At 44.4% G+C, this 52,306-nt stretch carries 50 protein-coding genes, 1 riboswitch and 1 other annotated feature (1 of these 52 only partly in view); of the genes, 14 read left to right on the top strand and 36 right to left on the bottom strand.

Annotated elements, in window-relative coordinates:
* Positions 1-96: 96 nt before the first annotated feature.
* From DEF30_RS02630 to DEF30_RS02620, 3 genes are all read right to left on the bottom strand, one after another.
* Positions 97-471: a PH domain-containing protein gene (locus DEF30_RS02630; RefSeq protein WP_031577020.1), complete on the bottom strand. Its 375-nt coding sequence runs from the start codon at positions 469-471 to the stop codon at positions 97-99.
* 269 nt (positions 472-740) lie between these two features.
* A complete protein-coding gene (locus DEF30_RS02625) occupies positions 741-1,898 on the bottom strand; it encodes a glycerate kinase (RefSeq protein ID WP_294096205.1) in 1,158 nt (385 codons plus the stop codon).
* A 23-nt stretch (positions 1,899-1,921) separates the two neighbouring features.
* Positions 1,922-3,202, bottom strand: a complete 1,281-nt coding sequence (locus tag DEF30_RS02620) for a GntP family permease (RefSeq protein WP_294096203.1) — start codon at positions 3,200-3,202, stop codon at positions 1,922-1,924.
* Between the two features lie 145 nt (positions 3,203-3,347).
* Here DEF30_RS02620 and DEF30_RS02615 point away from each other — a divergent pair, with 145 nt between their 5' ends.
* Complete coding sequence (locus tag DEF30_RS02615; protein WP_294096201.1) at positions 3,348-4,466, top strand: sugar diacid recognition domain-containing protein; 1,119 nt, start codon at positions 3,348-3,350, stop codon at positions 4,464-4,466.
* 131 nt (positions 4,467-4,597) lie between these two features.
* Here the strand turns inward: DEF30_RS02615 and guaA are convergent, their stop codons facing one another.
* The 9 genes from guaA to groES form a co-directional block, all read right to left on the bottom strand.
* Positions 4,598-6,130, bottom strand: coding sequence for a glutamine-hydrolyzing GMP synthase (gene guaA / locus DEF30_RS02610; protein WP_074911865.1), 1,533 nt, complete (start codon positions 6,128-6,130; stop codon positions 4,598-4,600).
* 10 nt (positions 6,131-6,140) lie between these two features.
* Positions 6,141-7,598 carry an IMP dehydrogenase gene (gene guaB / locus DEF30_RS02605; protein ID WP_294096198.1) on the bottom strand — a complete coding sequence of 486 codons (1,458 nt, stop codon included), beginning with the start codon at positions 7,596-7,598 and terminating at the stop codon, positions 6,141-6,143.
* A gap of 65 nt (positions 7,599-7,663) precedes the next feature.
* Positions 7,664-7,763, bottom strand: a riboswitch (purine riboswitch).
* 102 nt (positions 7,764-7,865) lie between these two features.
* Positions 7,866-8,420: a hypothetical protein gene (locus DEF30_RS02600; protein ID WP_294096195.1), complete on the bottom strand. Its 555-nt coding sequence runs from the start codon at positions 8,418-8,420 to the stop codon at positions 7,866-7,868.
* Positions 8,417-8,755 (bottom strand): type II secretion system protein, encoded by a 339-nt coding sequence (locus DEF30_RS02595; RefSeq protein WP_294096194.1) that lies wholly within the window; start codon positions 8,753-8,755, stop codon positions 8,417-8,419. Before DEF30_RS02595 ends, DEF30_RS02600 begins: the two co-directional genes overlap by 4 nt.
* An 88-nt stretch (positions 8,756-8,843) precedes the next feature.
* Positions 8,844-9,368: a helix-turn-helix domain-containing protein gene (locus DEF30_RS02590; RefSeq protein ID WP_294096192.1), complete on the bottom strand. Its 525-nt coding sequence runs from the start codon at positions 9,366-9,368 to the stop codon at positions 8,844-8,846.
* Positions 9,369-9,454: 86 nt separating this feature from the next.
* Positions 9,455-9,919 (bottom strand): hypothetical protein, encoded by a 465-nt coding sequence (locus DEF30_RS02585; RefSeq protein ID WP_294096190.1) that lies wholly within the window; start codon positions 9,917-9,919, stop codon positions 9,455-9,457.
* Positions 9,916-10,119 carry a helix-turn-helix transcriptional regulator gene (locus DEF30_RS02580; protein WP_294096209.1) on the bottom strand — a complete coding sequence of 68 codons (204 nt, stop codon included), beginning with the start codon at positions 10,117-10,119 and terminating at the stop codon, positions 9,916-9,918. The genes DEF30_RS02585 and DEF30_RS02580 overlap by 4 nt, the downstream gene beginning before the upstream one ends.
* A gap of 201 nt (positions 10,120-10,320) precedes the next feature.
* A complete protein-coding gene (gene groL, locus DEF30_RS02575) occupies positions 10,321-11,937 on the bottom strand; it encodes a chaperonin GroEL (protein WP_294096188.1) in 1,617 nt (538 codons plus the stop codon).
* A gap of 18 nt (positions 11,938-11,955) precedes the next feature.
* On the bottom strand, positions 11,956-12,237 hold the full coding sequence (gene groES / locus DEF30_RS02570) for a co-chaperone GroES (RefSeq protein WP_074911872.1): 282 nt from the start codon (positions 12,235-12,237) through the stop codon (positions 11,956-11,958).
* A 330-nt stretch (positions 12,238-12,567) separates the two neighbouring features.
* Between groES and DEF30_RS02565 the strand changes: the two genes are divergently transcribed.
* From DEF30_RS02565 to DEF30_RS02545, 5 genes are all read left to right on the top strand, one after another.
* The gene (locus tag DEF30_RS02565; RefSeq protein WP_294096186.1) at positions 12,568-13,203 is read left to right on the top strand and encodes a TIGR01906 family membrane protein; all 636 of its coding nucleotides are present in this window, start codon (positions 12,568-12,570) and stop codon (positions 13,201-13,203) included.
* A 63-nt stretch (positions 13,204-13,266) separates the two neighbouring features.
* Complete coding sequence (locus DEF30_RS02560) at positions 13,267-13,677, top strand: HutP family protein (RefSeq protein WP_031577000.1); 411 nt, start codon at positions 13,267-13,269, stop codon at positions 13,675-13,677.
* A gap of 284 nt (positions 13,678-13,961) precedes the next feature.
* Positions 13,962-14,933, top strand: a complete 972-nt coding sequence (locus DEF30_RS02555) for an ABC transporter substrate-binding protein (protein WP_294096181.1) — start codon at positions 13,962-13,964, stop codon at positions 14,931-14,933.
* Positions 14,933-15,877, top strand: coding sequence for an ABC transporter permease (locus DEF30_RS02550; protein ID WP_294096179.1), 945 nt, complete (start codon positions 14,933-14,935; stop codon positions 15,875-15,877). The genes DEF30_RS02555 and DEF30_RS02550 overlap by 1 nt, the downstream gene beginning before the upstream one ends.
* Positions 15,843-16,634, top strand: a complete 792-nt coding sequence (locus DEF30_RS02545) for an ATP-binding cassette domain-containing protein (protein ID WP_294096177.1) — start codon at positions 15,843-15,845, stop codon at positions 16,632-16,634. The genes DEF30_RS02550 and DEF30_RS02545 overlap by 35 nt, the downstream gene beginning before the upstream one ends.
* An 87-nt stretch (positions 16,635-16,721) precedes the next feature.
* Here DEF30_RS02545 and DEF30_RS02540 read toward each other — a convergent pair whose 3' ends face one another.
* The 5 genes from DEF30_RS02540 to DEF30_RS02520 all read right to left on the bottom strand — a co-directional run bounded on the left by DEF30_RS02540 (position 16,722) and on the right by DEF30_RS02520 (position 21,822).
* Positions 16,722-17,681, bottom strand: coding sequence for a DNA glycosylase (locus DEF30_RS02540; protein ID WP_294096175.1), 960 nt, complete (start codon positions 17,679-17,681; stop codon positions 16,722-16,724).
* Positions 17,682-17,703: 22 nt separating this feature from the next.
* On the bottom strand, positions 17,704-19,092 hold the full coding sequence (gene gltA / locus DEF30_RS02535) for an NADPH-dependent glutamate synthase (RefSeq protein WP_294096173.1): 1,389 nt from the start codon (positions 19,090-19,092) through the stop codon (positions 17,704-17,706).
* A complete protein-coding gene (locus tag DEF30_RS02530) occupies positions 19,079-19,984 on the bottom strand; it encodes a sulfide/dihydroorotate dehydrogenase-like FAD/NAD-binding protein (RefSeq protein ID WP_294096171.1) in 906 nt (301 codons plus the stop codon). Before DEF30_RS02530 ends, gltA begins: the two co-directional genes overlap by 14 nt.
* A 138-nt stretch (positions 19,985-20,122) precedes the next feature.
* Positions 20,123-20,758 carry a redox-sensing transcriptional repressor Rex gene (locus DEF30_RS02525; protein WP_294096168.1) on the bottom strand — a complete coding sequence of 212 codons (636 nt, stop codon included), beginning with the start codon at positions 20,756-20,758 and terminating at the stop codon, positions 20,123-20,125.
* Positions 20,759-21,084: 326 nt separating this feature from the next.
* The gene (locus DEF30_RS02520; RefSeq protein ID WP_294096166.1) at positions 21,085-21,822 is read right to left on the bottom strand and encodes an alpha/beta hydrolase; all 738 of its coding nucleotides are present in this window, start codon (positions 21,820-21,822) and stop codon (positions 21,085-21,087) included.
* A gap of 217 nt (positions 21,823-22,039) precedes the next feature.
* On the opposite strand from DEF30_RS02520, the gene DEF30_RS02515 reads away from it, so the two are divergent.
* Positions 22,040-23,029, top strand: coding sequence for a hypothetical protein (locus DEF30_RS02515; RefSeq protein WP_294096164.1), 990 nt, complete (start codon positions 22,040-22,042; stop codon positions 23,027-23,029).
* Between the two features lie 83 nt (positions 23,030-23,112).
* Here the strand turns inward: DEF30_RS02515 and DEF30_RS02510 are convergent, their stop codons facing one another.
* Positions 23,113-23,343, bottom strand: coding sequence for a glutaredoxin family protein (locus tag DEF30_RS02510; protein ID WP_074911882.1), 231 nt, complete (start codon positions 23,341-23,343; stop codon positions 23,113-23,115).
* A gap of 87 nt (positions 23,344-23,430) precedes the next feature.
* Positions 23,431-23,649, bottom strand: a complete 219-nt coding sequence (locus DEF30_RS02505) for a cysteine-rich CWC family protein (RefSeq protein WP_294096156.1) — start codon at positions 23,647-23,649, stop codon at positions 23,431-23,433.
* Positions 23,650-23,790: 141 nt separating this feature from the next.
* On the opposite strand from DEF30_RS02505, the gene rluF reads away from it, so the two are divergent.
* Positions 23,791-24,510, top strand: a complete 720-nt coding sequence (gene rluF, locus DEF30_RS02500; protein WP_294096155.1) for a 23S rRNA pseudouridine(2604) synthase RluF — start codon at positions 23,791-23,793, stop codon at positions 24,508-24,510.
* A gap of 441 nt (positions 24,511-24,951) precedes the next feature.
* Here rluF and DEF30_RS02495 read toward each other — a convergent pair whose 3' ends face one another.
* The 5 genes from DEF30_RS02495 to DEF30_RS02475 are packed head-to-tail and all read right to left on the bottom strand — an operon-like array spanning position 24,952 to position 29,928.
* The gene (locus tag DEF30_RS02495) at positions 24,952-25,554 is read right to left on the bottom strand and encodes an Rnf-Nqr domain containing protein (protein ID WP_294096153.1); all 603 of its coding nucleotides are present in this window, start codon (positions 25,552-25,554) and stop codon (positions 24,952-24,954) included.
* Between the two features lies 1 nt (position 25,555).
* Positions 25,556-26,194 (bottom strand): Rnf-Nqr domain containing protein, encoded by a 639-nt coding sequence (locus tag DEF30_RS02490; protein ID WP_294096151.1) that lies wholly within the window; start codon positions 26,192-26,194, stop codon positions 25,556-25,558.
* 13 nt (positions 26,195-26,207) lie between these two features.
* Positions 26,208-27,152 (bottom strand): FMN-binding protein, encoded by a 945-nt coding sequence (locus tag DEF30_RS02485; protein ID WP_294096149.1) that lies wholly within the window; start codon positions 27,150-27,152, stop codon positions 26,208-26,210.
* Between the two features lie 14 nt (positions 27,153-27,166).
* On the bottom strand, positions 27,167-28,630 hold the full coding sequence (locus DEF30_RS02480) for an RnfABCDGE type electron transport complex subunit D (RefSeq protein WP_294096147.1): 1,464 nt from the start codon (positions 28,628-28,630) through the stop codon (positions 27,167-27,169).
* Between the two features lie 14 nt (positions 28,631-28,644).
* Positions 28,645-29,928 (bottom strand): RnfABCDGE type electron transport complex subunit C, encoded by a 1,284-nt coding sequence (locus DEF30_RS02475; protein WP_294096146.1) that lies wholly within the window; start codon positions 29,926-29,928, stop codon positions 28,645-28,647.
* 507 nt (positions 29,929-30,435) lie between these two features.
* Here DEF30_RS02475 and ispF point away from each other — a divergent pair.
* Both ispF and DEF30_RS02465 read left to right on the top strand, forming a co-directional pair.
* Positions 30,436-30,912 carry a 2-C-methyl-D-erythritol 2,4-cyclodiphosphate synthase gene (gene ispF, locus DEF30_RS02470; protein WP_294096145.1) on the top strand — a complete coding sequence of 159 codons (477 nt, stop codon included), beginning with the start codon at positions 30,436-30,438 and terminating at the stop codon, positions 30,910-30,912.
* Between the two features lie 30 nt (positions 30,913-30,942).
* The gene (locus tag DEF30_RS02465; RefSeq protein WP_294096143.1) at positions 30,943-31,737 is read left to right on the top strand and encodes a nitroreductase family protein; all 795 of its coding nucleotides are present in this window, start codon (positions 30,943-30,945) and stop codon (positions 31,735-31,737) included.
* A gap of 227 nt (positions 31,738-31,964) precedes the next feature.
* On the opposite strand, the gene DEF30_RS02460 is transcribed toward DEF30_RS02465, so the two are convergent.
* The 5 genes from DEF30_RS02460 to DEF30_RS02440 form a co-directional block, all read right to left on the bottom strand.
* Entirely contained in the window at positions 31,965-32,324 is a 360-nt protein-coding gene (locus DEF30_RS02460) for a hypothetical protein (protein ID WP_294096141.1), read from the bottom strand.
* A 130-nt stretch (positions 32,325-32,454) separates the two neighbouring features.
* A complete protein-coding gene (gene proS, locus DEF30_RS02455) occupies positions 32,455-33,891 on the bottom strand; it encodes a proline--tRNA ligase (protein ID WP_294096139.1) in 1,437 nt (478 codons plus the stop codon).
* A gap of 47 nt (positions 33,892-33,938) precedes the next feature.
* Positions 33,939-34,139, bottom strand: a binding site (T-box leader).
* A 126-nt stretch (positions 34,140-34,265) separates the two neighbouring features.
* Positions 34,266-34,532 carry a hypothetical protein gene (locus tag DEF30_RS02450; protein ID WP_294096137.1) on the bottom strand — a complete coding sequence of 89 codons (267 nt, stop codon included), beginning with the start codon at positions 34,530-34,532 and terminating at the stop codon, positions 34,266-34,268.
* Between the two features lie 169 nt (positions 34,533-34,701).
* The gene (locus tag DEF30_RS02445) at positions 34,702-35,751 is read right to left on the bottom strand and encodes a M23 family metallopeptidase (protein WP_294096135.1); all 1,050 of its coding nucleotides are present in this window, start codon (positions 35,749-35,751) and stop codon (positions 34,702-34,704) included.
* Between the two features lie 177 nt (positions 35,752-35,928).
* On the bottom strand, positions 35,929-36,576 hold the full coding sequence (locus DEF30_RS02440) for a hemolysin III family protein (protein ID WP_294096133.1): 648 nt from the start codon (positions 36,574-36,576) through the stop codon (positions 35,929-35,931).
* Positions 36,577-36,723: 147 nt separating this feature from the next.
* Here DEF30_RS02440 and DEF30_RS02435 point away from each other — a divergent pair, with 147 nt between their 5' ends.
* Together DEF30_RS02435 and DEF30_RS02430 are read left to right on the top strand one after the other, a co-directional pair.
* The gene (locus DEF30_RS02435; RefSeq protein WP_294096132.1) at positions 36,724-37,215 is read left to right on the top strand and encodes a DUF1836 domain-containing protein; all 492 of its coding nucleotides are present in this window, start codon (positions 36,724-36,726) and stop codon (positions 37,213-37,215) included.
* Positions 37,216-37,347: 132 nt separating this feature from the next.
* Positions 37,348-38,139 carry a VOC family protein gene (locus DEF30_RS02430; protein WP_294096130.1) on the top strand — a complete coding sequence of 264 codons (792 nt, stop codon included), beginning with the start codon at positions 37,348-37,350 and terminating at the stop codon, positions 38,137-38,139.
* A gap of 104 nt (positions 38,140-38,243) precedes the next feature.
* On the opposite strand, the gene DEF30_RS02425 is transcribed toward DEF30_RS02430, so the two are convergent.
* Positions 38,244-40,262 carry a fructose-1,6-bisphosphatase gene (locus DEF30_RS02425; RefSeq protein WP_294096128.1) on the bottom strand — a complete coding sequence of 673 codons (2,019 nt, stop codon included), beginning with the start codon at positions 40,260-40,262 and terminating at the stop codon, positions 38,244-38,246.
* A gap of 412 nt (positions 40,263-40,674) precedes the next feature.
* Between DEF30_RS02425 and DEF30_RS02420 the strand changes: the two genes are divergently transcribed.
* Entirely contained in the window at positions 40,675-42,396 is a 1,722-nt protein-coding gene (locus tag DEF30_RS02420; protein ID WP_294096126.1) for a diguanylate cyclase, read from the top strand.
* A 71-nt stretch (positions 42,397-42,467) separates the two neighbouring features.
* On the opposite strand, the gene DEF30_RS02415 is transcribed toward DEF30_RS02420, so the two are convergent.
* Positions 42,468-45,305: a hydrophobe/amphiphile efflux-3 (HAE3) family transporter gene (locus DEF30_RS02415; RefSeq protein ID WP_294096124.1), complete on the bottom strand. Its 2,838-nt coding sequence runs from the start codon at positions 45,303-45,305 to the stop codon at positions 42,468-42,470.
* A gap of 85 nt (positions 45,306-45,390) precedes the next feature.
* The gene (locus DEF30_RS02410; RefSeq protein WP_294096122.1) at positions 45,391-46,017 is read right to left on the bottom strand and encodes a 4Fe-4S binding protein; all 627 of its coding nucleotides are present in this window, start codon (positions 46,015-46,017) and stop codon (positions 45,391-45,393) included.
* A 108-nt stretch (positions 46,018-46,125) separates the two neighbouring features.
* Between DEF30_RS02410 and DEF30_RS02405 the strand changes: the two genes are divergently transcribed.
* A complete protein-coding gene (locus DEF30_RS02405) occupies positions 46,126-46,767 on the top strand; it encodes a Crp/Fnr family transcriptional regulator (protein ID WP_294096120.1) in 642 nt (213 codons plus the stop codon).
* Positions 46,768-46,836: 69 nt separating this feature from the next.
* Here DEF30_RS02405 and DEF30_RS02400 read toward each other — a convergent pair whose 3' ends face one another.
* The 4 genes from DEF30_RS02400 to DEF30_RS02385 form a co-directional block, all read right to left on the bottom strand.
* Positions 46,837-49,260, bottom strand: a complete 2,424-nt coding sequence (locus tag DEF30_RS02400; protein ID WP_294096118.1) for a bifunctional diguanylate cyclase/phosphodiesterase — start codon at positions 49,258-49,260, stop codon at positions 46,837-46,839.
* Between the two features lie 147 nt (positions 49,261-49,407).
* On the bottom strand, positions 49,408-50,061 hold the full coding sequence (locus DEF30_RS02395; protein WP_294096116.1) for a vWA domain-containing protein: 654 nt from the start codon (positions 50,059-50,061) through the stop codon (positions 49,408-49,410).
* A gap of 80 nt (positions 50,062-50,141) precedes the next feature.
* On the bottom strand, positions 50,142-51,161 hold the full coding sequence (locus DEF30_RS02390; RefSeq protein WP_294096115.1) for an O-acetyl-ADP-ribose deacetylase: 1,020 nt from the start codon (positions 51,159-51,161) through the stop codon (positions 50,142-50,144).
* A gap of 31 nt (positions 51,162-51,192) precedes the next feature.
* Positions 51,193-52,306, bottom strand: partial view of a PucR family transcriptional regulator gene (locus tag DEF30_RS02385; protein WP_294096114.1) — the 3' portion only. It continues 449 nt past the right edge of the window; only the last 1,114 of its 1,563 coding nucleotides appear in the window; its start codon lies off the right edge, out of view; it ends in the stop codon at positions 51,193-51,195.

Genomic DNA, 52,306 nt, shown 5'->3' with positions numbered 1-52,306 from the left:
CTTTCTGGCGCAATTCCTGTAAAGACAGGCTCCTGATAGATTCAAAACATCTACTGTTCTATCCTATATAGGTCATCAGAAAGATCCTCTTTCTGATTAAAGTACTCTTTCTGAAATCATGCGGCAGATTCCAGATACATCCGCACGGCTCACAAATTCAAACTTCACTTTTCCAAGCCCGGAAAACCAGAGCTCCAGTTCACTGTCAAGGTCCAGAACTCCAGCGGTTTCTACTGAAAAAGCCTGGATTTTGCTGTAGGGCAGTGAAGATATGTCCTTCTTCTTTCCCGTGATCCCCTGAACGTTGATGGCAAAGATTCTTTTGCTTGTGAAGACCACGCCATCACGGATACCTTGGAAGGAAGCCAAAATATTTTCTCCCTCCACAAATAGAGGTGAGATGAGTGATGCATAGGAGTTTTCTCCTACAGGACGCAGCTTCATAAAAGAGGCATTTTGAAAATCAATCATTTTTATTCTCCTTTGCTTTTTATTATTTATTCTTTCTATCTATATTATCATAGGACACCATAAAACTAGACATATATTTCACAATATTCTAGATGTTTACTTCATATAATCTTAGGATTTAAGTTCATATATTTTAAGTCAATTCATAAGATACTACTTTTACTTAAACATCACGTCTGAACAAAAGAAAAGAGAAATGACGCATCACACATCATTTCTCTCTAAAGTTTTTCTTCTGTCTTTTATCACGTCAATGTACTGAATCTATACTAGATTTTTTCACTCTTCTTTATCAGTCTGACAATGTTCTCTGTGGTTCTTGCAATATTTTCGGATCCTTCCTGTAGAAGCTTTTCCAGTTCTGATGCGCCCGGTGCAATGCCAAATATGGCGTCAAACCCAACCTCATAAAGGCTTTCAATCCCTTCACCAATCATCCCTGCAATTCCAACTACAGTGATTTCTTCACAAACTTCCTTCGCAGTTTTTGCCACTCCATAAGGGGTCTTTCCAAATTTTGTCTGGAAATCTATGCCTCCCTCACCCGTGAAGCAGTAGGCTGCTTCTCTCAGCTTTTCCTTGAGATTCGTATACTTAATGACAATCTCAACCCCTGGTTTCAAGGTGCAGTTTGTAAAGGCAAGAAGTCCAGCACCTAGTCCACCTGCTGCCCCGGCGCCTGGTATGTCAGAAACATCTAGTCCAAGGTCACGCTGAATTACATTCGCATAATGTCTGAGATTTTGATCCAGAATCTCAACCACGTGAGGAGCAGCTCCTTTCTGAGGACCAAAGACATGGGATGCTCCTGTGGGACCGCATAAAGGATTTGTCACATCACAGGCAACTTCGAAGATGCACTCTGATAGACGTGGATCCACTTCGCTTCGATCAATCCGTTCCAGTGAGCTTAATGAGCCGCCCCCCCATGGAATCATGCTTCCATTCTCATCCAGAAGCTTTATTCCAAGGGCTGCTGCCATACCTGCCCCACCATCGTTGGTGGCACTGCCTCCGATGCCAAGGATGATCTTTCGGATTCCTTGGTCAAGGCACTCCTTTATCAGTTCTCCAGTTCCGTAGGTAGTGGTGATCAGGGGATTTTTAGTCTTCTGATCCACAAGATGAATTCCGCTTGCTGATGCCATTTCAATGACTGCTGTCTTTCCATCGCCAAGGATTCCATACATGGCTTCCACCTGGTTCCCAAGAGGTCCCGTGACGATTTTTTTCACAAGTCTTCCTTCTGTGGCATCCACAAGAGCTTGCGTAGTTCCTTCTCCTCCATCCGCCATGGGCACATGGACGATCTGTGCATCAGGACAGGCTTTTCTGATTCCTTTTTCCATGGCTTCGCAGACCTCTTTTGCAGTCAAACTGCCCTTAAAAGAGTCCGGAGCCAGCACATATGTCTTACGTTCTTTCATAAATTCTTCTCCTTAGTTGGGGTTTACAGGATACCGATGACTCCATAGATGATGGTGGATACGATGGTCATGGCCAGTCCAATCATGGACTCATAAGGAATCAACGCCAGTCTTTCTTTAAACGCCATAGATACACTTCCGCCTGTGGCATGGAAGAAAGAACCATGTGGCAGATGATCAAGTACTGTAGCACCCGTATGGATCATTGCTGCACCAGCCAGAGGCGCAACGCCTGCACCAGTTAAAGTACCGCCAAATACACTGCTCGCAACTGCAGATCCTGACGTGGTAGAAGCTGTTGCAGCGGACATGAGGATACCTGCGATAGGAGCCAGCAGATACGTAGGAAGTCCTAATACATCAATGGCATTGATAAATACATCGCCAAGGGTTGAGTTTGAAATAATACCCGCAATGAGACCTGTTCCAAGAAGGATGATGGCTACATTGGTCATTTTATCCAGACCATATTGGGTGTATTCTACGACATGCTTTGCTTTTCCAAGGACGATGACAGCCACAAGCCCTCCCACTGGCAAGGCAAGCATTGGATCAATGTTGATATCAAAGATCGGTCTCAAGGAAAGAAGAACAATGGCTACAACTGGTCCAAGTATAGACTTTCCAAAGGATGGAAGGTTGACAGCATTGGATACTTCTCCGCCTTCCTCAAGGCTGAAACTTGTGCCTTTTCCACTTTTGCTGAGTTTTGTAGCCACCACAAATGTCAATGCGATACCGATGACGGCTGGAATGATGCCCGCCATCATGACGCTGGTCAGTGGCACACCGAAGGAATCGGAAACTGCGATGGCATTGGGATTCGGGGACATCATATTCCCCGCTTTTCCTCCACCAATCATGGCAAGAAGAATTGTTGTTCTTGAAATCTTCAGCTTCTTGGCAATCTCAATGGCAATGGGTGCTACTGTGATGACTGAAATGTCAATAAATACACCCACCATGGTAAGAAGCATGGTGGCGAGAGAAATGGCCAGCAGAGCTTTCTTTGCCCCCAGCTTATCGATGATGGTGTACGCCATAGAAGCAGCTGCACCAGACTTGATTAAGATTCCAGCCATGATTCCTGCGGCAAGGATTCTCAAGATGGCCGTGATCATTCCAGCTGCTCCGCCCTTCATCAGCCCAATGGTGTCCACGATCGACGCTCCGCCGATGAGTCCTCCGAGAATGGCTCCGATGAACAACGCGTAAAAAGGCGCTACTTTCTTAAAGATTAATACGATAGAAACGATGAGTGCAACCAGTGCCCCAAGGGCAGTTATTGTGACTTGTGCGTCCATAAAACGATCTCCTTCAAAGTTGTTATTTTTTTATCCTTCCTTATCTTATCTGATTGTCGTTTACATTCATACGGTACCTGTACTATATTAATCCTTTTCATCTCCATTAATTTTTGTTACAATTACCAAATAAGAGGTGGAAAACATGAAAATATCAAGTAAGCTTGCACAGAATATCGTACAAAGCATCAAGGAAATCATACATCATGAGATCAACTTCATGAACATGGAAGGTGTTATCATTGCGTCTACTGATCCTGTGAGAATCGGACAGCAACATGAAGGCGCTTTAAAAGTATTAAAGACAAAAAGAAGTCTTTCTGTAAAGAATGATGATGAGTTCAAAGGCACAAAGAAAGGGATCAATCTTCCTTTGTATTTTGAAGAGGAGATCATTGCTGTGGTGGGCATCACAGGGAATCCAGAGGATGTGTCGAAATATGTGCACATACTGACAAAAATGACAGAAATTCTGATAAAAGAAGCCTATCTGCAGGAAGTATCCTTTAACACAAAAGAAAATCAGCGCATCATCATTGAAAACTTACTTTACAACACCCAAAGTACAGACTTTGAAAACAACAGCTATCGTGATATCTACAAGTATGATGTCACCATCCCACGAAGAGTTGTACAAGGAATGTTTCTGACCGATCATGCTGTAGATACTGCTCTTTATAAATACTTGCAGAAAATGGTTCCAGATCCCTCTCAAACCATTTTCGCCCTGAACCGGAATACCCTGACCATCCTTTCCACCCTCACAAAGCCTGCTTTATTGCGGCTGAATCTTGCAGCTATACAAGAACTCGTGAAAAATTCTTTTGGATTGGACCTGGTTTTCGGTGTAGGTTCCGTTTGCACCACGAGTGCTGCCTCTAGAAAGTCCTTCTCCGAAGCTCAGAAAAGCCTCATGTGGGCAAAAAACTTATTAAAGGTCCCCATTCAGTTTTATGAGGATTTGGATCTTGGAATCCTCCTTCTTCCGGAGCTCAGTGGCTCCGCCCCTCTCTTTGAGTCAAAAATACTGGGCCGATTGAGTGAAAAAGAGAAAGGGGACTTCATGGTGCTTCTGAAATCCTATGAAAAGCACAACGGTTCCATCACGAGGTGTGCCAATGAGCTGTTTATTCATAAAAACACCTTGCAGTACCGATTGAACAGTCTTCATGAAAAGACTGGCTTTAATCCAAGAGAACTCCATGACTATACCATTTTAAAGCTTGCTTTTCTGATTTATGAAATTGGTCTCCGAAATAGATAACTCTATGTATCCGTGAGTAGTACATCAAAAATAAACTCTTAAAAAACTGTCACAAAAAAGCAGCAAGACATCAATAAAAAATCCTAGAAGTATTTTTACCTTCTAGGATTTTTCTGATTATAGATTTTTTCTTACTCCCACTCTATGGTTGAAGGTGGCTTGGAGGTTACATCATACACGATTCTGTTGACCCCAGGCACTTCATTGACGATTCTTCTGGAAACAATATCCAGTACCTCATAAGGGATTCTGGACCACTCGGAAGTCATCCCGTCTGTGGACTGTACTGCTCTTAATGCAATGAGATGGGAATAGGTTCTTCCATCTCCCATAACACCTACGCTTCTGACATTAGGAAGTGCTGCGAAGTACTGCCAGATGGTTTCATCCAGGCCGTGCTTCTTCACTTCATCTCTGAAGATGAAGTCCGCTTCTCTCACAATCTCCAGCTTTTCTTCTGTCACTTCACCCAGCACACGGATGCCAAGTCCAGGACCTGGGAATGGCTGACGGTACACAAGGTCATGTGGAATGCCCAGCTCTTCTCCAAGGACTCTTACTTCATCCTTGAACAGTTCTCTTAAAGGCTCAATGAGTTCAAACTCGATGTCTTCAGGAAGTCCCCCCACATTGTGGTGGCTCTTGATGACCTGGCTGGTCTCGGTTCCGGATTCCACAACATCAGGATAAATGGTGCCTTGCACCAGATAATCGATCTTGCCAAGCTTATTGGACTCTTCTTCAAAGACACGGATAAACTCTTCACCAATGATCTTTCTCTTTCTCTCTGGATCTTCCACGCCTTTCAGCTTCCCGAGGAATCTGTCCTGAGCATTGACTCTTATGAGGTTCATATGGAATCTCTCTCTGAAGATCTTCTCCACTTCATCCCCTTCATTCTTGCGAAGAAGACCATGGTCTACAAAAATACAGGTGAGGTTGTCTCCGATGGCTTTATGAACAAGAACAGCCGCAACAGAGGAGTCTACTCCACCGGAAAGTGCGCAGAGCACCTTCTTTCCATCAGCCTTCACTCTGATTTCTTCAATCTTCTCCTTGGCAAAATCCTTCATCACCCAAGTTCTCTCAGCTTTGCAGGCACCATGGATGAAGTTTGAAAGGATTTCCTTGCCCAGTACGGAATGGACCACTTCTGGATGGAACTGAAGACCATAAAGATTCTTTTCCTTGTTTTCCATGGCTGCCACTTTGCAGTCTTTGGTAAAAGCGGTAACTTTAAATCCTTCTGGCACTTCCACCACTTCATCCTGATGGCTCATCCAGACCACTGACTCTTCAGGAAGTCCCTGGAACATGACGCTCTCGGATTCAAAATGGATGTGGGACTTTCCGTATTCTTTCACGGTTCCTGTGTTTACTTTCCCCTTCAGCTTATGGGTCATGAGCTGATGGCCATAACAGATGCCAAGAACAGGAATCCCTAAGGAGAAGATTTCTTCACTCACCGTCATGGAGCCCTCCTCATACACTGAGTTTGGACCACCAGTCAGGATGATACCCACCGGGTTTCTTCTCTTGATTTCTTCAATGGATGTTTTTGCAGAGATCAGTTCACTGTAGACACCCGCTTCACGGACACGTCTTGTGATGAGCTGATTGTACTGACCGCCAAAATCCAGGACCAGGATTACATTATTTTCCATATATTCTCTCCTACGCTTCTTTATTGCTGTAATTAGGGGCTTCTTTGGTGATATAGATGTCATGTGGATGGCTTTCCTTCAGACCGTTGGCTGTCTGAACCACAAAGTTTGCGGTCTCAAAGAGGGTAGGAAGATCCTTGGATCCCAGGTATCCCATACCGGAGCGAAGTCCGCCCACCAGCTGATACAGTGTATCTGATACAGGTCCCTTGTAGGCTACTCTTCCTTCTACGCCTTCAGGCACAAGCTTCTTGGCATTTTCCTGGAAGTATCTGTCACTGGATCCCTTATTCATGGAAGTAAGAGAACCCATGCCTCTATAAACCTTATAGTTTCTTCCCTGATAGATTTCAATCTCACCTGGTGACTCCTGGCATCCTGCAAGGATAGATCCCAGCATTACAGCGCCTGCGCCTGCTGCCAGAGCCTTCACGATGTCTCCAGAGTACTTGATGCCTCCATCGGCAATGACTGGAACACCAGTGCCTTCTAGTGCCTCCACACAGTCCATCACTGCTGTGAGCTGTGGAACACCTACCCCAGAAACCACACGGGTGGTACATATGGAACCAGGTCCGATGCCGACTTTCACAGCATCAGCGCCAGCTTCTGCAAGAGCTTTAGCTCCTTCAGCTGTTGCCACGTTTCCTGCGATGACAGGAAGCTCTGGATAAGCGGCTTTGATCTTCTTTACGCCTTCCATAACGCCCTCTGAATGTCCATGGGCAGTATCAAGAACTACTACGTCCACACCTGCATCCACTAGAGCTTTTACGCGGTCCATCATGTTGGCAGTAACGCCAACGCCAGCGCCGCAGAGGAGTCTGCCTCTGGCATCTTTAGCAGCGTTCGGGAAGAGTCTTGTCTTCTCAATGTCCTTGATGGTGATGAGCCCTTTCAGATTGTTGTCCTTATCCACCAGAGGCAGCTTCTCAATCTTATGGGTACGGAGGATTTCTTTTGCTTCATCAATGGTAGTGCCTTCCAAAGCGGTGATGAGGTTGTCTTTTGTCATGACTTCACCGATGGATTTTTCCATATCAAACTCAAAGACCAGATCTCTGTTGGTGACGATGCCCACAAGCTTTCCTTCCTCTGTGATGGGCACTCCGCTGATTCTGTATCTTCTCATGAGCTCGTTGGCTTCTCTTAAGGTCTTATCCGCTGTCAGATGGAAAGGATTCACAATGACACCATTTTCCTGTCTTTTGACCACATCCACTTCATGGGCCTGCTCTTCTATGGACATATTCTTATGGATGATGCCAAGACCACCTTCTCTCGCCATGGCAATGGCCATGGTGGATTCTGTCACCGTATCCATGCTGGCGCTGATGAGCGGAATGTTCAGAGTCAGTGTGCTCGTCAGCTTTGTCTTCACCTGTACATCCTTTGGCAGCACCTCAGACTTGTTTGGTACCAGCAGAACGTCATCAAATGTGTAAGCAGTTTTCAAAATTTTTCCCATGAAAATCCTCCTTATTCTATAAAAAAAGCATACCCAAATTCACCATGGTGACAAGGGTATGCCAAAGAAGCACCTTTGCCACTCATAGACGGAAATTGCGATGGTTTCCGGTAGAAACGCCCTTCCTTATTAAGGGCATATACGAGTAACGCGTTTTTAATTTAAACTTTATTATAGACATCCCCACAGGCAAAGTCAAACACATTTTGCAGGAATTGCGTTGCTTTTCACAGGTTCATAAAAGATAACCTTCACAATCTCCCAATCCTAAAGCAAAATCCCAAAGAACTTATGAAACTCATCAACATGAGAGAGTAGAAGTCCAAAGAACAGAAACGGAAGAAAATAGATTTCCCTTCTGCGTCCAACCACTGCATAGAGGAGACCTAATGCGGAAGCATAAAACAAAGTGTAGAACACATTCCGTCCATAGGCCATAGAGATGAAAAGAAGCACATAAACATCTGCTTCTCCAAAATAGAACTGAAGCTTCCTGCTTTTCTTGTAAAGAGGGAGCAGGAGCATAAAGAGAGCAGCAATATAGCTGTGATGGGTATAAAATCCAGAAAGGGCAAAGGGCACCATGAGATAAAGAGAAAGATTGTAGACTCTTCCAGAATAGTGGTCTGTAAAGACCCCGGAGAGAAATGCGCTGTAGAAGAAGACCTCCAGGAAAGTAAACCTGAAATAATAGGAAGAAAGGACCAGAAGGATTCCATAGAACATGGCTGACACCATCCAGTCTGGTCTTTTCTCTTTCAGCAGGTGCTTTCCAAGAAGGATTCCACCCAGCGGTCCTAAGATTCTACAGAGATGGATCATGAGGAGGGACTTTCCACGCCTTCCGTAAACTCCCGCAGATACTTCAGTGTTTTTTCCTGATTGGGCCCTGAAACCTTATTCCGTGCTGCCTCAAAGTCTGATCCTTGTAATGGAACTTCTTTTAATGTCTTGCTTTCTTCAATCTTCGCTGAAGCCTCCAGATTGTAAACATCCACATAATTCAGCGCTTCCCGAATATACGCTCTTTGCTCCAGTTCATTGGCCTTGCCCACGATGCCCTGATACTTTGGTGCGGACATGGCCATAAGAATACTGGAAATGCCAAGGACAATAAGAAGCTCCACCAGAGAGAATCCCTTTTTCTTGTTTTTCATTATCTTTCCTCCTTTCCTTTGATACCCTCATTATAGGAAGGAGAACCCTGCTTTATTCACTTCAACAAAAAAAGGATGATTGCTCATCCTAATAACTGAGTGATTTCAGTTTCAGCTCCACCGTATGTTCATCCAGAAGAATGATGTGGTATAAAGAGGTGAGCCTGTCTTTCAGCTTCTCCTCCTCCTTATTCCCCCCTGAAAGCTGGCGGTGCACAAAGTAGTAAAGCGCTTCAATAATGCCCACGCCTCCACCTGTGCCAAGCTCTGTCCCAAGCCTTGCTGTATCAGAAAGTTGCCCGCTTTTCACATCTTTCATGACTTCAGTAAACTCCCCTTCCACCAGAAATCTCTCTTTCATGGCATCCACAGCAATCTTCAGCTCCTCCCAGTTTCTTACAACAAACCGTTCCTCTTCTTTCTGGATCTTAAAAAGCTGGTCCAGGACTTCTCCTGGTGAAATTCCCGTGGCATTAGAAAGAGCCGATAGGATTTTCACCGAGTAGCTCTCTGGATCTTTCTTATTTGCACTGGACAGGGTCTGCTGAGAGATCCCAGTCCTTTTCGATACATCATAACGGGTGAGTCCAAACTTTTGCAGAAATACGTCCATACACTGATTCATTTTTACACCTCATACTCAAATATTTTTTACTTAATTATATTTTAGTAAAAAATATCGTAGTAGTCAAGGATTATTTATACTTTGTACGCTTTTATATACTGAAGCAGAAACGCCAACGCATCTGCGGTGGCGATCACAGCCAGAGCTAGAACAAGTCCATGTAGTGTGATTTCCCTCGTGCCAATGAGAACTGGAGCAAAGACAATCATGGCCACAAGGCCTCCAGATAGTGCCAGATAGTTCTTTCTTGAAATGCGTCCAATGATCTCACTGTCGCGCTCATCCTCTTCTGATACAGAAATATCTGCTTTTAGAAAGTGATGAAGTCCGCTTAGTTTTTTTCCTTTCATACTGACGTAAATCATGAGTCCGATGAGGAGAAACACCAATGCTGCTGACAGCAGAACATAGCTGAGATATTTTGCTTCCAGATACTTTCCTTCATAAGCCAGATCAAATGCGCTTTTTGTACGGAACAAAAGATATAGAGACCAGATCAGGATGATGTTGAGCAGTTGTCCAATGACAGTTTTATTCATTTTGTGTCCTCCGTTCTGTAAAATATTTCTTCGATGTGTACCTGAAACAAGTCTGATAGCTTAAAAGCCAGTTCCAGTGATGGCGTATAGCTGCCTTTTTCCAATGCGATGATGGTCTGGCGCGTCACATTCACTTTCTTTGCCAGATCCTCCTGGGTGTACCCAAGCTTCGCACGGAACAGCTTAATATTGTTCTCCATTGCCATTTCTTATCTTCCTCCGTCTTATAGATTCTAAACCGGTTTTATACCTTTATTGTAAAGTTAACTATACATAAAGTCAAGTCTATTTTACATTTTGTATGGTTAACTTTACCTTTCAGGATCAACACTCTCAAAGTGAAGCAAAAAATAAAGACGGTGTCTGAAACACCGTCTTAGATATATATTTATTTTATACTTTTAATACATTCCGCCCATATCTGGAGCTGGCATCATAGGCTTGTCTTCCTTGATGTCCACCACAGCTGCTTCTGTGGTCAGGAAGGTTGCAGCAACAGATGCCGCATTCTGAAGAGCAGATCTTGTAACCTTAGTTGGGTCCACGATACCAACCTTCACCATATCCACCAGTTCTTCTGTAATGATGTTGAAGCCAATGCCCTTCTCGCTGTTCTTCACCTTTTCGATGACAACAGAGCCTTCTACTCCACCATTGATGGCGATCTGTCTTAATGGCTCCTCAAGAGCTCTCTTCACGATATTGATTCCCACAACCACATCTGGGTCTTCACTTGTTAGAGATCCTACTGCATCAATGACGTTGACGTAAGCAGTTCCACCACCAGCAACGATGCCTTCTTCCACTGCAGCCTTGGTTGCAGCCAGAGCATCTTCCATGCGGAGCTTCTTTTCCTTCAGCTCTGTTTCAGACGCTGCACCCACCTTGATGACTGCTACGCCACCGGCAAGCTTTGCCAGTCTTTCTGAGAGCTTTTCCTTGTCAAACTCGGAAGTGGTCTCTTCCATCTGAGCTTTGATGACATGAACTCTATTTTCAATCTCTTCTTTAGAACCTTTTCCGCTGACAATGACTGTCTGGTCCTTATTGATTCTTACGGTATCTGCACTTCCCAGCATATCGATGGTTGCATCCTTCAGTTCTCTTCCGAGCTCTTCAGAGATCACCTGTCCGCCTGTAAGGATGGCGATGTCCTGAAGCATTTCTTTTCTTCTGTCTCCAAATCCAGGCGCCTTAACAGCCACACAGACGAAGGTTCCTCTCAGCTTATTCACAACCAGTGTAGCGATGACTTCGCTTTCAATGTCATCGGCGATAAGAAGAAGCTTCTTTCCTGTCTGGACCACCTGTTCCAGCACTGGAAGGATTTCCTGGATGGTATTGATCTTCTTGTCAGTGATGAGGATGAAAGGATCATCAAGAACTGCTTCCATCTTTTCCGTATTGGTTGCCATGTACGCAGAAACATATCCTCTGTCAAACTGCATACCTTCCACCACTTCCAGCTCTGTACCGAAAGTCTTGGACTCTTCTACAGTAATTACACCCTGAGTGCCTACTCTTTCCATGGCATCAGAAATGAGCTGTCCCACTTCTTCGTCCTGAGCAGAAACTGCAGCTACTCTTGCGATGTCTTCCTTGCCCCCAATGGCAACACTCTGCTCCTTGATGGCTTCTACCGCTTTATCCACAGCAAGCTTGATTCCCTGACGGATGAACATGGGATTTGCTCCCGCTGTCACATTCTTCAGACCTTCCTTGATCATGGACTGTGCAAGCACTGTCGCTGTGGTGGTTCCGTCTCCAGCCACATCGTTGGTCTTGGTGGAAACTTCCTTCACCAGCTGTGCGCCCATATTCTCGAAGGCATCTTCCAGTTCAATTTCTCTTGCGATGGTCACACCGTCATTGGTGATGAGAGGTGCGCCAAACTTCTTTTCCAGGACTACATTTCTTCCCTTGGGTCCTAAGGTAACCTTCACGGTGTCTGCAAGGATGTCCACACCCTTTTGCATCGCTCTTCTTGCTTCTTCTCCATAGATGATTGTCTTTGCCATAATCGTCTACTCCTCCTACTACTCTATAATTGCCAGAATATCGTTTTGTCGAACCACGATGACTTCTTCACCTTCATGCTTCACTTCTGTGCCTGCATATTTGGAGAAGAGAACCTTGTCACCAACTTTAACTTCCATTTCCACTTTATTGCCATCCACATAGCCTCCTGGACCTACTGCAATGACTTCAGCCTCCTGTGGCTTTTCCTTGCTGGAACCTGTGAGGACAATACCGGACTTTGTGGTTTCCTCGGCTTCACGTCTTCTAAGTACTACTCTGTCTCCTAATGGTCTGATCACTTTGACATTCCTCCTATAAACTAACTTTTATTAGCACTCACTAATGTCGAGTGCTAACATCTATTCTTATTATAATTTATTTATTTCCGATTTCAACTAGAATTTTATAGTCATACTCTTAAATACGGCATAAATCCGAACAAAAAAGTAATTTAGCTTCCACTTTCTATAAAAATCTCCAATTATCTTTCAATATCTTTGTTCTACTCACGGCTCCAAAATCATGATATCATTATTCTAATTGGATTGCGAGGACATTCGTTCCTTTCTTTCCCACTAAGAAACGAGGTGAACATGGAAGCCTTTCCAAGATGCTTCCAGAAGCAGCATATGAAAAAATTTAAAGCAGCACTCTACGCACTCATCCACGCCATTGCCGTACTTACAGGCTCGGTGCTTTTAGGTCTTAACACCAGAATCCTCTATTATATGAACATCACAAAGATTCAGGCCCAAAACGGAGACTATGACTATGCGCTTATAAAGAGCAATTACGATATTCTCATCGACTATCTGAATCCTTTTTACCGGGGAAAGCTTCAGCTGAACGGACTTCCCATGTCTCCCCAGGGTGAGTTTCACTTCTATGAAGTCAAGGTTATTTTTGACCTTGTCTGGATCCTTTTTGCCGTCAGTCTGATCCTTTCGATTTTCTTGTTTATTAAAAGGAAACGAGAAAACCAGCTGGGATACTTAAAGGGGGCAGCTGCCTTCACATTTATTCTCCCGATCCTTCTTGGCATCCCTTTTGTCGTGAATTTTTCCAGAGCCTTTGTGGTATTCCATGAGATTGCCTTTTCCAATGATTACTGGATTTTTGATCCAAGGATTGATCCTGTCATCCGAATCTTGCCGGAATGGTTCTTTATGTATGCTGCATTTCTCATCCTCCTCTATATGGTTCTTCTGGCTCTTCTGACGCTCTTACTAGGTAAGACCTTTGGAAAAAAGAAGCAGGACGCCTGAATATTTGATAGAATGAAAGAAAGAACGCAGAAAATACTATGGTGAAATTGTGAGGATGAGGATATGAACAAGAGTTTAGATGTACCAAGAGAAGCCGTAAGACTGGCGCTTACCAGTCGTGAGGAAGAACGGGACTATATAAGGAAGCTGGAAGCCCTTGGTGGAAAAGCCGCCGCGGTGGACATCGGAGGAAACATCTCCATCAGCATCAGCAAGATCCTAGAAAGAGCCCTGGTGGCGTCCAAACGGGTAGGTCTCATTAAGGAAGAGTATGCAGAGGAAGGTGCGGTCATGGGTGCTGCCCGGGATGCTCTCATGCAGGTGCTGGAACGTTCCAACAATCTCAATGTGGGCGGTAAAATCGGACTGGTGCGTATGGGCAATGACCTGGCCGTCTGTATTTATGTGAGCATAGGTCTCCTACACCTTAACGAGTTTGCCATTGGCATCGGACACAGAACTTTAACTGTATAGAAAAACTCCAGCAAGAGGCGCAGTATATCGCGTCTCTTTTATTTTGTGTTCAACTTTCAGAATCTTTCGATGTAGTTGTTTTCATTTTCAAAGTACTTCGAAAATTATATAATTTTACCGCTAATTTTTAAAGAATTCTAAAATTGCGCCTCATTTTTCATCATTGTTACAAGAAACTCCGGGTTTCACTGAACTTGATAAAGTTCAGAACCCTCTATATAATAAGGTAATTCATAATTTGTTCAAGATTATGGAAGAACAGTAGTATTAGGAGGATATGTAGAATGGTAGGAAAGAAACTCGTGGCCCTCGGTATTGTGGCCATGGCCCTTGCAGTGGCAGGGTGCCAGGAAAAAAAGGAACTCACTCAAATTGGCATCAATCAGTTTGTGGTGCACGAAGCACTGGATGCTTCAAGACAAGGATTTTTGGATGTGCTCAAGGAGAATGGTTATGTAGAAGGAGAGGACATCGAAATCGACTATAAGAATGCCCAGGGAGAACAGCCCACAGCGCTGGCCATCGCCGAAGATTTTGTAGCAAAGAAGAAAGATCTCATCTTCGCCATTGCAACCCCAAGCGCCCAGGCATCTTACAACGCAACGAAAGATATTCCGATTCTCATCACTGCGGTGACCGATCCTGTGGATGCAGGCATCGCGGAATCCTTTGAGAATCCAGGCAAAAATGTTACTGGAACCTCTGACGGTGTACCCATCGGACCTCAGCTGGAGATCCTCAAAAAGGTGCTCCCTGAAGCCAAAACCATCGGAGTCATTTATAACACCTCAGAACCCAACTCCACCTATCAGGTCAATGCACTGAAAAAGGCTGCAAAAGACATGGGCTTCACCGTCAAAGAAGCGGGTATCACAGCTCTTAGCGATGTCAATGCGGTGCTCCCCAGTGTGCTGAAAGAAGTGGATGTCCTTTATACCCCCACAGACAATATGGTCGCTTCGGCCTATTCCCTTATCGTAAAATTAGCCAATGACGAGAAGATTCCAGTCTTCTGCGCAGAAGATGCTGGCGTCAACGTGGGTGGACTCATTTCCGCAGGTCTTGACTACTATGAGCTGGGCAGAGAAACCGGACTCATGGCCATTGAAATCCTGAAGGGAAAAGAACCCAAAGAACTCCCCATCTCCACCATGAAAAATCCCATCATCGTGGTGAACAAAAAGGCTGCGGAATCTTTAGGCATTATCATTCCAGAGGAGATTCTGTCTGTCGCGAAAGTGGCAGGTGAAAAATAATGAGCATTCTCATCAGCATTCTGGAACAGGGTCTGCTCTTTGCGATTCTTGTATTCGGAATCTATATCACCTATAAAATCATGGATTTTGCAGACCTTTCTGTGGATGGCACCTATCCATTAGGAGCCGCCACCGCTGCGGTGCTTCTTCTTAGAGGAATGAATCCTTGGGTTGCAACTTTTCTGGGAGCTTCGGCTGCTTCCTTGGGTGGGCTTGTCACTGGAATCATCCATACAAAGCTGAAGATCAATGGACTCATGGCAGGGATTCTCGTCATGTTCGGTCTTTACTCCGTGAACCTGAGAGTCATGGGAAAAGCCAACATTCCACTCTTTGCTGAAACCACGGTGTTCACACTGCCGGAAGTTTCCATAGGTGGGGAAAACCTCAGCACACTCTTGCTTCTACTTCTCATCGTGACGGTTCTTCTCTTTGTCTATGAAGCCTTTTTCAGAACAAAAACCGGCTTTTTCTTAAGAGCCGTGGGCGACAACGAAGAGATCCTCACCTCGCTGGGGGCAGATGCCCATAAAATCAAAATTCTCGGTCTCATGACCGCAAACTTTTTAGCTGGCCTTTCCGGTGCTCTCACCGCCCAGTATCAGGGATTCTCTGACGTGGGCATGGGTACTGGAAGTGCGGTCACCGCCCTTGCGGCGGTCATCATCGGAAGCTCTCTTCTGAAGAAGCTGAGCCTGCCCATGACTTCCATCGCTCTTTCCGGTGCGGTGCTCTATAAAGGTATTTTAGTGCTGGTATTAAGACTTGGACTGGACCCTAATGATTTCAAACTGGCCACCGCCATTGCAGTCATTCTAGCCATGGGCATGAGCTCCGGGGCACTGAAGAAAAGACGCAAACAGAGCGGGCGGAAGAATGAAACCAAAGAGGATAAAGGAGGTGCCTTCTATGCTAAAGCTGCAAAACTTGTCAAAAACCTTTAATCCAAGCACCCCCATTGAAAATACTGTGCTGAAAAACCTCAGCCTTCAGGTGAAGGAAAAAGACTTCATCAGTCTTCTGGGTTCCAACGGTGCAGGAAAGTCCACACTTCTTCATCTCATTGCAGGAACCTATGAGGCTGATGGCGGTCTTATCCTACTGGATGGACAAGACATCACCTACGAGAAAGCCCATGTGCGAGCAAAGCTTCTGGGTAGAGTCCATCAAGACCCCAGACTCTCTGTCTCTCCTTCCATGACGCTTTTAGAAAACCTCTCGTTGGCCGATGCCAAAGGAGAAAGTTTCAGTCTGAAAAAAGCTGTGGATATGAAGAGAATCAGCTACTACAAAGAGCAGCTTGCTTCTTTGGGGCTGGGTCTCGAATCTAAGCTCCATACGAAGATCGGGCTCCTATCCGGCGGTCAGCGCCAGGCTGTGGCCCTCTTCATGGCCGTGATGAAGAAACCGAAGCTTCTTCTTCTCGATGAACATACGGCCGCACTGGACCCCAGAACCTCAGAGCTTATCATGAAAGTCACGGAGAGCCTGATCCAAAAAGAAGGCATCACCACCCTCATGGTCACCCATAACATGAATCACGCCTTGGCCTACGGCAACAGACTGGTGATGATGCATGAGGGCGAAATTGTAGAAGACCTCTCTCTGGAAGAAAAGGCAGTCCTTTCCACAAAGGACCTCATTGCCCTCTTCCAGAAAAACGCCCATTCCGTGGAGGACCGTATGGTGCTCCAAGTCTAAATCCTCTTCACTCCTAAAATAAGAAGAGACCCTGAAGGATACGCTGCTTACCTGCCGCTGGTTCCTTCGGGGTCTCTTCTTTTATTTCTACTTCTTTTCTTCCGGGATTCTGATTTTCTTCTCTCTGGCATAATAAAACAGATACTGCTGGGAAAACCCTGCAAGAGATCCAAACTTCTCCTTGGCAAAGCTGCGCATCTTCGGGAGACTCTTGGGCTCTGCACCATAAAAATGAACCATGGCTTTCTTCACCCAGACATCCACAGGAAAAGCACCGGTCTTCCCCATGGAGAACAGCATGACGCAATCCGCCACCTTCATGCCTACGCCTGGAAATCTCATGAGGGCTTTCAGGCACTCCTCCTCTGGAAGAGCCGAAATGTATGTCAGATCATAAGAAAGGATCTCCCTTTCTTCTGGTGTCAGCGCTCTCTTCTCTTTTTCTTTCTTCAGAAGAGACGCCTTATAAACAAGTTTAGCGGTCTTTTCGATGTAGGCAGCCCGATATCCAAGACCTAGTTCCCGAAGCTCCTCTTCTGTGGCTCTGGAAAGCGCTTCTGGCGTAGGAAACGCATCATAGGTCTCTCCCTCATACTGGATGGACTGACCATACTTCTCACTGATTCTTCGAATGCCTTCCCGGATTTTTGGAATCAGATTGTTGGAGGATAAGATGAAGGAGATGAGGGTTTCAAAAGGATCCTGCCTGAGAATGCGGATGCCAAAGCCGAAGGATACAGCTTTCTTCAGAAGCGGATCTTTTCTCAGCTCCCGCTTGATCTTGCTGTAGTCTCTTGGAAGATCAAAATAGTCTCTAAAAAAGACTTGAAACTCATCCAATGTGATACCCAGAAGATACACTTCATCCTGCACAAGCTTCACTTCCAGGACTTTCCCTTCCACAATGCCCAGATAATGGTCCTTCTTTGTATTTCGGCTTGTCCACCGGAAACACTGTCCGCATTCAAAGATCTGCTGAGGGTGAAAATGCTTCACGCCTTTTAGCACAATGCCTCCCTCAAAAACCTCCACCTCTTTATAATCCATATCTTCCTCTCTTTACTTCTCTCTACTTCTCTTTTCCCATCAGGTACTCATGAATGCCCTTGGCTGCAGTTTTTCCTGCGCTCATGGCGAGTATCACCGTGGCAGAACCTGTCACCGCATCTCCTCCAGCAAACACGCCTTCCAGGCTGGTGGCTCCAGATTCTTCTTTCACCAGGATGCACCCTCTTCTATTCGTTTCAATGCCTTTGGTGGTGCTGGAAATCAGCGGATTGGGCGATGTCCCAAGGCTCATGATGACACTGTCGCAGGGCAGGGTGAATTCGCTTCCCTCGATCTCCATGGGGCGTCTTCTTCCAGAAGCATCGGGTTCTCCCAGCTCCATTTTCACGCAGACCATGCCTTTCACAAATCCCCTTTCATCCACCAGGATTTCCTTCGGATTTGTGAGAAGGTTCATTTCAATCCCCTCTTCAATGGCATGATGCACTTCTTCCGCTCTGGCTGGAATTTCTTTTTCAGATCTTCTGTAGACAATGCTTGCCTTCGCACCAAGTCTTGCCGCTGTTCTTGCCGCATCCATGGCCACATTGCCCGCGCCTACCACCGCCACATGCTTTCCATGACTGATGGGGGTATCGTAGCCTTCCTGGAAAGCCTTCATGAGATTTGCTCTGGTCAGGTACTCATTGGCAGACATGACTCCATTGGCATTCTCCCCAGGAATCCCCATGAACATGGGAAGCCCTGCTCCGGATCCGATGAACACTGCTTCAAATCCTTCTTCTTCAAATAGACTTTCAATGGTCACAGTCCGGCCCACAATGACGTTGGTCTCGATGGTGACCCCCAAATCCTTCAGAAGCCTGATTTCTTCCTTGACAATGGTTTCCTTTGGCAGTCTGAACTCCGGAATGCCATAGACCAGAACCCCGCCTGGTTCATGCAGCGCTTCAAAAATCGTCACTTCGTAGCCTAATTTTGCCAGATCTCCCGCACAGGTAAGACCTGCAGGGCCGCTGCCCACCACTGCCACTTTATGTCCGTTTAAAGGCGCTTTCTCTGTGTTCTTATACCCTGTCTCCATGGCCCAATCTGCCACAAAACGCTCCAGCTTTCCGATGTTCACCGGTTCTCCCTTGATGCCCACAATGCACTTTCCTTCACACTGCTCTTCCTGAGGACAGACTCTGCCGCAGACTGCTGGGAGGTTGCTGGCTTCTCCAATGGTATCTCTTGCTTTGTCGATGCGTCCATCCTTCAGTTCCTGGATGAACTTTGGAATGTTGATGGCCACAGGACACGCACCCACACATCTTGGGTTTCTGCACTGGAGACATCGCTCCGCTTCCATAAGGGCTTCCTCATGATTATAGCCAAAACTCACTTCCTTGAAGTTCTTCACTCTCTCTTCGGGCTTCTGCTCCCGAACGGGCACTCTATTTTTCATCATGGGCGATCTCTCCTAAACTGCAGAACCCGGAATCCTTATGAACATCCTTCTGCTCTTTCTCGATGGTTTTCTTCCCTTCCTGGGACTTGTACATGGACTGCCTTCTCATGGCTTCATCAAAATGGATGAGGTGTCCGTCAAACTCCGGACCATCCACACAGGCAAACTTCACTTCATCTCCCACGGTGACTCTGCAGGCCCCACACATGCCTGTGCCATCCACCATGATGGGATTGAGGGATACAATGGTCTTCAGCTGGTATTCCTTGGTAAGACGAGCCACAAACTTCATCATGATCATGGGACCGATGGCCACACAAAGATCATAGTTTTTCTCTCCGGCATCCAGAAGCTCCTTCAGCTTTTCTGTGACAAGCCCGTGATACCCATAACTGCCATCATCGGTACAGATATAGAGATTTTCAGCCACTTCCCGAAACTCCTTTTCAAGAATCAGGGTGTGCTTAGATTTCGTTCCGATGATCACATCCACTTTGATGCCTTTTTCTTTCAGCATCTTCACTTGAGGGTACACAGGCGCAGTTCCTACACCGCCTGCAATGAAGACAATTCTATGCTCTTTCAGTTTTTCCGCTTCTTCCGTCACTACCTCCGAAGGATTCCCCAAGGGGCCGACGAAATCTCTGATTTCTTCCCCGGCTTCCTTCTGTGCAAGCTTCATCGTTGAAGCGCCTAGAGTCTGAAAAACAATGGATACACTTCCTTCTTCCCTGTCATAATCGCAAATGGTCAGAGGCACTCTCTCCCCTTTCTCATCCACCTTCACAATGACAAACTGACCTGGCAGAGCGCTTTTTGCCACTCTTTTCGCTTCAATATCCATCTGGTAGATATTGGGCACCAGTTCTTTCTTCCGTAAAATTTTATACATTTGCTTCCCCCAACATATTTCATTTTAGAGCCTGGCTCTATCCTTTTTCAGTATACGGACTTCTCTTCCTTTGTTCAAGAAAAAACAATGAGCAACAATGAAAAAGAGGCCTCCGAAGAGACCTCTTCCTATGATTTTTTACTTGTCCAGATCGTTCATGAGATACACCAAAGTCAAAAGACTTTCACTCAGGTGCACATTCTCAATGGATACATTCTCAGGCACATGAATGTCTATGGGGGCGAAATTCCAGATGCCCTTGACGCCATTTGCCACCAGAGTGTCTGCTACCTTCTGAGCCACGGTATGTGGTACACAGATGATGCCGATGTCTGTCTTATTGTTTTTCAGGAACTCATCCATGGTGTCAATGTCGCTGATTTCGATGTCTTTCATCTTCATGCCGATGAGCTTGGGATTCACATCAAAAATTCCATTGAGGTCGAATCCGAACTTCTCGAATCTTGTGTAGTTTGCCACAGCCTGACCAATATTTCCTGCACCAATGATGATGGTGCTGTACCGTTTGTCCAGCCCCAGAATGGTGGAAATCTCATTGTAAAGTTCTTTCACATTATATCCATATCCTTGCTGACCGAAACCACCGAAGCAGTTGAAGTCCTGACGGATCTGGGAAGCGGTGAATCCGATCTTCTCACTCAGTTCTTTAGAGGAAACCCGGTCCACATCATTTCTCAGAAGCTCTGCCAGATGTCTGTAGTATTTTGGTAATCTTTTAATTACGGCCATAGAAATATCTTTTTTCTTGTCCATCCTTACACCTCATCGTTAAATAAATTTCTAACAATATCATACCATAAATCATTTTAAGTTGTGTACATTTTTGTCAAAGAAAATCTCATTTTTGTTCAATTTTATGAATTTCTCAGAAATACCCCCATTATGTATTAGGATATTTTCATAATTGCATCAGAAATCTATATATCTTTAAATTTTTCTAAGCTGCAGAAAAACACGCTGTGATTTTCTGATCCGGCCACCAGCGCGTTGTCTTCAAACAGGACAGTAAAAAGATGAAAACCTCTGCCGTACAAGAGAACTCGAGGCAGAGGTTTTATTTCCGATTGAAGTTCCGGGAGCTAGGGAAGGATTTCTAAAAGCGCATCCAGCACATACTGCTGCTGGTCATCGAAACTGATATCCGGGAGACTGTCTCCCTTCTGGATGCCATAATTTCCGAAACTTGCATGATTGCCACCCCGGATGACGACGCCTTCAAAGCTTTTTGGCAGACGGTCCTGAGCCTCCTGAAGGCTTTCAAAATCCACCACCTGGTCTTTGTCTCCCACCAGGGAGTATACAGGAAAGGGCGCAGAGGATAAGTCCGTGTTCCCTGCTGGATAGGATGCAAGAAGAATCAGCCCGTCTATTGTCTCCATATTCTTTTGTGCAAAACTTGACGCGGAAACACCACCTAAAGAATGTCCAATGAGAACCCATGGCATCTCCTCATTCACGTAGCTTTCGGCTGCGCTGTTTTCCAAAATGGAAAGCTTAAACGGCACCTTAACGATTACCGTCTTAAAGCCAAGAGCAGCAATCTTTCGGGCTAAATGCCCATAGGCACGTTCAGAGACTCTTCCGCCAGGATAGATCACAACGCCTCCTTTGGGTGAAGAGGGTGTGAATATGAGGTCGCCTTTCACCTCTTCAAAGGTAATTCCATCTCCCGAAACCAAGGCTTCTTCCGCCACCATGGACGCTCTATAATAGTCTCTGGCATAGACATAGAATCCAACCCCCATGAAAATCACGAGGATGAGTAGAATCCTTACAATCCGGTCTCTTCTTTTTATCTTCTTTTCCACTTCTGTCATATCTATTCCTCACATTCTCTTTCTGCACTGATTTTTAAATTACGGGCAATCCTGTGCCCACTATTTCAGTATACTGTATTTTAGTGGAACCTTTAAGGGTTCTGAAGGGATTTTCTTCCCTTTTCACAAACTCATTGCGAAGTTCTTGAAATGTCGAGCCCATCTTTCCAGTCCTGTGCTAAAATAGAAGCAATAAGAGATAAAGTTTGGTGAAATCATGAAAAAAAGAGTCCTTGATAAAGATCACTATATATTTTTAGATAAACCCCTGGTCAGTCTCTATAAAGAAGAGGATCATGACGAAAGAAAGGCTGAGATTGAAGCGTACACTACATCCTTGCGCACCTATATGATTTCTCTGGAATCCCTTTCCAAAGAGCATTTTTCCAGGGAAGAGCTAAACCTTCACCTGAATCTGGCGCTGATTCTTCTTTCAGAGGAAAAGCTTTGGACGAGGACAAAAGAACTGAAAAGAATTCCCCTCAAAGTATTTTCTTCCATGGTGGAAGAGCCACTTTTTGAACTGAAAAAACGTCAGAAGCATATTCTGGCGCTTACGCTCCTTCTGGAGCCTGGAGCCTATCCGAGGCTTCGTCAGACCTTATGCTTTGGTCCAGCCGAGGAGAATCGGACCACTCTCATTGAGGGAAAAGACCATTCGGGCATGGTTCTAAAACGAAGAGGCGGTGTCGCCTGTATCCTCACCAATGATGGAGCTTTCTATAAAATCCGGGATACGGGATCAGATGTCGGAACCCTTGGTTATGGAAAAAAAGTCAGAAGAAAACCCAATGTGCTGAAACCGCTTCTCGTCCTTCTCGTTCTTGCCATCCCCTTAGGATTCTACTACAATTCTCTGCAGAAAGAGATAGAGCGTACTGTCATCATCAAAGCGGTAGGGGAAGTGACACTGAAGTTCAATTCTTTCGGTCATCTTGTGGACGCCTTTGGAAACAATCCCAAAGGAAGAGACTATATCGAAAGAGCAAGATTTGATGATCTTAGTCTGGATGCTGCTGTGGGAGAAGTGCTGGAACAGGCCTATATCAGTGAGACCATACGTGAAAGAAGCACCGTGGAGATTCTCATTTCCGGTAAACCCCTTACCAAAGACTACTTTCATGAAGGCGCAACAAAAGACCGCATCGTCAGCTATCAGATCGAAGCAAAAATCAACGACAATGGCTCTTTCCTGTACACCCAGTGACCAATATACTGAAAGAAAAAAAGTCCCGGATCTTTTTTATAGATCCGGGACCATCTTATTTCTCTAGCTACTTATTTCAGTCTTTATTTGTTGTAAAGCTCTTCGAAAGAACCTTCGTCAAATCCAACCATGTACTCTTCATCCACGAAAATTGTAGGCACGCTGCGCACTCCTAAAGCCAGAAGTTCTTTTCTGAACACTGGGTCAGAAGTGTTCTTCTCTTCATAGGAAATATCGTTGGCATTGAAGTATTCCTTTGCCAGATCGCAGTAGGTACAGGTATTGGATGTGTATATGACAACCTTTTTGCTCATTTTCTTCTCCTCCAAAGTCAAAGTCTTTGCCGGAACAAGAATCTTCCGGTATCTTTATTGTACCGTAACTATTGAATTTTGTCCAATTTATCTTTGGGGCACTCTCATACCTTCCGCACCTTCTTCCTGGTATTTTGTTACACATGCCTCACAGACACACGAAAGGTTTCTTGCCTCTTCAGGTACAAGAAGAAGCAGACCATCAGGGAAAGAGACGGTGGTGCACCAGCAGGTGGAAGGATCTTTTCCACTGACCATGTGGCAGTGGTTTTCTTTATGGCAGATGGGGCAGATTCCAGCGTTCATATTAACCTCCAAAATTTTATCAGTAATCACTACTCCCATCATAGGCCCCTTTCTTCATCTTCTCAACATCTCTTGGGAAAACATCCCGTTTCGTGTATAATATCATTTTAGAAGTATATGAATTGAAAAGGAAGGAATTCCATGGAAGAGAAAAGAATCAATAAAGCCATCTCTGATACAGGTTTCTGCTCCAGGCGGGCAGCGGACAGTTATATAGAACAAGGCAGAGTCACCGTCAATGGTGCGGTCGCTGTGATGGGACTGAAAGTCACAGAGCAGGATGAAATAAGAGTGGATGGAAAACTCGTGGACAATAAGCCTCCTCTGGTGTATATCGCACTGAACAAGCCAAGGGGTATTGAATGCACCACCAACAGAAAAGTACGTAATAATATCGTGGATTTTGTAAACCACAAAGAAAGGATTTTTCCCATCGGACGTCTGGATAAGGACTCTGAAGGGCTTATTCTTCTCACCAATGACGGAGACATCGTCAACAAGATTCTCCGCGCAAGAAACAACCACGAGAAAGAGTATATCGTTACGGTGAACAAACCCATGACTGACTCATTCTTAAAGGGGATGGGAGGGAGAGTCCCTATCCTTGACACCTACACGAGAGAATCCAAGGTGGAAAAACTGGATGAGAAGACTTTCCGGATCATCCTCACCCAAGGGCTCAACAGACAGATCCGTAGAATGACAGAGCACTTCGGGTATAGAGTGGTGACACTGAAGAGAATCCGGATCATGAACATAGAGCTTGGAAAACTGGCGCTGGGAAGATACCGAAGTCTTTCCCCCATGGAGCTTTCTCAGCTGAACGATCTTCTCGAAGATTCCTATAAGACCATAGACTGATGAATTCAGCCTATGGTCTTTCTTTTTAACTGAGTTTTAACATGATGAAAATATCATCAAAACAAAAACCGTACAATTGTTCACTTATGCACACTATTCACAAAGTCCTGTGGATAACTTGTGGAGTTCCTGTGGTATTGAGGGGATGAATTGAATTTTGCACAATATGCATCCCTGTTCAAAAAATAGTTTTCCACCTTATCCACAGGTTTATCCACAATGCCTCCCATTTCATGTGAGTAACATGTGTAATTCATCGGTACAAGCGCCATTTTCTGTGGAAACTTAAGCTTGAATATTCTTTTACCAGAAACCTTAAAAGAGTTTCAAGTAATTTGCTTCAGTTTCAGAACTGCACTGATATTTTGTCAAAAAAACTCTCCGTTTTCCAGGTTCCCAGAAAACGGAGAGACTTCATTAGTATGGTATCAGATTCAGATTCTAAAGAATTCCATTGAGCCCGCTGAGAGCCAGCACAACCAGAGCTGCATAGACCAGAAGGATTGGAAGACCTTTGAATGCTTTTGGCGTATGTGCTACAGAAAGTCTTTCCCTTACAGCTCCATAGAGGATAAAGGCAAAGAGAAGACCCAGGGGAGCTCCGACAGCAGTAATCAGTACCGGAAGCAGCTCTTGCGCATCATTGGCAACCGTTCCTTGTAGAAGGAATTCCATGCCTTCTGTACCTGTCATCAAAAGCAGATAGAGTATCGCTGAGTTTGCTGAAAGTAGTGGAAGAACTTTCTTCACTCTTTCATACATTTCAGGCTTTACTTTCTTCACTCCAGACATCACAAGCGCTGTAGACACAAGAATCAGGAGAACATAGACCAAAAGATTCAGAACACCCAGATCAAACAGGGAACCGGCAAAGTACCCAAGAATGCTGGAAATTGCCATAACAAGTGCTGCAGAAACCCCAATACAGAGAATCTCGCCTTCCTCCTCACCGAAATGAGCCAGCTGTCCCAGCCCCACAAGCTTTGTCAGGGCAAGGTTATTGATCAGGATTGTACCAAGAAGAATCGGTAGTATATTTTCCATCTTACTTACCTCCCTTGTCGTTTCCGGACTTTCCAATGGCCTGGAAGAGCCCGCCCACAAATGCTGTCATCAATAAGGCTCCAGCAGAACCTGCAAACAGGCTCAGGGTGAACTGCTGTGGAATGAGATTGAAACTGAAGAGTTCCACACCACTCAGTGGGTTCAGCAGCGCAATGCCTCCGGTTACAGCAAGTTCTCTTAAGAATGCTATTGCCAAAAGAGCCACCACATAAGCACAGCCTGCCAGCAGTGCATTTTTCATGTTTTCTCCAAAAGATGTCTTTTCTGTCAGAGTTCCTGCAGCAAAAAGAATCAAGGAGTTCACGGCCATCAGAGGAATAAAGATCCCTACTTCGGAAGCCACTGTAGGCATATACGCCAAGGCTAGCAGCTCTCCAAGCTTTGCAAGAAATGCGGAAAGCACAAGGCCTACTGGAATCATCATCTCTGAAGGTGTCACTTTATGCAGGAGTCCACCAAGAACGCCAGCCACAATCACCAGAAGAAGGATGAGAAGTCCCATTCCTAGAGCTGTAGTAACGCTTCCTGTCACCGCAAGGGCTGTTGTGAGTCCTAGAGCCAGGGATAGAACAGGATTATTTCTAAAGAAACCTATTTTTATGTTATTTAATTTATTCATGCTCTTCTCCCTCCTATTTGTTCGCATTCAGCGCTGCGAGAATTGCATTGATGACGGATGTGCTGGATACCGTTGCCATAGACACAGTATCTGCTTCTACAGATGGATCTGCATAAGAGAGATTCTCAAACTGTTTTGCAAAATCCTCATGGAGGACTTTGTCACCAATTCCCTTGGTGTCATTCACTTCAAGAACTTCTACCTTTACAATCACCTGATTTGCAGGATCCAGTGTAATTTTCACAACGTTTGGTTTTGCACCATCATACTGCTCAATGACAGCATATCCTGCTGCTTCCACAGTATAAGTAACATTTCCGCCTTCTTCCACGGTATCAATGATAACACCTTGTCTGGATTCAGAAACATCTTCTCTGAAAATAGGCAGTTTAGCCCCAAACTCCAGTGGTGGAGCCACTGGTTCAGGCGCTGCGCCTTCTCCATTGTCTTCAATTCCCATCATTTCATTATAGTTTGCCCTTGCAGCATCAATGGCATCCACAACAGCTTTGGAGCTCACTGTAGCACCTGAAATAGTAGCAACTCCGTCTACAGAGGTCTTGCCGACCACAGATCCAATAAATGCTTCTTCGCCTACCTGGCTTCCGTATCCAGGGGTATCATTGAGATTAATGATCTCATACCCAACGATGTTGCCTTCTAAATCAAACCCTAGAGCAAAGGTAATCACATCAGCAAATCCCTGATTTTCCAGAATGTATACAAATCCGCCGTTGTCCTCGTCTTCGAACAGCTTTTGAATCAGTCCAGTTTCATCTGTAAATTCTTCTTCTTCAAAATTCTTGGACTCCGGAAAAATCTTTTCCAGAATCTCCTTATACTCGCCGCTTCCTGCTGCTTCAATGAGCGGTCTCAGCTGTGCATCTGCAAATAGAAGCACGCCGCCCGCAATGAGAACAGTAGCCAGTAAAACAACGAAACCTTTCATGTTTTTCATTTCTCTGTCCTCCCTTACTTATTCAGTGTCTCAAAAGCAATTCGCACTGCCTTTGTCACAGAAGTGGATGAGATGGTTGCACCGGAAATGGCGTCTACCCCAGCGTTTTTGTCTTCAAAGGAGATGCCTTTGAACTGGTCAAGGAACGCAGGGTCATCAATTCTGTCTCCAAGTCCTGGAGTATCATTCACAGAAACTATGGCAACACTTTCCACAGTATTGGTGTCTTTATTGATCTTCACTTCAATTTTATTAGGTTCTCCACCGGACTGGATGGCATAATATCCAGGCGCGGACAGAACGAAGGTCACAACAGATCCCTCTTCAGACTGTTCCAGCACCTCAGGAAGGTTGTCCTGACTGTCAGTGAAGATGCCAAGGCCGCCTCCTTCTCTTGGGAACTCAATGGCTTTCGGCTCAAGACCGTTTCCAGCCATAAAAGTCAGAAGGATTCCAGCTGCAAAGGTCACTGCAATGGATACAGTGTACTTCTTCACAGAATAGATGGACCAGCCGTCTGTGAGCTTATCAATGAGTGGAGAAACCATGTTCATAATAAGAATTGCGAATACAACACCACCTGGAAGACTTGCCTGCAGTCTGATGATCACGGTCAGGGCAGCAAGGCCAATGGCATAAATGATTCTTCCGCTGATGGTGGTAGGATTGGTTACTGGGTCTGTAGCCATGAATACTGCACCGAAGACAAGTCCTCCTGCCAGCACATGGAACATGGGGTACCACATACCTACACCGTTGACCAGTGCAATGATGGTGGTGAACACAAATACAGAACCGATATAAACAGCAGGAACCTTCCAGTCCAGAACTTTTCTGTACGCAAGATAAGCTCCTACCAGAAGGATAAGCAGCGCACTGGTTTCACCAATGGCTCCAGGATACCATCCCAGAAGAAGATTGGAGAGTCCGCCGAACTGTTCCAGAAACTTCTCTGTCACAGCTGCATCCTTTATGAGCCACCCGGCATTGGCTATGGAAGAAATGGGTGTCGCGCTGGTGGTGACATCAGCCACCGTGGATCCCATGAGGGAAGCAAATATCACAGCTCGACCCACGCCAGCTGGATTGAAGATATTATGTCCGAATCCCCCAAAGATGAGCTTTCCAACGAAAATAGCAAAGAAGGAAGCTACCCCGATGGCAAAGTATGTGGTGGAGATCGGTACCGTTAAAACAAGAATAATGGCTGTAACCAGCGGGAAAGAGCTTCTCATATGTTTTACGATGTTCTTTTTGGTTGCCAGAGCAAATACCGCTTCTGTCAGCAGTGCCACCACAATGGCAGTGACCATAAGAAGCACGCCATGGATGACATAGTCCATCCCATACTCCTGGAAGTAGAACACCATGGAGAAGATAAAGACAACAAGAAGTCCAACGCTGAGCTCCGCCATGACACCTTGGGTGCTGTGGTCTTTGTCTCTATTGTTTGGAGACACTTTGGTCAAAAATTTCATTGATACTGTCCCCCTTACTTCTGCGCTGCGGCTCTTAAGAGTGCTTTACCACGTCTTACGCCTTCAGTCACTTCAATTTTAGATGGGCATACATAAGTACACATGCCGCATTCGATACACTGGTCTGCACGAAGCTTTGTCAGAAGCTTCACATCTCCTGCTTCTTCCGCATTGTTGATTCTGACTGGAAGAATCCCTGCAGGACAGTGGTCATTACATCTTCCGCATCTTAGGCAGGCAATGGCCTCGTCTTCATCAGGCTTCAGGATGGTGATGGCATTGGAAGCGGAATTGATGACGGCACGATCTGTGGAAACAGTCTTCCCCATCATAGGTCCGCCGCCCACGATACGCACTTCATCATAAGCATATCCACCGATCTGCTCTACGATTTCCTGAACGGATACCCCTACAGGCACACGTACGTTGGAAGGATTCTTCACTGCATCACCGGAGATGGTACAGATTTTCTCAATGATTGGCTTTCCATATCGGAGTGCTTCGGAGAAAGCAATGGCTGTGGTCGCATTGTTCACTATGACCCCAATTTCTCCTGGCAGCTTGTCGTATCTTTTCTTGAAGACTTCATAAATAAGGGTTCTTTCCCAGCCCATGGGATACTGATCCGGAACTTCTTCTACGAAGAGACCTTCTGTATCCTTCACTGCTTCACGAACCTTGGCTATGAGATCTTTTTTAGTTTTCTTGATGGCGATGAGCGCTTTTTGAGCACCAGACATCTTCAGCATGGTTTTTGTTCCATACACCAGCTCTTCCACCTGATTGTCCATGATGCGGTAGTCCGCTGTGATATATGGCTCACATTCTACTGCGTTGATCAGCAGAGTATGAATGCCTTTGGCTCCTTTATACTTCACGTATGAAGGGAATCCAGCACCACCACATCCAACGATACCGGCATTCATCATGAATGTCACCAGTTCCTCTACAGAAGCTTTATCAGCATCTATAGGCTCGAAGGGTCTCTCAAATGTGTTCTGTCCGTCATTTTCAATGACGACATGGTCTATTACTCTTCCTGTTGTATGCTCCAGTTCTTCAATACCCAGAACTTTACCGGAGACGGAGGAGAATATAGGTACCTTGAAATGGTCATCACGCTTCGCAAGCATTGTACCTGCTTTCACGGTATCCCCTGCTTTCACAAGTACATCTGTACATGCCATCAGCGGTATATAGACCTTCTTACCGGCCACGATGTTCTTCACTTCACCATGGCTTGTCAATTCTTTGTGCCCATTCAAATGCAATTTCATGGGCCCGATCAATATTGACATACTGTTCACCCGACCTTTCAGAATTTCGTTAATTATTAAACCAAGAATGAAATAGCTCCCGATTCTCTTTATCATTCTTTTACAGTTCCTGAATAATTATATCATAAAACTCAAATATTGAAACTTCAATATGCCCTGCATATCAGGATCTTTACTCTGAATTCGACAAGAAATTCTTCTCTTTTTTGATAAGTTCTCAAAACAAACCTTTTCACAAATTTAGTATAATATTATCAAAGGTTTTGACAGTATTTAACAATCTAAATTTTGGATGTTAATTTGTTAACTTTCTTTAAATAAACTAACAGATTAATGATATTGTCTTATCAAGGATGAGATATCCATAAAGGAACCCTGAAAACTTTTCGTTTTTTAAGGTGCAGACCCTTTTCCATTTTCATAATTTTATTGCGGGTTTCGAAAACGAAACTCCAGATTCTGTTTTTACTCAACCATGGTATAATATAGGAAAGAACACAGAGAAAACTCTGTTTAATGGAGGATTTTATGAGAATAGGTATAGGTTATGATGTACATAAACTTGTGGAAGGACGGGACCTCATCATCGGCGGTGTGAAGATTCCACATGAAAAAGGACTGTTAGGTCACTCTGACGCAGATGTCCTGACCCATGCCATCATGGACGCTCTTCTTGGGGCAGCAGCCCTCGGCGACATCGGCACCCATTTTCCTGATACCGCTGCTGAATATAAGGATGTGGACAGCCTGGTTCTACTTAAAGAAGTAAAAAGGATGCTGAAAGAACGTTCTTATAAAATCATCAATATTGATGGTGTGATCATTGCACAGGAACCCAAGATGAAACCTCATATCCCTGCCATGAGAAAGGTTCTTTGTGAAGTGCTGAACCTGCAGGAAGACCAGATCAACATCAAAGCCACCACAGAAGAAGGTCTTGGCTTCACCGGAAGCAAAGAAGGCATCTCTTCTCAAGTGGCCGTACTCATTGACAAAAGATTCTAACGAGTGAAGTCCCAGAAAAGGAGGCAGGGTATGGAAAGACTTTATCAGAATATCTCCAAACGAAAATCCACACGAAAATTCAACATGGACTCCCTGGATCCTTCCTCCATGGAACGGGTGGAACAGGCGTTACAGGATATACCTCAGCTTTTTGAAAATCTCACGGTCTCCTTTCTATTGGTAAAAGACGGAGAGCACTTCATGGAAAAAGGCACCAGCATCCTGGGCGCTTACACCAAGGTGAAGTCTCCGCATTACCTGGTGGTGGCTTCTAAAGAAGCATCCGGATTCCGGCAGGCCGCAGGCTACTCCATGGCGCATGTGCTATTAAAGCTCAACGACTTAGGCATTGCCACCTGCGTCACCTATCCGGGAGCGGATCTTACTACCATTCAGCAGTTCGCACCACTGGGCGAAGAAGAAGTGCCCATTCTTTTCATTGCCTTTGGCAATCCGGAAGATCCACTGTCCCTATATCCAAAACTGGATTATTATAAGAGGCGATCCTATAAGGACATCCTCCTTCAGGGACCAGTAAAAAGAAAGTACAAGTTTATACTGGAAGCGGCAAGACTTGCTCCATCCTCCTTCAATACCCAGCCTTGGAGGTTTGCAGTGGATGGGCATAAAATCCATCTTCTTCGGGTAAAACTCGGCTTTATCAAAAGCAAGCTTTTTTCTTCCCTGAATAAGATCGATATGGGACTCGCTCTGGGCTTCATGGTCATAGCCCTCAAAAGCAAGGAGATGAAATTCCGCCTGGTGAAAGACCCTGTGACCTATGAAGGTATGGAATACATGATCACCATTGAAATGAAAGATTAGGAAAATAATTCTATAGGAGGAACTTCTTATGATTCCAGTCAACAAGAAAAAGCTCTTTTTTCTGGCACTTTTCCTTGGTACCCTGCTCTTGATGAAAGCATCGGAAAAGGTTCTGGCGGAGCACCCTATAGCAGAAGAGTTCAATTAAAAAACAGAAGAGTACAGTATCTTTAGGAATCGCTCCTCATAGATTACTGTACTCTTTTCTTTTCACACCGCCGCTTTATCTACGCTTCTACAGCGCCTTCTTTCAGCAGGATGGTCAGTCTTGCATTTTTCTCTGTCACCTCATATGAAAGCACATGTTTTTCTCCATCCAGTTCAATAAAGGACATGGCCGAGAGCAGGTCCCGGTCCATGAGAAAATGCACGGAATAAAGATTTCCCTGTCCAACGCGGAGGAGTATGGAAGAAACTTTAAAAAACTCCATCTCAATCTTGTATTTGAGAATCAGGGGTCTTCCTTCATTATCGAGAAAATAATCCTTGTCGCCTTCTCTGTCTTTTACACCGCGCAGATGATAGTTCCCTTGAATCAGCTGTTCCAGTTGGTACATTACAATCGCCCCCCTTTTGTTCAGCTGCATTTCACAGCTTTGTCTTCCTCTTCATTATAATCCACCGCTTCTTCAAAATGTTTCTTCTCTTGTGATGTTTACAAAAAATGCAAAAAAGACAGGAGGTGCCTCTATCTGCACGTCTCCTGTCCAGTTCTTTTTAATATGCTTTACCCCAGTACACCATGGTGTCTGTTTCTTTTCCACAGCAGATGCAGGTGTCTGCCACCTTCTCCTGCTCAAAAGGCATACATCGGGAGCTGAGTCCATATACTTCCTTGATCTTCTCTTCGCAAGCCAGCTCATTACACCACATGGCCTTGATGAAACCAGGCTTGTTGTCTGCTGCATCTCTCATTTCTTCTGGAGTGGTCACCGTTGTGGTCATTTCTTCCTGTCTCTTCACAGCTTTCTCATAAAGCGCATCATGAATCTCGTCAAGAAGCGCTGGAATTCTCGCTTCCAGATCATCCATGGACACGATCATCTTTTCACGGGTATCTCTTCTTACAAGAACCACCTGATTGTTTTCGATGTCCTTGGGACCTACTTCCAGTCTTAGAGGCACACCTTTCATCTCATATTCGCTGAACTTCCATCCTGGCTTCTTATCGGAGGCATCCACCTTCACACGGCATACGCCTGAAAGCTTTCCGCGGAGCTCTTCTGCTTTTTCCAGAACGCCTTCTTTGTGCTGTGCCACTGGAATGATCATAAGCTGAGTAGGTGCCACTCTTGGTGGCAGTATGAGCCCTGAGTCATCCCCATGAACCATGATGATGGCACCGATGACTCTAGTGGATAGTCCCCAGCTGGTCTGATGCACATGGCTGAGCTTTCCGTCTTTTCCGGTATATCGGATGCCAAAGGCTTCCGCAAAGCCCTTTCCAAAGTTATGGGATGTGCCGGACTGGAGAGCCTTTCCATCATGCATGAGCGCTTCGATGGTATAGGTGGCTTCAGCACCTGCAAACTTCTCTTTGTCTGTCTTTCTTCCCTTCACCACTGGAATGGCCAGAAAATCTCTGAACATGTCCGCATAGACATTCAGCATCTTGATGGTTTCTTCCTGGGCTTCTTCAGCGGTCTCATGAATGGTGTGGCCTTCCTGCCAGAGGAACTCAGAGGTTCTTAGGAAAGGTCTTGTGGTCTTTTCCCATCGGATGACGCTGCACCACTGGTTGTACTTCTTTGGCAGATCATTATAGGACTGCACAATGTTTGCGAAGTGCTCACAGAAGAGCGTCTCTGAAGTAGGTCTGATGCACAGCCTCTCGGTGAGCGGCTCAGATCCCCCATGGGTTACCCAGGCCACTTCAGGAGCGAATCCTTCCACATGGTCCTTTTCTTTCTGAAGAAGACTCTCAGGAATCAGCATTGGCATATAGACATTCTCATGCCCTGTTTCCTTGAACTTCTTATCCAGATACCCCTGAATGTTCTCCCATAGAGCATACCCGTAAGGTCTTAGGATCACAGCACCTTTAACGCTGGAATATTCGATGAGTTCTGCTTTTTTCACGATGTCTGTGTACCACTGCGCGAAGTCCACATCCATGGATGTGATGGCTTCTACAAGCTTTTTGTTGTTGTTCATAACAATACCTCCCACAAAATAAAAGAAATAAAAAAAGAAGACTCAATAAAAGGGGCCAAATCTCTTCGGCGGTACCACCCTTATTGATACTTCTCCTAACGTATCCACTCTAAAGTATAACGGCTTTCCCCGCTCAAATGGTTGAGAAACTCCAAGACAGGTTCTGGAAACTTTCCTTGAGGGCTTTCACCAATCCCCTCTCTCTATGAAGGCAGGACTTCCATACTGGTTCTTTTCATCGTTTATATCATATAGATTCTATAGGAAATTCCACTTCCGGTCAACTGCTTTTTTTAAAGAGACTCCTAAGAAACTCACAAAGGCACTTCTCTTCCGCGCAGGAAGGCACTGACCTTCAAAGATAGCTGTAGAGGCTATGTGAGAATCCACCAGCTTTTATGCCGGGGGTCCAGATAAAGTGCATGCCTTTCTTTGAGTCTTTTTCTTTTTCCCCGGACGAAAAATGTCTTCTCCGTAAGACCGTTACTGTGCTCTTCCAGAACATAGTAAATCTTCTCCACTTCATACACATAGTAGGCAGCATTCTCCACAGAATAGAAACGGAACTTCAGCGGATAGACTTTTCCTTCTTTATAATACGAGATCACTTCGCATGGCCGTCGATAATCCTGAGGGTACATGAAATCACCTTCTTTACTTCTTGATCTTATTTTAGAACATACGTTCTTAATTGTCAAGAAAAAGAATACAACACAATATGTGGTGCACTTTTAAAAACAATCCACAACATCTTGTGTGTAATGTGTATAACTTCCTGCACAAAAAAAGAGAGCTTCCGCTCTCCTTCTCTTATTTTAAATAGCTCATTGGATTCACAGCTGTGCCATTCTTTCTGATTTCAAAATGCAGATGGCTTCCAGTGGATCCTCCGGTACTTCCCATCTTTCCGATGCTTTGTCCTTGAGTCACAGTGTCTCCGACGCTCACGGAAATTCTGCTTAAATGTGCATAAGCTGTCTCCATGCCATTTGCGTGTCTGATCACTATGAGTTTTCCATAGCTTCCCTGATATCCGGTAAAGATCACCTTACCATTCTGGGAGGCTGCGATGTTGGTGCCTGAACTGTTAGCAATATCAATTCCAGTATGCATTCTTCTGGTTCTGGAAATCGGATGGATTCTGTACCCAAAGGGGCTGGTGAATCTTCCTGAAGTTGGCCAGATAAAAGTGGTGGATTTTCTCACAGCCTCTTCTTTCTTGATCTGATCTTCCAATGTGATTTTTTCTACACTAAGGGCAGTCAGTGTCACGTTTGTCTCTTCAGATACTCTCTGAGCTTCTGTCACTTCATTTGTATACTGCTCTTTCTTGCCCATTTCTGTATTCATCAGCGCTTCCACCTGAAGAATGTTCTCTTCAATCTCCGCTCTTTTCAGAAGCAGCGCTTCTTCAATCTCGCGATAGGTATCCTGATGCAGATACTGATTTTCATAGGTCCCATATACGTCAAGTTCTCCATGGATCAGTGCAGTTCTTTCTGCTTCTTCAAGGACTGTATAGGCTCTTGCGATGGTCAGCACCGCTGCCTGCAGAAGATTTGAAGGCTTCAGCTCATCAAGAAGCACCATTCTTTCATCCACTGCTGCTTTTTCCTCTGCCAGGAACCTGATGCGGTCCTGGAATACAGAGACTGCCTGTCCAATGGTTTCAATTTCATTTATTCTGGTTTCAACCAACCGTTCATTTTCAGTTTTAACTTCTTCAAGGGTCTGTATCTGTGCAACAACTTCATTCAGTTTTGTTTTACTGTTTTCATCTGCCAGTACCCTAACTTTCGGGAAACTGCCAACAGCTAAAATCACCAACGCAGTGGCAACCGCTTTGCTCCAAGGCTTCATGTTCATTCCTCCATCATTTTCATACGACTTTTTTATAGTACGTCTTTTTTGTAAAGAAAATATGAAGAGAATTAAACAATTTGTAGCTATAAATTAAAGGCAGTCTTTATAACTGCCAAAAGCCCCTAAATTCAATGGGTTCTGTAACCAATTTGTTTCCAGTCTCTCGCTAAAAAATTAAGCGAGATAAAAGAATGTGAAGAAATAATGTAGAAGACTGCCGCCTAAAATGAACAAATGGAAAAGCTCATGAAAGCCAAGTACCTTGGAAAAGTTCGGTTTCTTGATCATATAGATGATGCCTCCGATGGAATAAAGTATTCCCCCAAAGAGAAGCAGCAGGAATCCCCCTTGTGGAATACTTGCATACACATCCCCAATGAAGAAAATGACCATCCATCCCATCATGAGGTAAAAGAGCGTATACAGCACTCTGGGAATGCCCGGAATGAAAATTTTCGACAAAATCCCAAAGAGCGCAATACCCCAGACAATGCTTAGTATGAGTACTCTCTGCTGTCCTTCAAGAACCATAAGACACATGGGTGTGTAGCTGCCTGCAATCAGGACATATATCATGCTGTGATCCAGTTTTTTCAGCTTTTTAATGACTTTTTCACTGCCATTATAACTGTGATAAATACCGCTGGCCAAGTACAGAAGCACCAGGCTGATTCCAAAAATGATGACACCCACGATACTCTTTACGGATGCTTCTATCACAATTCTATGAACCAGCATCACTATGGTTCCTATAAAGAAAAAGATCGCCCCGCCCAAATGTGTCCAGGCATTCACAGGCTCTCTCAATTTGATTTTTTTCATGTAGATCCCTCCATCTAGTTTTAATAACTATGTGTTGTCTTATTTGTATTATACCGCAGCTTTCATAAAATGCAATATTGAAATTGTGAATTGTATCTATTATGATGATGTTATGTAGTTTTGAAAACAAGATGAGGAGATGAAGCTATGCTTGAAAATTCCTTTCCCCAGCTCCCAAAAGTGGAAGCTCTGCCGGATTTCGGCCTCTATATGGATCAGGTCATGACTCTCATGGAGAAACAGTTTCCTAAATGGCCACTGACCAAAACCATGATCAATAATTATACCAAAGACAAAATCCTATTCCCAACAGAAAAGAAAAAATACTCCAGAGAGCATCTCATGATGCTGTCTCTCATCCAGATTCTTAAAAGAACCCTGACCCTGCCCCAGATCAAAATTCTTCTATCCCCACTCAGCAAAGAGCTGGAAAAAGGAGATGCCACGAATCTTTACACGCTATATGAGGCCTTTCTTTCCCGCTACGAGAGCACACTCACCTGCGCTTCGAATCTTTCCGAATCTGTTGCAGCAGATAGCGATCAAAAGGAAAGCCTGGTGTATCTCTATGCGCTTCTTTCAAGTTATTTCCAGAATCTTGCAGAGGAAGAGGCAGAATCTGCCAAAAGCCTTCTATGACAACATTTACAGGTGAAGTGTTCACAATTTTTTATCTTGCACTTCATACAGGCTTTTCATCCGTCCCGTACACTTAGACTAAATCCCATAATAATCACGGATTTGAAGATGAAATGAAATGAAGGCGATTAGATGAAAACAATAGAACTAGGTGCAGTGCACCTCAATGTAAACAACTTAACCAACATGAGAGAATATTATGAGCATCTTGGGCTCACTGGTAAAATGGAAGACGGAAAAGTAGTGCTTTATGCAGACGACCGTCCTCTTCTTGTTCTTCATGAAACCCACAAAACAAGACGTCACGAGGTGGGTCTTTATCATTTTGCGATTAAAGTCCCCACGAGAGGTGATTTTGGAGATTTTCTCTATCATGCAGCAAAAACAAGAATTCCCGTCACCGGATTCTCTGACCATTATGTGTCAGAAGCTGTATATCTGACGGATCCAGAAGGAAACGGTATTGAAGTTTACTGGGACCGGCCTCAAGAAAAGTGGATGAAAGATGGGACTCTCCATATGTCCACAGAAGTGATGGACATAGATGGTGTCCTCAAATCAAGGTATTCCAATGAATTCATAAAATTCCCAAAGGATACAGTCCTCGGACATATCCATCTTCATGTTCTGGATTTGGAAGCTTCCTCCCGGCATTACAAGGAAACCCTGGGACTTGCGAAAATGTTTGATTATCCCAGTGCAGGCTTTTATTCCAGAGATGGATACCACCATCACATCGCCATGAATCTTTGGCTGCCAGGTTCTCCAAAAGAAAAGGAAGACCATTATCCTGGAATTCATTCATTTACCCTCTATCTGGAGCCCTCCATCTATGATGCACTCTATAAGACAGAAAGCTACAAAATGGTCCACCGGGACCCCAGTAACATTCTATATGAAGTGCACCGAGGATTTATCAGATAACAACCACCCTTTTGCTTCCTCCTATTTGAAATATACTTTCTCTTTTTTGTATATTTCAAATATTTTAACCCCGAAGACACCTGTCTTCGGGGTTCTCCTTTTGTCTATGGTTTGGTCTCATTGATATAGGCTGTCTGGATCATTTCCTTGATGTAGCCTTTTCTGTAGGCATTGACCAGCTGAAGAAGATCCTCCACCTGGGACTTCAGCTCAAATCCCGTATCCGTATCTGCCACCCGTCTTCTGCTGGTGACACTCTCAAGAACCATCACCGTGGAGACAATGTCCTTCTCTTCTATAATGGCTTTCTTTGTAGATTCAAAAGGTTCATGACTCACAAGATTCATCCCATGGGAATTGTAGATGAGGGTATAACCGGCAATACCTGTTTCCTTCTGATAGGCTTTGGCAAATCCGCCATCAATGACCAGAAGCTTCCCTCCTGCCTTGATGGGACTTTCCCCTTTCATTACTTTCACTGGCACATGTCCGTTGATAAGATGAGAGGTTTCAATATCGAGACCGAAATCCTCCAGAATCTTTTCAATCCATTTGATGTTTTCGCGGTCTTTATAATAGGGATTCTTCTCTTCCGCATGGGTTTCCTTCTCTTCAATATAATAGCGCTCAAAAGTAGCCATCTTTTTCTTCCCAAAGAGTGGTGATGCAGGTCCACACCAGAGATACCACATGGCATCCAGTCCCTTCTCCCGAAGAACTGGATCATTATTGAAGTATCCTTGCCTCGCCAGTCTCTCCAGTTCATCCAATGCTCTTTTCCCGTGGTATTCTTCTCCATCAATCATGATGGGCATGAAGTCACCATTGGCCTCCATGGGAATGCAGCCATGCAAAAGCAGATTGCCGTTGAACACCTTGTACATGCTGCCCTTTGAGTAGAGAAGCTTCACGTGGTCATTGAGCCTTAAAGAGTTCATAAAGCTTCTCTTCAAGCGGTCCACAATCTCCTTCTCCTCTTCTGTGAGGATAAAAGGATTCTTGGGGTCTATGGTTGGGAACTCCTTGGAATTGAGAGCGTACTCCACCCCATCCACAAGGATGGTTCCTTTATCATAATCGATCATATCCAGAAGCATCCGGTCATTCATTCCATACTCCGGATGACGGTAAATGATTTCGGCCTCCAGCTTCATCTGGATGAGAAAAATGGCCTTGTGGATTTTAGCCACCATCTCCATTTCCCGCTGGTTTTTCTCTGTGATCTCCACACCTCTAGGCATGAAATTCTTCAGTTCTTCATTTCCATAGGTATCCATGGCGAAGGTCGCCAGTGGCAAAAGATTGATGCCATAGCGGTCTTCGAGAAGTTCAAGATGGTTGTATCGGGCGGTGATTCGGATAACATTTGCAATGAGAGCCTCATTGCCCGCACAAGCGCCCATCCAGATCATATCATGGTTCCCCCACTGAATATCTAACGAGTGGTACTCTTTCAGCATATCCATTATGATATCCGCTCCAGGACCTCTGTCATAAATATCTCCAATGATATGAAGACGGTCCACAGCAAACCGCTGGATGAGATTACAGATGGCTACAATAAATGCTCTGGATCTGTCCAGGTCAATGATGGTGTCAATGATCTTATTATAGTAGTCATACTTATTGATTCGGTCTTCATTCTCATTTAGAAGTTCATCCAGAATATAAGCGAACTCCTTTGGAAAGGCTTTACGCACCTTTGACCTGGTGTATTTGGAAGAAACTCTCTTGCAGACTTCTATGAGCCTGAACAGGTGGACTTTATACCAGTCGCTGAGTTCTCTTTCATTGATGTCCAGCATATCCAGCTTCTCGTTGGGATAATAGATGAGCGTCGCTAGAGCTCTCTTTTCTGCTTCTCTTAAGGTGTTACCATAAAGATCATTGATTTTATTGCGGATAACCCCGGATGCATTTTTCAGCACATGCCGAAAAGACTCAAACTCCCCATGGATGTCTGACAGAAAATGTTCCGTACCTTTGGGCAGGTCCAGAATCGCCTGCAGATTGATGATTTCTGTTGTTGCCGCGTCTATGGTCGGATACTGCTTGGCCAGCAGTGTCAGATAATCCAGATCTCTTATGGTTTTCACTTCGCTTCCAGTCAGTTCATTTGTCATTGTAACGCCCCCAAATCATAACAAATTCCTTATTTCACTTATTATACTATGGAAATCCTCATATCCCCATAGGATATTCATATCCTCGGATGAAAAACCCTCAAAAGTGCAGTTTGTATTTCGTAAAACCCTCAAGATTATCATTATTTTTTGAATGACTGTGGGTCCATACGATAAATATTTCAAGAACTGATGAAAAATACTCACAGAATCTGAAATTCGTAAACCTTTACTGATCCGTTCCATCTTTGGTCACCCGCACATTCAGAAACGGGAAGAATCTTTCCAAAACCTGCACCTCTGTTGATTTTCATTGAACCCCCATGGGATTTCCGATATTATTATAGTAAATCATGGATTTTTCTGAAATTAAGGGAGTAGGGTGAAAACCCGGTGGATTGAAGTGTTAAAAATGAAGAAAAAAATTGGGAACTCTTTTGGGCTGGCTGCAGTTTTTACTGCTGCGGTAAGTCTCTATGTGATACTGCTTGCTTTTTACCCTTCCTGGCTGCAAAACCTGGAGGGGCGTTTATGGCGCAGTCAATCACAAGACCTCACGCTTCATGCAGAATATCTGACCACCGGCTCCTCCTTAAGACTTTCAGAAGTCCAGCAGGCGAAAATTTTCCGTAAATTTGACGACGAGAAGTACAGCACGGCAGCCACTGGTGAAGCCATGTGGATCAGAATTCCAAGTAATGTGCTGAAGCAGGATTATGCGATTTTCTCAGAACATCCCTATGTTCGGGACTATGACATCTATTTTCCCATCTTCACAGGAAAAATGACCGTTTATCAGAATACAGAAGTGCTATCCTCCGGAAAAGTCCGTGGACGAAGTATTCACGCCTTTGCCCATATGCCTTCCTCCATAGATGCGGAGCTGCCCATCTTCATCAGAATTAATGGACCAGTTGTCAATCCTGAGTTCAGGACCATGCTCTATGAAGATTTTTCCATCTTCGAAAACCGGCTGTCTCTCTTCTTTTCGGTGCATTTCACTGTGTTTTTGATCATATTCCTCGTAAATGTCATACTATATTATATCTTCAAAGAAAAGTCCTATCTTTTCCATGGTCTGTTTCAGCTCTTCACCACCCTTTCTCTCTACTATTACACATCCTTCGGAAACCGGATGTATGATATGGGTACCAGTTTCTATTATGAGGAGTTTCAGATGCTGGCACTGGTATTCATGTATTTTTTCCTCTATGACTACCTGAAAGTGAAAAATAAGGGCGTCCTCTTTAGAGAGCTCTATCAAGGAGCTCTGGCCGTCACGGCTCTTTCTGCATTTTTCATTCTTCTGACTGACCACGATCGGGAAATGCTCATCACCTCAGTGGCTGTAAGTATCTCCTATCTCTATATTTTCCTGGCGGCACTGTATACTTCCATGCGCAAGATCAGATTCTCCGTTTGGATTCCCTTCGCCACCTTTGTGCTCATGGTTTCCTCAATCCTTCAAAGCCTGAGCCTACTGGCATACATTGAAAGCCATGTGAATATCAGTCTGATGATCTTTACAGCTGTTCTAACGGAAGCTGTGGTATTCACCTACAGTATCTTCTACTTTATCCGGGAGCAGCAGGCGGAAAATGCTTTCCTGAAAAATCAGGTAACCATAGATCACCTCACTGGACTAAAAAACAGATATTATCTCGACAAATTTGCAAAAGATAAAATCCTCCTTCTAGAAAAGAGCGGTAAATCAACCTCCATGATCATTCTGGACATCGACTTCTTTAAATCCGTCAATGATGATTTTGGTCATGACAAAGGAGATGAGGTGCTTCAGGAGCTGGCAAGGAAGCTGGAAACCACATTCAGAAAAGAGGATTCGGTTACAAGACTTGGCGGAGAAGAATTCATTATTCTCCTCTATGACAGCAACCTAAAAACAGCAGAGCACCTTGCTGAGCGTGCCCGAAGGATTGTGGAACTTACAGATTTTGGACTGAAAAGACCTCTTACTATCAGTTTAGGTGTTGCAGAAAAGCAACCTGGAGAGTCCTTCAATGAACTCTACAAAAGAGCGGATGACGCCCTCTACACCGCTAAGGCTATGGGAAGAAATCAGGTGAGGCTTTCAAAAGAATCAGAACTTGTGCCTTCTTTGGAAGTAGATCCTTGAATCTTCTTCTTCCAACTCAACCTTATACTATGTGAAAAAAGCCACCCTCAAAAGGATGGCTTTCTTGTTCTTCAGATGTCCCAGATTTCTTTTTCTTTTTTGCTGAAGAGAAATCTATCAAATAGTACTAAAACAGGTGGCAGCACCACAAGGGTACTGAGAAGTGCCAGTGAAATATTGATCACGGTCATTAGTCCAAAGTCTTTCAATATGACAAAATCAGACAGCATCAGCACCGAGAATCCGCCCACCGTGGTCAGTCCTGAAGCGACAATGGCTTTGCCGATGGTGGAGACTCCATGAATCATGGCCTCTTTTTTACCCTTCCCCATGAGTCTCTCCTCAAGATATCTTTCCGTGAGCATAATCGTCATTTCAACCCCCATCCCAAGAACTAATGCACCAATGGTTGCAGTAATCGGGGTATACTGGATGCCAAGATAGTACATGAGCCCACTGGAGATTCCAATGATCACAAGAACTGGAATCATCGGAATGAATGCTTTCATGATGTTTCTATAGACGAGAAGCAGTGCAAGAAACACAAGTCCAAGCCCGAGAAGTGTCATCTCCATTCTACCAGAGGTCAGTCCCTTCACCATCTCCACGTCTAAAGCACCTTTTCCAGTCACATAAATATCATAAGGCGCATCCGCAATATCCTCCGCAAGATTTTCCGTGAAAATCTGAAGGTCTTCTGCACTCATACTGACTGTATTTAGAAGCAGCAATCCTTTCGTCCGATCCTCACTGAGAAACATCTCTTTTTGCATCTGCGGGAGTTTTTCCACCTGGCTCGTGTACTCTTTATGACTCATCACTCCAGGGTCTTGAAAGTTTGAAATTAATGTATCTAAGGATCCCACCGAAACAATTTCATCCGGGTATTTGCTAAGAAGCTTTTCTTCTGTCTCTTGAAGAAAAGCCACCGCTTCTTCTGTCATAAAGTCTTCCGACACCATATAAAGAGCAATCTGATCCGTGGATCCCACTACTTGGCGGAGAGTCTTGATATCCTCCAGCGCTTCCATCTCCTGTGGCATAAAGGTTTCTATGTTGCTTTCCACTCCGATCTTCTGATCCAGATAGTAACCAGAGGCTGCCAACAGAGACGCCAGGAGAAGCACAGGCACAGATGCCCTAAGTACAAGTTCTGTGGTTCTTTTCAGAAATCTGTCTAATACCCCTTCTTTTCCTTTTTCTTTGATATTCTTCTTCATGGCACCGCTTCTATCGCCTCTATTCTTATTTCTTAAATAAAGAACCGGCATTAGAACAACAACACTTCCAATGAAGCTGATGGTCACACCAACGGTCAGCATCTTTCCAAAGTCCCGGATCATCGGCACCGGAGAGATATAGAGAGAGGCGAATCCAAGAACAGTGGCCGCCACAGCAATAAATACAGCCTTACCCATATGTTTCAGTGTTGTTTCCACAGATCCTTCTTCCTCGAATCTATTGTGAAACTGAATCGAGTAATCAATGCCAAGCCCAATGAGTATGGGAAATACAGCCATGGACACCATGGTCACAGGTATGGAAAGATAGCCCATAACCCCTAAGGTAGCCAGCACTGAAATGAGTATGATGGCTAAGCTGAGCGCTCTCCATTCCACTTTGAAAACCAGCACCAGTACCCCCAGCATGATGACCACTGCAAAGCCCACCATCCTGGCCATATTACTTTTCATCTCACTTCTTAAAGCACTGTCCAGAACGGGTTTTCCAGATACCGTCACTGTGAGGTTCGAAAGCTCTTCTTTTTCTACTGCTTCCATCACAATTTCTACCATCTGATCCTTTTCCGCATCCGTGAGATTTCCTTCCAGCTTCAATACCATCAGTGCACTCTCATCATTGGGTAGCACTTCATGGAAAACAGATCGGATTTTCTCATTCTCATCATACAGCATGGACTTCAGATCTGTCTCGGTTCCTGGGAAAGACGCTTTCATCATACTACTTTTATCATAAAATGTAAGAAGACCTTCAGAAATCTGACTTAAGTTCTCTCCCATAAGGAGAAACCCATCCGCCATCTCTTCCAGTTCTTTTGGGTTTACACCATCAGACAGCGCCCCTTTCATCTCATTCAGCTCTCCTGAAAGCTTTCTTTCGATTTCTGTTAAGCCTGTAGCAGTCTGGTCCGCTCCATTTTTGAGATTCTCAGTTTTGCTTGCCATGATGGTAAGACCTTCCGCACTTTTCTTCAAACTTTCCGACGCCATCCGGAGCCCTTCTGTTAGCTGCGGATTCTCTTCTGATAACGAACTGAATTCCATTAGCTTTATGGACAGATGGGCCAGTCCCTCGGAAACTTCTGAAAGTCCAGATTGGAGACCCACAGTCCCTGCAGCAATATTCTCCTGACCGGTGATGAGCTTGCTGAAATGATCTGATACTCCACGGAGACCATCAAGCTTTTCGCCCATCAGCTGTGGATCCATAACATCTTTGCTTTTTAGCGTATGTCCCACCTCTTCAATTTTCTCTCCCATCTCTCCCAGTCCCTCACCCATGACAAGAAGGTTCTCTTTCAGCTCTTCACTGCCATTCACCGTCATACTATGAAGAACTGCAGCGGGACTCAGAATGGTTCTTACTTCTTCCTCATATTCAAACCGCTTTTGCAGCTCAAACATTTTCTCCAGAGTTTCTAGACCCAGCAGATCCTCCTTCTCTCCTTGGAACAGAATAAGAACGGAATCCCCCCCAAAGGTCTCTTCCATTTTCTCATTGGACTGGTATACCGTATGGTCTGTATCCACAAGGGTTTCATTGCCTGTAGCCATTCGGATGACCCTTGCTCCAGTTATAAGGGCAACAAATATAAGTACAGAAACAATCAGTATTTTAAACGGATTCTTTTCAATACGTCTTCCAATAGCAGCAAAAATTCGATTCATCTATTTCCTCACTTTACTTTTTTATCTATTCAGTTCTCATTCACATTCCCAGACTTTAGTGACTGGATTATTTCTCATAAGTGCTTCAACGGCTCTGATAAAAAATAGTATCTTTGGGGCATACCTGTTTGCAGTTTCCGCACTGAAGGCACAATGAAGTGGTGATACATGCCTTATTACTCGCTTTCAGCACTTCAATGGAAGCTGAAGTACACACCTTTTCACATTTTTTGCAGCCTATACACTGACTCTCCACTACTTTATAGGAAAGATAGGGCTTCCTGCTGAATGCTTTCTGTAGAACTCCGAAAGGACAGATGAAATTATGGAAGACAGAAGGCTTATAAAAAAGTGTAATCACCACCGATAATAGAAGCCAGATCAGAAGTACGGGAGGATTCTTCCCAAGCACAGTTCTTGAGAACACCATCCACCCTAAACTAAGAAAAAGAAAAACCCAAGGCATCCTTCCGCTGGAGAGCCATCTGGGCGCTTCTTTCGGGATCCATTTCATTTTCCCGGACATCTTCTCCGAAAGCTTCATGACCGTGTTCATGGGGCAGATATACCCACAGTAAAGCCGTCCAAAATAATAAGCCAGCGGAAGACTGGCAGCAAAAATAATAAGCCACAGAACCATCTTCCCCTGCGCAATGATAAATAGAAAAAGACCAAAAAATAACCATCGCACATAATTTTTCCAATTACGCATTCCCTCACTCCTAATTTCTTTGATTTCCTCCCATGATACAGATATAATTACAAAAAAGGTGTGACCTGTGGTCACACCTGGTTAGAGATACTACAAGGAGATTTTATCATGAAGGAACTATTAGAAATGCTGCCCCTTTTTCAAAGTTTAACGGACCCTGAGCGGTCCAACTATATATCGAGGCAGTTCTTCTTCAGAAAAGACTATAAAAAAAACAGTGTACTGCATTTTGAAGGAGAACATTGCACACATCTTGAGATTGTTCTTTCAGGTGTTATCACCATAGACCGAATTAGTGAAGACGGTACTATCCTCACTCTTTTTGAACTGAAGGAACAGGATATCCTAGGCGGAAATCTTCTTTATACAGCGTATCCTTATTATCCCATGACCGCCTCCTGCAAAACGGATGTTACGATCTTAGCCATTGAAAAAGAAAATCTGTTTGAAATTCTCTCGACCCATCCGGTGATACTCCGTTCCTTCCTCTCTTTCTCCAACAATCAGGCTTCTTCTTTAAGCCATACGGTTAGAAACTATATGGGCCAGCCACTGCGGGAGAAGCTTCTGCGATACTTTGAAATAGAGATGAAAAAACAAAAGAGAAACCCCTTTCTTCTGCCAATGACCAAAAAAGCTCTGGCAGAAAAAATGGGGGTTCAACGAACTTCTGTATCACGGGAACTGAGAAAAATGAGTGAAGCGCAGATCCTTCGGACAGAAAAAAATTGGATAGAGATTCTAGACTAATATAAAGAAAGGAGAATCCTTGCATCCTCCTTTATTCTTTGCTTCTTGCTGACTACTGATCATCACTCTTTATGAACCTTGGACCCTATTTAAGAACTCCAACAGCATAGCTTCTGTCATGGGTTTTCCATAATAATACCCTTGAACACTGTCGCAGCCTTCCATCTTCAAAAAATCCACTTGCTCTCTGGTTTCTGCCCCTTCTGCCACCGTGAGCAGCCCCAGATTATGAGCCAGGGTAATGATGGTGGACACGATGTCCCTGCTTTTATCATCCTCTTCAATCCCATCCACGAAGGACTTGTCGATTTTTAAGTAATCGATGGGGAAATCCTTAAGATATTTGAGAGAACTGTATCCAGTGCCAAAATCATCAATGGCGACTTTCAGTCCCATCTCTTTAATCTTCTGCAGCTCTTTCAACACTACTTCCGCATGGGAAGCAATGGACTCTGTGATTTCCAGCACCAGCTGGCTGGGTGGAACTTTCTCGTCCTGAATCATTCTTGCTAGGCAAAGTAGAAACTCGGGATGGTAAAACTGATGAGTGGAAATATTCACCGACATTTCCAGCTGATATCCCAACTGATTCCACTTGGCTAAATCTGAAAGAGCTTTCTTTGTCACCCAGTTGCCAAGTTCAATGATAAGACCACTGTCTTCCGCCACTTTGATGAACTGATTGGGTGGAACCGTGCCCAGTTCCTGACTGTGCCATCTGAGAAGGGCTTCCACTCCCGTGATCCTGCCACTTGAAAGCTCCACCTGAGGCTGATACACCAGGGAAAACTCTTCTTTTTTCATGGCTTCTTTCAGCAGAAGCTCCATCCGCAGAGCCTCATCTTCCCTCTCCATGCCTTTTGTTCCATAGAAGGTGGCATGGTTTCTTCCTGTTTTCTTGGAATAATACATAGCGTTGTCTGACTTTTTAAGCAGTGTCTCCAGATCTTCTCCATCTTCCGGATATGTGCTGATTCCAATGCTGGAAGACACGCTGACTTCAGCGTAATGAATGATGAAAGGATCTTTAAAGAGGGCTTGCAGATTCTCAGCAAAGGACTCCACTTCGTTCCGCTCTGTGAATCCATAAAGAAAAATGTATTCATCCCCACCATAACGGTAGAGCTTTGCTCTACGTTCATGGACATGGTAAAGAAGTCTTTGGGACACAGCCTTCAAAAGCTCATCTCCCACTTCATGACCCCAGTTGTCATTGATGGACTTGAAACGGTCCAGATCCAGAACCAGAACGCCAATCCTCGCCTCATCCTCCAGAAGACGCTCAAAATCTTCCATCATAGCTCGCTGATTGGGCAGATGGGTCAGATGATCCTGATAAGCTACCTTTTTCAGGGAACGCTCCATATTCTTCCGGTTGGTGATGTCCTTTCCAATGCAGTGGATGCCTTTCATTTCTCCCCCGATGATGAGAGGCATTACGGTGATATGAAGATGCACCACTTCTTGTTTTCTATTGTACATGGCAGTTTCGTAACGGATGGAGTGACCATTCAGAACCTTGGAGAACTCCTTCAAGGTAAACTGCTGGTACTCTGGCACAATAAAAGGAAGAAAAGGCTTTCCAATGAGTTCTTCTGCGCAGTAGCCCATGAGATCCTCCGTGGCTTTGTTAAGATGCAGAAAGTTCCCTTCCAGATCATAGGTAACCACTGCATCAATGTTGTCCTCAAAAAGAGACCTGTAGCGCTCTTCACTCTCCAACAGCTCAATCTCCATGTCTTTTCTTTTCGAGATATCTTTGGCGATGCCAAAGACTTCCATGACTTCCCCTTCGATGATGACAGGGATGGCGGTAATATCAAGATATCCCACATCGCCAGTTTTACTTACGGAGCGAAGCTCCACCTGGGCTACCTGTTTTTCAAGAACTTTTCTGAAATACTCATTGACCAGTCCATGGTCCAGTTCGTGAATCACTTCAAGATAATGTAGACCGATGATTTCTTCCTTGGATCTTTTAAAATACTCCACCCCTCTAAGGTTCATCTCCCGAAAATATCCTCTGGTATCGATGAGGTAGTGGATGTCTGGGCTCTGTTCAAAAAATGCATCATACTGCAGATGGATTTTATTCAGTTTCTGAAGAAGCCTGTCCTGCTCTCTTTTGTCTTCCAGCAGAAATAAAGACAGCACTTCTCCCTCCTCTTCCCTTATTGGGATAATTCTGGCGGTGACGGACATAAACTTCCCTTCCGCAGTCCTTGTTCTAAGGGGAAAGGTATGTCCACCGTGATGAATGAGCGGGTGCCTGCTCTTTTCTTCCAGCTGGATATTCAGTACATCCAGACAGTTCTTTCTTTCCGGCAGCGTGTCCTTATTTTCCGGAATTTCCAGATAGGAAGAAAAAGCCCGATTTCTTCCGAGAAAAAAGACTTCTTCTTTATTTTTTTCCAATATAAGTGCTGCTGGATAGGGCAGTGCTTGAAGCGCAGTGATGAACTCCTCAAGACTCATTAAATTCTGTTCCTTCATAAGATTAAAATCCTTCCACGTACGGTGTATAAAATACTATTTATATTATACTAGGATAGCATGAAAAAACCTATGATATTCAATAGATGTTCACAAAAAAAAGAGGGAGAAGATGAACCTGCATCTTTCTCCCAAAACCTCATGATTCTATGGTCTTTTTTTTCTCTTCTCAAAGTCTTCCTCAATTTTCTTTTTCCAGTTGGGATCCATCTGGTTGCTGTTTCTCATACTGCTTACGGCTTCACTGATGACCGTATAATTGAGTCTTGTACCTTCCTCGTCGGCATGGTATGTCACTGCACGGTCTCTACTGATTCCATACTGCTCTGCAGCTGCCTCCGCATCGATGTTTGCTCCTAAAAACAGAAACTCCCAACCATACTTTTTCTTTTGTGTTTCAATCATCTTTCTTACTTTTTCCTGGGTATACTCCCTGCTGGCATTCTCATATCCGTCTGTGGTAATGACGAAGAGTACTTTTCCCGGTTTATCTTCCGGTTTTTCACTCTTATGTACCGCGACCATCTCGCTGATGGTGAGTCCTACTGCATCCAGAAGAGCTGTGGAACCTCTTACAAAGTACTCTTTGTCTGTAAGTGGCAAAACTTCTTTCAGTGGCATCATTCTATGGAGCAGCTCATACCGGTCATCAAATAGCACTGTGGTGATTCTTGCCTTTCCTTTTTCTCTCTTCTGCTTTTCAAGAAGAGCATTGTATCCACCGATGGTGTCCTTCTCTAGTCCTGCCATGCTGCCGCTTCTGTCCAGAATGAAGACCAGTTCTGTGTAATTGTTTTTCATGAGTATTTCCTCCCGTATGTTTTGATACTTTTAGCATACAGGACTTCTGAATGGATGGGGTCGCCTCAAAAGCGACATCTTCAGGAAGTGGTGAGTGTCGTTTCCAGGAAGGTGAAGAGCACCTCATTGATCTCAAAGATATTATAGTTCTCCTCTTCGATGAAATAAGAAAGAATGAGATCAAACCTGCTGCTTCTTGAAAGAGCATATCCTGCTCTTCTTAGAAGATCCTCTGTTTCATCCATGGAGAGATAGAGCGCCACCGCCAAAGACAGCACCGTCTTTTTGCTGGGCTGATAGTCTTCATCTTTTCTGATTTTAGAGAACAGTTTTCTGTCCATATTGGCTCGTTTATAAATTTCTGTATCCGTATACCCTTTTTCATCGATGAGCCTTAAAAGCATTCTGCTGAATGTCTCTTCCTTTCTATGGAGAAGCTCCTCCAGTTTTCTGTCCTTTCCTGGAACGCGGATTGCTTCCTCTACCCCCATCACAGGCATATCTTTCATAAGTTCCGTCTGGTAGGCTCTGCTTTGGACTTTTCTGCCCCGACTGAAATATCCTTCTTTTTCCTCCACATAATGGTCATCCACATAGCTTTTTACAGCATCATAAAGGTTTGTGGAAAGAAGGAAGGCTCCCTTATCAAAAAGCACCAGATACACCACTAGATCCTCTTCCATGAGAAATGTCCTGATGGTATCCACCGCTATCCTCATGGCTTCTTTCTTTGGATATCCGTATATCCCTGCAGAAATCAGAGGAAAGGCTATGCTATGGAAACCCTTCTCCTTTGCAATCTGTAAAGAGTTTCTATAGGCGCTTTTTAAAAGCTCCTCTTCTCCATGGGTCCCATCCTGATATCTTGGCCCCACCGTATGGATGATGTATTTTGCTGGAAGATCATATCCTTTGGTAATTTTAGCTTCACCGGTTTTGCATCCTCCCAGGGCTTTGCATTCCTCAAGAAGACCGCTGCCTGCGGCACGATGAATGGCTCCATCCACTCCGCCACCGCCTAAAAGGCTTTCATTGGCTGCATTCACAATGGCATCTACCTTCATTCTGGTGATATCTTCTCTAATCAGTTCTAACGGCATCTTAAATCTCCTCCCTATTACATTTCCCCTCTTAAGTATACGACAAAACTTTATGTTTTGATTCAATACCAGTTGCTAATTGATCAATTCTAAAGGAGATTCTTAATGAAAATCTCTCCACCTCGCTATCTAAAGATATTCCTGTAAGTTCTATAATTCGATTCAATCTATAACTCAGACTGTTCCGATGAATACTCAGCTTTTCTGCTGTAAGCAACATTTGGCTCTCACAGGAAAGATATGTTTCCAGGGTCTTATAGAGTTCTCCCTGAGTATGTCCATCAAAATTCTTCAGTATATCGAGGGCTGGATGCACAAATCTATTCCAAGTGCCTTTTTCTATTTCCAGGAGAAGGACATAGATCATATATTCCTGAAAATAATAAAGATATTTGTTTTCGCCTAGTATCTCTGCAGCTTCCCTGACTCTGGAAATTTCATGAAATGCAACCCTTACTTCTTCTGACTTCTGAATCTTTCTCGAGATGATAATATTCTCTACTCCTTTTAAGGTGAGATCAGAAAGCTTTTTCTCTGTTTTTTCACAAAGCTTGCCTCCTTCCTCTTCTTCGCAGAGGATATAAAGAAGGCCTTCTTCTTCACAAATAAAAGCCATTGGAAAAACCTCTTTCAGCTTTTCTCTCAAATGTCCCTCTGCGGAAAGATCTAAAAGATGTTTTGCAGGAAGGACAGACAAAAGTAGTTTAGGCGTAGTAAAGTGGAGACTATGCATATTCAGTCTATGATCCATATGCTCGCCATTCTCTCCGCGAAGAAGATCTAAAAAAAGAGATTCTTTCTGAGATGCAAAAAGCTGCCCATGATGCTCGGATTTTTTCAAAACTTCACAAAGGACTCCTGCAGACTGCTTTAGTATACGCCTATATCCAGCATCTGTGCCATGAAGGTCTAGAAGAATCACATATGCCACAAGGATCCCTTTATCATAAATCTTGGTGCAAATCTTACGGTTAGGGGAAGCGGTGCAGACGACTTCAAAAGGCTCTGAGCTATTAGGGAATGGAGAAAGCGCTTCAATTTTATGCACCTCTTTGATGAACTCATAACTGCAGTACCCTCGGCCAATGTTTACAGACCAGATGGGATCTGTCACCTCTATCCCCTTTGACCATCCAATGATCTTA

It is taken from the genome of Proteiniclasticum sp., assembly GCF_003514505.1.
Lineage (GTDB): Bacteria > Bacillota > Clostridia > Clostridiales > Clostridiaceae > Proteiniclasticum.
Note: the sequence above shows the minus strand (reverse complement) of the source record. Positions and strands in the feature narration are given on the sequence as shown.

Coding starts and splice junctions, on each gene's coding strand:
- DEF30_RS02520 (WP_294096166.1), bottom strand. CDS start 21,822: ATGACAGAAGTGGAAAAGAAGATAAAAAGAAGAGACCGGATTGTAAGG.
- DEF30_RS02405 (WP_294096120.1), top strand. CDS start 46,126: ATGAAGGAACTATTAGAAATGCTGCCCCTTTTTCAAAGTTTAACGGAC.
- DEF30_RS02425 (WP_294096128.1), bottom strand. CDS start 40,262: ATGACAAATGAACTGACTGGAAGCGAAGTGAAAACCATAAGAGATCTG.
- DEF30_RS02600 (WP_294096195.1), bottom strand. CDS start 8,420: ATGATCCATCTCTGTAGAATCTTAGGACCGCTGGGTGGAATCCTTCTT.
- DEF30_RS02465 (WP_294096143.1), top strand. CDS start 30,943: ATGGAAAGACTTTATCAGAATATCTCCAAACGAAAATCCACACGAAAA.
- DEF30_RS02390 (WP_294096115.1), bottom strand. CDS start 51,161: ATGCCGTTAGAACTGATTAGAGAAGATATCACCAGAATGAAGGTAGAT.
- DEF30_RS02495 (WP_294096153.1), bottom strand. CDS start 25,554: ATGGAAAATATACTACCGATTCTTCTTGGTACAATCCTGATCAATAAC.
- DEF30_RS02540 (WP_294096175.1), bottom strand. CDS start 17,681: ATGGATTATAAAGAGGTGGAGGTTTTTGAGGGAGGCATTGTGCTAAAA.
- DEF30_RS02410 (WP_294096122.1), bottom strand. CDS start 46,017: ATGCGTAATTGGAAAAATTATGTGCGATGGTTATTTTTTGGTCTTTTT.
- DEF30_RS02430 (WP_294096130.1), top strand. CDS start 37,348: ATGAAAACAATAGAACTAGGTGCAGTGCACCTCAATGTAAACAACTTA.
- DEF30_RS02585 (WP_294096190.1), bottom strand. CDS start 9,919: ATGAATAAAACTGTCATTGGACAACTGCTCAACATCATCCTGATCTGG.
- gltA (WP_294096173.1), bottom strand. CDS start 19,092: ATGATGAAAAATAGAGTGCCCGTTCGGGAGCAGAAGCCCGAAGAGAGA.
- DEF30_RS02435 (WP_294096132.1), top strand. CDS start 36,724: ATGCTTGAAAATTCCTTTCCCCAGCTCCCAAAAGTGGAAGCTCTGCCG.
- DEF30_RS02395 (WP_294096116.1), bottom strand. CDS start 50,061: ATGAAAAACAATTACACAGAACTGGTCTTCATTCTGGACAGAAGCGGC.
- guaA (WP_074911865.1), bottom strand. CDS start 6,130: ATGGAAAATAATGTAATCCTGGTCCTGGATTTTGGCGGTCAGTACAAT.
- DEF30_RS02420 (WP_294096126.1), top strand. CDS start 40,675: ATGAAGAAAAAAATTGGGAACTCTTTTGGGCTGGCTGCAGTTTTTACT.
- DEF30_RS02555 (WP_294096181.1), top strand. CDS start 13,962: ATGGTAGGAAAGAAACTCGTGGCCCTCGGTATTGTGGCCATGGCCCTT.
- groL (WP_294096188.1), bottom strand. CDS start 11,937: ATGGCAAAGACAATCATCTATGGAGAAGAAGCAAGAAGAGCGATGCAA.
- DEF30_RS02445 (WP_294096135.1), bottom strand. CDS start 35,751: ATGAAGCCTTGGAGCAAAGCGGTTGCCACTGCGTTGGTGATTTTAGCT.
- DEF30_RS02525 (WP_294096168.1), bottom strand. CDS start 20,758: ATGGACAAGAAAAAAGATATTTCTATGGCCGTAATTAAAAGATTACCA.
- proS (WP_294096139.1), bottom strand. CDS start 33,891: ATGAACAACAACAAAAAGCTTGTAGAAGCCATCACATCCATGGATGTG.
- ispF (WP_294096145.1), top strand. CDS start 30,436: ATGAGAATAGGTATAGGTTATGATGTACATAAACTTGTGGAAGGACGG.
- DEF30_RS02480 (WP_294096147.1), bottom strand. CDS start 28,630: ATGAAATTTTTGACCAAAGTGTCTCCAAACAATAGAGACAAAGACCAC.
- DEF30_RS02450 (WP_294096137.1), bottom strand. CDS start 34,532: ATGTACCCTCAGGATTATCGACGGCCATGCGAAGTGATCTCGTATTAT.
- guaB (WP_294096198.1), bottom strand. CDS start 7,598: ATGGGAAAAATTTTGAAAACTGCTTACACATTTGATGACGTTCTGCTG.
- DEF30_RS02595 (WP_294096194.1), bottom strand. CDS start 8,755: ATGAAAAACAAGAAAAAGGGATTCTCTCTGGTGGAGCTTCTTATTGTC.
- DEF30_RS02625 (WP_294096205.1), bottom strand. CDS start 1,898: ATGAAAGAACGTAAGACATATGTGCTGGCTCCGGACTCTTTTAAGGGC.
- DEF30_RS02590 (WP_294096192.1), bottom strand. CDS start 9,368: ATGGACGTATTTCTGCAAAAGTTTGGACTCACCCGTTATGATGTATCG.
- DEF30_RS02615 (WP_294096201.1), top strand. CDS start 3,348: ATGAAAATATCAAGTAAGCTTGCACAGAATATCGTACAAAGCATCAAG.
- DEF30_RS02530 (WP_294096171.1), bottom strand. CDS start 19,984: ATGTATAAAATTTTACGGAAGAAAGAACTGGTGCCCAATATCTACCAG.
- DEF30_RS02620 (WP_294096203.1), bottom strand. CDS start 3,202: ATGGACGCACAAGTCACAATAACTGCCCTTGGGGCACTGGTTGCACTC.
- DEF30_RS02560 (WP_031577000.1), top strand. CDS start 13,267: ATGAACAAGAGTTTAGATGTACCAAGAGAAGCCGTAAGACTGGCGCTT.
- DEF30_RS02505 (WP_294096156.1), bottom strand. CDS start 23,649: ATGAACGCTGGAATCTGCCCCATCTGCCATAAAGAAAACCACTGCCAC.
- DEF30_RS02475 (WP_294096146.1), bottom strand. CDS start 29,928: ATGTCAATATTGATCGGGCCCATGAAATTGCATTTGAATGGGCACAAA.
- DEF30_RS02550 (WP_294096179.1), top strand. CDS start 14,933: ATGAGCATTCTCATCAGCATTCTGGAACAGGGTCTGCTCTTTGCGATT.
- rluF (WP_294096155.1), top strand. CDS start 23,791: ATGGAAGAGAAAAGAATCAATAAAGCCATCTCTGATACAGGTTTCTGC.
- DEF30_RS02415 (WP_294096124.1), bottom strand. CDS start 45,305: ATGAATCGAATTTTTGCTGCTATTGGAAGACGTATTGAAAAGAATCCG.
- DEF30_RS02580 (WP_294096209.1), bottom strand. CDS start 10,119: ATGGAGAACAATATTAAGCTGTTCCGTGCGAAGCTTGGGTACACCCAG.
- DEF30_RS02510 (WP_074911882.1), bottom strand. CDS start 23,343: ATGAGCAAAAAGGTTGTCATATACACATCCAATACCTGTACCTACTGC.
- DEF30_RS02490 (WP_294096151.1), bottom strand. CDS start 26,194: ATGAATAAATTAAATAACATAAAAATAGGTTTCTTTAGAAATAATCCT.
- DEF30_RS02565 (WP_294096186.1), top strand. CDS start 12,568: ATGAAAAAATTTAAAGCAGCACTCTACGCACTCATCCACGCCATTGCC.
- DEF30_RS02440 (WP_294096133.1), bottom strand. CDS start 36,576: ATGAAAAAAATCAAATTGAGAGAGCCTGTGAATGCCTGGACACATTTG.
- DEF30_RS02545 (WP_294096177.1), top strand. CDS start 15,843: ATGCTAAAGCTGCAAAACTTGTCAAAAACCTTTAATCCAAGCACCCCC.
- DEF30_RS02630 (WP_031577020.1), bottom strand. CDS start 471: ATGATTGATTTTCAAAATGCCTCTTTTATGAAGCTGCGTCCTGTAGGA.
- DEF30_RS02400 (WP_294096118.1), bottom strand. CDS start 49,260: ATGAAGGAACAGAATTTAATGAGTCTTGAGGAGTTCATCACTGCGCTT.
- DEF30_RS02460 (WP_294096141.1), bottom strand. CDS start 32,324: ATGCAGCTGAACAAAAGGGGGGCGATTGTAATGTACCAACTGGAACAG.
- DEF30_RS02485 (WP_294096149.1), bottom strand. CDS start 27,152: ATGAAAAACATGAAAGGTTTCGTTGTTTTACTGGCTACTGTTCTCATT.
- DEF30_RS02515 (WP_294096164.1), top strand. CDS start 22,040: ATGAAAAAAAGAGTCCTTGATAAAGATCACTATATATTTTTAGATAAA.